Source organism: Vibrio sp. Y20_XG_PY13 (genome assembly GCF_024181925.1).
In the GTDB taxonomy this organism is placed as follows: domain Bacteria; phylum Pseudomonadota; class Gammaproteobacteria; order Enterobacterales; family Vibrionaceae; genus Vibrio; species Vibrio parahaemolyticus.
Map to the genome: position 1 here is coordinate 1 of NZ_JAMZAL010000006.1, position 57,671 is coordinate 57,671.

53 protein-coding genes (1 of these 53 running past the window's edge) are annotated in these 57,671 nt (G+C 46.5%); 34 read left to right on the forward strand and 19 right to left on the reverse strand.

The window, feature by feature from the left end; translation table 11 throughout:
* The first annotated feature begins 258 nt into the window (after positions 1-258).
* The gene (locus tag NL646_RS14905) at positions 259-582 is read left to right on the forward strand and encodes a hypothetical protein (RefSeq protein WP_242507227.1); all 324 of its coding nucleotides are present in this window, start codon (positions 259-261) and stop codon (positions 580-582) included.
* A 435-nt stretch (positions 583-1,017) separates the two neighbouring features.
* On the opposite strand, the gene NL646_RS14910 is transcribed toward NL646_RS14905, so the two are convergent.
* Positions 1,018-2,361 (reverse strand): sigma-54-dependent Fis family transcriptional regulator, encoded by a 1,344-nt coding sequence (locus NL646_RS14910; RefSeq protein ID WP_029821934.1) that lies wholly within the window; start codon positions 2,359-2,361, stop codon positions 1,018-1,020.
* A 433-nt stretch (positions 2,362-2,794) separates the two neighbouring features.
* Here NL646_RS14910 and NL646_RS14915 point away from each other — a divergent pair, with 433 nt between their 5' ends.
* The 5 genes from NL646_RS14915 to NL646_RS14935 all read left to right on the forward strand — a co-directional run bounded on the left by NL646_RS14915 (position 2,795) and on the right by NL646_RS14935 (position 5,968).
* The gene (locus NL646_RS14915) at positions 2,795-3,346 is read left to right on the forward strand and encodes a BON domain-containing protein (RefSeq protein ID WP_253664376.1); all 552 of its coding nucleotides are present in this window, start codon (positions 2,795-2,797) and stop codon (positions 3,344-3,346) included.
* A 44-nt stretch (positions 3,347-3,390) separates the two neighbouring features.
* Positions 3,391-3,567 (forward strand): DUF1328 family protein, encoded by a 177-nt coding sequence (locus NL646_RS14920; RefSeq protein ID WP_005478615.1) that lies wholly within the window; start codon positions 3,391-3,393, stop codon positions 3,565-3,567.
* A gap of 8 nt (positions 3,568-3,575) precedes the next feature.
* Positions 3,576-3,773, forward strand: a complete 198-nt coding sequence (locus NL646_RS14925) for a hypothetical protein (protein ID WP_005466987.1) — start codon at positions 3,576-3,578, stop codon at positions 3,771-3,773.
* A 91-nt stretch (positions 3,774-3,864) separates the two neighbouring features.
* Positions 3,865-4,296, forward strand: a complete 432-nt coding sequence (locus NL646_RS14930; RefSeq protein WP_005466989.1) for a hemerythrin domain-containing protein — start codon at positions 3,865-3,867, stop codon at positions 4,294-4,296.
* A 34-nt stretch (positions 4,297-4,330) separates the two neighbouring features.
* Positions 4,331-5,968 (forward strand): diacylglycerol kinase family protein, encoded by a 1,638-nt coding sequence (locus NL646_RS14935; RefSeq protein ID WP_031856617.1) that lies wholly within the window; start codon positions 4,331-4,333, stop codon positions 5,966-5,968.
* A 219-nt stretch (positions 5,969-6,187) separates the two neighbouring features.
* On the opposite strand, the gene NL646_RS14940 is transcribed toward NL646_RS14935, so the two are convergent.
* Together NL646_RS14940 and NL646_RS14945 are read right to left on the reverse strand one after the other, a co-directional pair.
* Positions 6,188-6,586 carry a hypothetical protein gene (locus NL646_RS14940; RefSeq protein ID WP_005466483.1) on the reverse strand — a complete coding sequence of 133 codons (399 nt, stop codon included), beginning with the start codon at positions 6,584-6,586 and terminating at the stop codon, positions 6,188-6,190.
* A 116-nt stretch (positions 6,587-6,702) separates the two neighbouring features.
* Entirely contained in the window at positions 6,703-7,134 is a 432-nt protein-coding gene (locus NL646_RS14945; protein ID WP_005466482.1) for a PA2169 family four-helix-bundle protein, read from the reverse strand.
* Between the two features lie 445 nt (positions 7,135-7,579).
* Between NL646_RS14945 and NL646_RS14950 the strand changes: the two genes are divergently transcribed.
* The 4 genes from NL646_RS14950 to NL646_RS14965 are packed head-to-tail and all read left to right on the forward strand — an operon-like array spanning position 7,580 to position 9,717.
* On the forward strand, positions 7,580-7,828 hold the full coding sequence (locus NL646_RS14950) for a hypothetical protein (protein ID WP_005466481.1): 249 nt from the start codon (positions 7,580-7,582) through the stop codon (positions 7,826-7,828).
* A gap of 43 nt (positions 7,829-7,871) precedes the next feature.
* Positions 7,872-8,384, forward strand: a complete 513-nt coding sequence (locus tag NL646_RS14955; protein WP_140078678.1) for a phage holin family protein — start codon at positions 7,872-7,874, stop codon at positions 8,382-8,384.
* Positions 8,329-8,676, forward strand: coding sequence for a hypothetical protein (locus tag NL646_RS14960; RefSeq protein WP_140078677.1), 348 nt, complete (start codon positions 8,329-8,331; stop codon positions 8,674-8,676). Before NL646_RS14955 ends, NL646_RS14960 begins: the two co-directional genes overlap by 56 nt.
* A 12-nt stretch (positions 8,677-8,688) precedes the next feature.
* Positions 8,689-9,717, forward strand: coding sequence for an AI-2E family transporter (locus NL646_RS14965; protein ID WP_025501981.1), 1,029 nt, complete (start codon positions 8,689-8,691; stop codon positions 9,715-9,717).
* A gap of 32 nt (positions 9,718-9,749) precedes the next feature.
* Here the strand turns inward: NL646_RS14965 and NL646_RS14970 are convergent, their stop codons facing one another.
* Both NL646_RS14970 and NL646_RS14975 read right to left on the reverse strand, forming a co-directional pair.
* Positions 9,750-12,185, reverse strand: coding sequence for an EAL domain-containing protein (locus NL646_RS14970; protein ID WP_025793771.1), 2,436 nt, complete (start codon positions 12,183-12,185; stop codon positions 9,750-9,752).
* A 213-nt stretch (positions 12,186-12,398) separates the two neighbouring features.
* The gene (locus tag NL646_RS14975; protein WP_025535358.1) at positions 12,399-13,307 is read right to left on the reverse strand and encodes a DMT family transporter; all 909 of its coding nucleotides are present in this window, start codon (positions 13,305-13,307) and stop codon (positions 12,399-12,401) included.
* Between the two features lie 169 nt (positions 13,308-13,476).
* On the opposite strand from NL646_RS14975, the gene rmuC reads away from it, so the two are divergent.
* The 7 genes from rmuC (at position 13,477) to tatC (ending at position 19,662) form a co-directional block, all read left to right on the forward strand.
* On the forward strand, positions 13,477-15,021 hold the full coding sequence (rmuC, locus tag NL646_RS14980; protein ID WP_005487477.1) for a DNA recombination protein RmuC: 1,545 nt from the start codon (positions 13,477-13,479) through the stop codon (positions 15,019-15,021).
* Between the two features lie 78 nt (positions 15,022-15,099).
* Entirely contained in the window at positions 15,100-15,879 is a 780-nt protein-coding gene (ubiE, locus tag NL646_RS14985; RefSeq protein WP_005456853.1) for a bifunctional demethylmenaquinone methyltransferase/2-methoxy-6-polyprenyl-1,4-benzoquinol methylase UbiE, read from the forward strand.
* 11 nt (positions 15,880-15,890) lie between these two features.
* On the forward strand, positions 15,891-16,526 hold the full coding sequence (locus NL646_RS14990) for an SCP2 domain-containing protein (protein WP_005456848.1): 636 nt from the start codon (positions 15,891-15,893) through the stop codon (positions 16,524-16,526).
* Positions 16,523-18,157 (forward strand): ubiquinone biosynthesis regulatory protein kinase UbiB, encoded by a 1,635-nt coding sequence (gene ubiB / locus NL646_RS14995; protein ID WP_005478626.1) that lies wholly within the window; start codon positions 16,523-16,525, stop codon positions 18,155-18,157. The genes NL646_RS14990 and ubiB overlap by 4 nt, the downstream gene beginning before the upstream one ends.
* 48 nt (positions 18,158-18,205) lie before the next feature.
* Entirely contained in the window at positions 18,206-18,451 is a 246-nt protein-coding gene (tatA, locus tag NL646_RS15000) for a Sec-independent protein translocase subunit TatA (RefSeq protein ID WP_005456852.1), read from the forward strand.
* A 3-nt stretch (positions 18,452-18,454) separates the two neighbouring features.
* Positions 18,455-18,853, forward strand: coding sequence for a Sec-independent protein translocase protein TatB (gene tatB, locus NL646_RS15005; RefSeq protein WP_065779608.1), 399 nt, complete (start codon positions 18,455-18,457; stop codon positions 18,851-18,853).
* 68 nt (positions 18,854-18,921) lie between these two features.
* The gene (gene tatC / locus NL646_RS15010) at positions 18,922-19,662 is read left to right on the forward strand and encodes a twin-arginine translocase subunit TatC (protein ID WP_005459771.1); all 741 of its coding nucleotides are present in this window, start codon (positions 18,922-18,924) and stop codon (positions 19,660-19,662) included.
* Between the two features lie 78 nt (positions 19,663-19,740).
* Here the strand turns inward: tatC and NL646_RS23365 are convergent, their stop codons facing one another.
* Positions 19,741-19,875 (reverse strand): hypothetical protein, encoded by a 135-nt coding sequence (locus NL646_RS23365; RefSeq protein WP_005478679.1) that lies wholly within the window; start codon positions 19,873-19,875, stop codon positions 19,741-19,743.
* A 254-nt stretch (positions 19,876-20,129) separates the two neighbouring features.
* The gene (locus NL646_RS15015) at positions 20,130-20,891 is read right to left on the reverse strand and encodes a TatD family hydrolase (protein WP_025523722.1); all 762 of its coding nucleotides are present in this window, start codon (positions 20,889-20,891) and stop codon (positions 20,130-20,132) included.
* 181 nt (positions 20,892-21,072) lie between these two features.
* On the opposite strand from NL646_RS15015, the gene hemB reads away from it, so the two are divergent.
* The 3 genes from hemB to polA all read left to right on the forward strand — a co-directional run bounded on the left by hemB (position 21,073) and on the right by polA (position 26,122).
* Positions 21,073-22,134: a porphobilinogen synthase gene (hemB, locus tag NL646_RS15020; protein WP_005489689.1), complete on the forward strand. Its 1,062-nt coding sequence runs from the start codon at positions 21,073-21,075 to the stop codon at positions 22,132-22,134.
* 141 nt (positions 22,135-22,275) lie between these two features.
* Positions 22,276-22,710, forward strand: a complete 435-nt coding sequence (locus NL646_RS15025) for a GNAT family N-acetyltransferase (protein ID WP_005459779.1) — start codon at positions 22,276-22,278, stop codon at positions 22,708-22,710.
* 616 nt (positions 22,711-23,326) lie between these two features.
* Positions 23,327-26,122: a DNA polymerase I gene (gene polA / locus NL646_RS15030; protein ID WP_005478619.1), complete on the forward strand. Its 2,796-nt coding sequence runs from the start codon at positions 23,327-23,329 to the stop codon at positions 26,120-26,122.
* 757 nt (positions 26,123-26,879) lie between these two features.
* Here the strand turns inward: polA and yihA are convergent.
* On the reverse strand, positions 26,880-27,539 hold the full coding sequence (gene yihA, locus NL646_RS15035) for a ribosome biogenesis GTP-binding protein YihA/YsxC (RefSeq protein ID WP_005456829.1): 660 nt from the start codon (positions 27,537-27,539) through the stop codon (positions 26,880-26,882).
* A gap of 159 nt (positions 27,540-27,698) precedes the next feature.
* Here yihA and NL646_RS15040 point away from each other — a divergent pair, with 159 nt between their 5' ends.
* The 5 genes from NL646_RS15040 (at position 27,699) to hemN (ending at position 32,368) form a co-directional block, all read left to right on the forward strand.
* A complete protein-coding gene (locus NL646_RS15040; protein WP_005478649.1) occupies positions 27,699-28,316 on the forward strand; it encodes a cytochrome c in 618 nt (205 codons plus the stop codon).
* 798 nt (positions 28,317-29,114) lie between these two features.
* Complete coding sequence (locus tag NL646_RS15045) at positions 29,115-29,753, forward strand: class I SAM-dependent methyltransferase (protein WP_005456816.1); 639 nt, start codon at positions 29,115-29,117, stop codon at positions 29,751-29,753.
* On the forward strand, positions 29,753-30,295 hold the full coding sequence (gene yihI / locus NL646_RS15050) for a Der GTPase-activating protein YihI (RefSeq protein WP_020839923.1): 543 nt from the start codon (positions 29,753-29,755) through the stop codon (positions 30,293-30,295). The genes NL646_RS15045 and yihI overlap by 1 nt, the downstream gene beginning before the upstream one ends.
* A gap of 7 nt (positions 30,296-30,302) precedes the next feature.
* Positions 30,303-30,791, forward strand: a complete 489-nt coding sequence (locus NL646_RS15055) for a DUF2489 domain-containing protein (protein ID WP_005456843.1) — start codon at positions 30,303-30,305, stop codon at positions 30,789-30,791.
* A gap of 185 nt (positions 30,792-30,976) precedes the next feature.
* Entirely contained in the window at positions 30,977-32,368 is a 1,392-nt protein-coding gene (gene hemN, locus NL646_RS15060) for an oxygen-independent coproporphyrinogen III oxidase (protein WP_005496689.1), read from the forward strand.
* Between the two features lie 69 nt (positions 32,369-32,437).
* Here hemN and add read toward each other — a convergent pair whose 3' ends face one another.
* From add to glnA, 6 genes are all read right to left on the reverse strand, one after another.
* On the reverse strand, positions 32,438-33,442 hold the full coding sequence (add, locus tag NL646_RS15065; protein ID WP_015296070.1) for an adenosine deaminase: 1,005 nt from the start codon (positions 33,440-33,442) through the stop codon (positions 32,438-32,440).
* 147 nt (positions 33,443-33,589) lie between these two features.
* On the reverse strand, positions 33,590-36,136 hold the full coding sequence (locus NL646_RS15070) for an EAL domain-containing protein (protein WP_011105617.1): 2,547 nt from the start codon (positions 36,134-36,136) through the stop codon (positions 33,590-33,592).
* 101 nt (positions 36,137-36,237) lie between these two features.
* The gene (gene glnG, locus NL646_RS15075) at positions 36,238-37,641 is read right to left on the reverse strand and encodes a nitrogen regulation protein NR(I) (protein ID WP_005456831.1); all 1,404 of its coding nucleotides are present in this window, start codon (positions 37,639-37,641) and stop codon (positions 36,238-36,240) included.
* Between the two features lie 58 nt (positions 37,642-37,699).
* Positions 37,700-38,746 (reverse strand): nitrogen regulation protein NR(II), encoded by a 1,047-nt coding sequence (gene glnL, locus NL646_RS15080; protein ID WP_005456815.1) that lies wholly within the window; start codon positions 38,744-38,746, stop codon positions 37,700-37,702.
* A gap of 131 nt (positions 38,747-38,877) precedes the next feature.
* Entirely contained in the window at positions 38,878-39,459 is a 582-nt protein-coding gene (locus NL646_RS15085) for a DUF4124 domain-containing protein (protein ID WP_253664377.1), read from the reverse strand.
* Positions 39,460-39,657: 198 nt separating this feature from the next.
* Positions 39,658-41,067: a glutamate--ammonia ligase gene (glnA, locus tag NL646_RS15090; protein WP_005456818.1), complete on the reverse strand. Its 1,410-nt coding sequence runs from the start codon at positions 41,065-41,067 to the stop codon at positions 39,658-39,660.
* A gap of 529 nt (positions 41,068-41,596) precedes the next feature.
* Here glnA and typA point away from each other — a divergent pair.
* Positions 41,597-43,426: a translational GTPase TypA gene (typA, locus tag NL646_RS15095; protein WP_005456840.1), complete on the forward strand. Its 1,830-nt coding sequence runs from the start codon at positions 41,597-41,599 to the stop codon at positions 43,424-43,426.
* Positions 43,427-43,498: 72 nt separating this feature from the next.
* Positions 43,499-44,041 carry an AAA family ATPase gene (locus NL646_RS15100; RefSeq protein ID WP_253664378.1) on the forward strand — a complete coding sequence of 181 codons (543 nt, stop codon included), beginning with the start codon at positions 43,499-43,501 and terminating at the stop codon, positions 44,039-44,041.
* Between the two features lie 31 nt (positions 44,042-44,072).
* On the opposite strand, the gene NL646_RS15105 is transcribed toward NL646_RS15100, so the two are convergent.
* Complete coding sequence (locus NL646_RS15105) at positions 44,073-44,714, reverse strand: DUF2959 domain-containing protein (protein WP_005456820.1); 642 nt, start codon at positions 44,712-44,714, stop codon at positions 44,073-44,075.
* 34 nt (positions 44,715-44,748) lie between these two features.
* Between NL646_RS15105 and NL646_RS15110 the strand changes: the two genes are divergently transcribed.
* The 3 genes from NL646_RS15110 (at position 44,749) to NL646_RS15120 (ending at position 47,125) form a co-directional block, all read left to right on the forward strand.
* Complete coding sequence (locus NL646_RS15110) at positions 44,749-45,693, forward strand: virulence factor BrkB family protein (RefSeq protein ID WP_005456793.1); 945 nt, start codon at positions 44,749-44,751, stop codon at positions 45,691-45,693.
* On the forward strand, positions 45,665-46,099 hold the full coding sequence (gene dtd / locus NL646_RS15115) for a D-aminoacyl-tRNA deacylase (protein ID WP_005478645.1): 435 nt from the start codon (positions 45,665-45,667) through the stop codon (positions 46,097-46,099). Before NL646_RS15110 ends, dtd begins: the two co-directional genes overlap by 29 nt.
* A gap of 108 nt (positions 46,100-46,207) precedes the next feature.
* Positions 46,208-47,125 (forward strand): bifunctional GNAT family N-acetyltransferase/hotdog fold thioesterase, encoded by a 918-nt coding sequence (locus NL646_RS15120; protein WP_005456791.1) that lies wholly within the window; start codon positions 46,208-46,210, stop codon positions 47,123-47,125.
* Here NL646_RS15120 and NL646_RS15125 read toward each other — a convergent pair.
* The 4 genes from NL646_RS15125 to hslR form a co-directional block, all read right to left on the reverse strand.
* Entirely contained in the window at positions 47,111-49,165 is a 2,055-nt protein-coding gene (locus NL646_RS15125; RefSeq protein ID WP_031501208.1) for an AsmA family protein, read from the reverse strand. The genes NL646_RS15120 and NL646_RS15125 overlap by 15 nt on opposite strands.
* Before the next feature lie 195 nt (positions 49,166-49,360).
* Complete coding sequence (pckA, locus tag NL646_RS15130) at positions 49,361-50,989, reverse strand: phosphoenolpyruvate carboxykinase (ATP) (RefSeq protein ID WP_005478630.1); 1,629 nt, start codon at positions 50,987-50,989, stop codon at positions 49,361-49,363.
* A 336-nt stretch (positions 50,990-51,325) separates the two neighbouring features.
* Complete coding sequence (gene hslO / locus NL646_RS15135; protein WP_005465326.1) at positions 51,326-52,201, reverse strand: Hsp33 family molecular chaperone HslO; 876 nt, start codon at positions 52,199-52,201, stop codon at positions 51,326-51,328.
* Between the two features lie 31 nt (positions 52,202-52,232).
* Positions 52,233-52,619: a ribosome-associated heat shock protein Hsp15 gene (hslR, locus tag NL646_RS15140; protein WP_005465328.1), complete on the reverse strand. Its 387-nt coding sequence runs from the start codon at positions 52,617-52,619 to the stop codon at positions 52,233-52,235.
* A gap of 255 nt (positions 52,620-52,874) precedes the next feature.
* On the opposite strand from hslR, the gene gspC reads away from it, so the two are divergent.
* The 4 genes in view from gspC to gspF are tightly spaced (at most 36 nt apart) and all read left to right on the forward strand, a layout consistent with a single transcriptional unit that may run on beyond the window.
* Positions 52,875-53,798, forward strand: a complete 924-nt coding sequence (gene gspC / locus NL646_RS15145) for a type II secretion system protein GspC (RefSeq protein WP_005465330.1) — start codon at positions 52,875-52,877, stop codon at positions 53,796-53,798.
* Between the two features lie 36 nt (positions 53,799-53,834).
* The gene (gspD, locus tag NL646_RS15150; RefSeq protein ID WP_005496714.1) at positions 53,835-55,859 is read left to right on the forward strand and encodes a type II secretion system secretin GspD; all 2,025 of its coding nucleotides are present in this window, start codon (positions 53,835-53,837) and stop codon (positions 55,857-55,859) included.
* Positions 55,859-57,361: a type II secretion system ATPase GspE gene (gene gspE, locus NL646_RS15155; protein ID WP_005496716.1), complete on the forward strand. Its 1,503-nt coding sequence runs from the start codon at positions 55,859-55,861 to the stop codon at positions 57,359-57,361. Before gspD ends, gspE begins: the two co-directional genes overlap by 1 nt.
* A protein-coding gene (gene gspF / locus NL646_RS15160; RefSeq protein ID WP_017449057.1) for a type II secretion system inner membrane protein GspF crosses the window boundary here: on the forward strand, positions 57,361-57,671 show its 5' portion. It continues 907 nt past the right edge of the window; 311 of the gene's 1,218 nt are visible here — the first part of the coding sequence; the start codon lies at positions 57,361-57,363; its stop codon lies off the right edge, out of view. The genes gspE and gspF overlap by 1 nt, the downstream gene beginning before the upstream one ends.

Below are 57,671 nucleotides of genomic sequence, written 5' to 3' on the forward strand. Positions count from 1 at the left end.
CGGATCTCATCGTAGAACTGGGGCTAAAGTAAATTGGTCTCAATTAGACTCTGAATACATTAGCGCAAACCAACTCCGTTTTTTTGGATTTTCACTTGCAAAACGGGGCGTACCATACATTCTGTCCAGAACCTTCACATTTGGCACTTCGTAACACAGAAGTACCCCGAAGTTTGTTTCATCGCATTTGCTCTTACGGCAATCTAGGTGATTTTGCTATACTGCTACTAATATAAATCTCCTGCTAGGTTGTATGCGATGAGCAAGAAAAAGTTGACCAAAACAAAGCCAGATTGGATATCTTTCGCCGACGAAGTTGAACGGGTTACCGATGATTTCATGTCTGACCGAAATGAGGCTGGTTCAAATTTGGTGAATCGACATACCTTTGTTTCAGACCTCATGTCAGCTCTAGATAGTCTTCCTGACGGGGATATTGAGCTTTGCGATTTAGCAAATGAAATTGGTCGAGTCATTGCTAATTTGAACTCACCAAATAAGGTACTCTTACGTGAAGTAATTTATGGTGTTGAACATGGTTTTGACATGATTAGAAAAGAAAGCGGAACTTCGAATGAGTAAGCTTGATGAATGGGTCGACAACAATATGACATTAACCAGTATCACCATAATGGTTGTGGGCTTAACACTCGGATACATCCTTTTCTAGTATCAATTACTAAGGTTTCGAGGAAAACCTCAATTGTTGCAAATTCTGCAATAACTCCAATCTTCTAATTGTGCAACAGCCTGTTGCACAAATCAGTCAGAATCAAAGATGCCCAAAAATGTGTTTGGTAATGATCGGCGATTTCGTGATCACTAAGTGATTCTGTTCTACCATTATGGAATGGGTAGTAAATTCCGTTGTGGGCAAACTTTATTGTCTAAAAAACCTCTTACGGGCAAACTTTATTGTGTCTACACAGTAATCCAGCGCTGCATGCAAAGATAGAAAGAGACGATGAAAAAGAGCACTGAATTCAATTCAGTGCTCTTTTGCTATTTGCGGTGTGTTTACTCGTCTTGATACTTTTCGAGCTTGTTGTACAGCGTTTTAACGCTGATACCCAGCTCCTGAGCCGATTCCGTTTTGTTGCCTTGATTCTCTTCAAGCGTATTGAGAATAGCGGCTTTTTCCAGCTCTTCCAACGATACGCCAGCAGGCACCATATCTTCTAATCGGGTGCCAGTTTCTAGTGGCGGCGTATCGAAAATCAGATGTTCATCTTTAATAGTATCGTCAGCGAGAATGAACGCTCGCTCGATGGTGTGTTTGAGTTCTCGAACGTTGCCAGGCCAATCGTGCATGGCGATTTTTTGGATTGCCGAGTCGAGAATCGTCTTGGTTTTGGATTCGTTAGCGTTGCGGTGCGCAATAAAGTGTTTGGCTAATCCGACGATGTCTCCGCCACGTTCGCGCAATGGTGGAACGGTTAACGGGAAGTGCGATAGCCTGAAAAATAGGTCTTCACGTAGAAATTGTTCTTCGATCGCGACTTTAGGATCGCGGTTGGTCGCCGCGACGATGCGGGTATTGGCGATGTGGACGGTATTACTGCCCACTGGGCGGTATTCGCCAGTTTCTAGCACACGCAGCAGTTTCACTTGATGCTCGATCGGCATCTCCGTTATTTCATCCAAAAACAGCGTGCCGCCTTCCGCTTGCTTAAATACTCCTTGGTGAGTTTTGTTCGCGCCAGTAAATGCGCCTTTTTCGTGGCCAAACAGTTCGCTATCGACCAGTTCTGGGCTAATGGCACCACAGTTGATGGCAATAAAAGGTTGCTGCTTACGCTCGCTGGCGAGATGGATGGTTTGTGCCACAAGCTCTTTGCCTGAGCCACTTTCACCAACAATCAATACGTTGGCTTCGGTTTTTGCGACACGGCGGATCATGCGGTACAGCTGGTGCATCGGAGAAGATGAGCCAACTAGCAGACCAAACTGATCCAAATCGCTGGTGGCGACTTTACGTCCTTGCTCCTGCTTGTGTTGATAATACTGGCTCACTTCGGTCAGCGTATCAGACAGGATGGTGAGATCGACGGGTTTTCTGTAGTGAAAAATGGCACCTAGGTTCATCAGTTTATCGAGGTTCTCGTTAGGCGCGCCTGAACTGATGATGATTAAGTCCATGTCGTAAATGGCTTCGATATCGGAAAGTCGCTGGTAATCAGTGTGAGTGAAATGCGCCACTTCGACAATCGCGACATCCGGTTGAACGTCGACGAAGTGATCAATCCAATCATCGTCCGTTTCTGTGTCATACAAACGGAACTTATGTAATTCCTGACAAGAAGCGATAGCCTCTTTGAGGGCGGGGTCTTGTATTCTTAGAAACAGGCTTGGCAGTGACATAGAAATGTCCTCTTCACTATAACAGAAACAATGTACGTGTATTATTTAAGCTGTACAAGACAAAATATTGTCAAAGTCTGTTTAGAATCTGGTTGGTTATTAATATAGTGAGATCAACAGCAAACTATATATCTACATCGTTTTTCTTTCCTTATTTGTTGTGTGGAATTGTAATCCTTAGAAATTAATCTCACTTGATGGTTTTTGCGTACAAAAATAAACGAAAGGATGAGATGTTATTTCTTCTCTATTTATCTTTTCTTCTTCAATGATTAAAAATTACATTTCTTCTGTGTAAATTATTCACGAATGGTTTCTCTCTCATCTTAAATATAACGGCTGTTTTAAAATAAACGCTTTAAAAATAGTTACTTATAAAGTTGGCACATGCTTTGCTCTATTAGAACTGCAACGTCAATATAGGAGAATTACCATGAATAACATCGCAGCTAAAATTGTACTTACTTCAGTTCTTGCAACGTCATCTACCGCAGTATTAGCCAGTGATAAATGGGAAAAAGAATCCATGGACGCTTGGCTAGATGGTAAAGCAGAAACCACCTTACTGCTTAATAGCAACCTGAACTCTTTTGATATCAACACTGATGTTGAAAATCAGGTGGTTACGCTGACAGGTTCGATCAATAACGATTTGGAAAAGTCGCTGGCAGAAGAGTTGGTTTCAGGCCTTGATGGTGTGAAAAAAGTAAATAACGAGCTAACGGTAGTGAGTGAAAATAAACAAGATGCCGATTCTGATGCATTTGCTGCATTAACGGATTCAAAAATTACTACTATTGTGAAAACTCGTTTACTGATGGATACCAGCGTTAGTGGTACAGACATTGATGTCACCACAGAAAATAAAACCGTAACCTTAACCGGTAAAGTGAACTCAGATGCCGAGCACGATCTGGCATTATCGATTGCAAATAATACCAACGATGTAAATAAGGTTGTCGATAAAATTGAAGTTGTTCAGTAATAACTAATATTGAGCTTTCACTTTAAAAATAAGGAGACAACACCATGGTTCGTTGGATGTTTATTTTCCTTGCTTTGGCTCTCGTTTCAGCGGTGCTCGGATTTAGTGGTATTGCCGGTGCCGCCGCAGCTGTCGCGCAAGTGATATTTTATCTGTTCCTGTTGTCATTAATTGTATCAATAGTATTTGTGATACTTGGAAAGAAAAACGTAAATAGATAGGAGTTAGCATGCGAGTTACGTCATTTATTTATCGTATCGCCGCAGTATTTGGTTTGGTATTTGCTTTAGCGGCGTGTAGTGATGAAGGGCCAATGGAAAAAGCGGGCAAAAAATTGGATGAGACTGCGGAAGAAGCGCAAAACGCCATTGAAGATGGTTGTGAAAACCTTAAAGAGAATCTGAACGCGGAAGACAAAGATTGTTAAGCGTTCACCTCATCCACCAACAGCAAAAAAGGGCGGCGTGATAACCGCCCTTTGTTTTACCAACTATTCTTAATCCGATAAGGAGTCAGAGATGAAGAACATATTCGATGTGCTAAAAGAAAGTCATGAAAAACAGCGCCTTTTGCTGGATGCACTGATGGAAACATCCGGAGATTCCCCAACTCGTCGAGAGTTTTATCGCGACCTAAAGCACGAGCTTGAGCAACATGCCGCCGCTGAAGAGCGTTACTTTTATGCACCGCTGATTGAGAGCGATAAGACGATCGATATGACACGTCACGGTATTGCCGAGCACCACGCCATCGACAAAGTAATCGCTCAGTTGGATGACACCGCGTGGAGCTCGCCCGCTTGGCTTACGCACATGAAAACACTGCGCCACAAGGTACTGCATCATCTGGAAGAGGAAGAGCAACGCTTTTTCCAAATGGCAGGCAAGGTGATGTCCGATAAACAAAAACAGCAGTTGGCCAATGACTATATCGAAGAGATGGCCAGCTAAGCGTTATCCCATCGCTAAGGATTGAGGAGGTCGAATGTTCATCGTCAAATATTATCTACTTGGCGCGCTGGTTGCGTTGCTCGCTGCTATCTACATACCTCAAATCGTAGTGAGTTTACTGCTGCTTTGGGTTTCGCTTTCCTTAGCGTTAGTTAGTGCGGCTTACTTGTTTGATTTCCCATCCATCTTTAGAAAAAGCCAAGACGGAAAAATTGTCTGGTGGATTCGATGGGCATTCATTCCTTTCTTACTCGGGGCGAAAGCCTACAACGCCTGGGAGAGACGGCGCGATACTGTCCCTCCCATTCAGCAAGTCAGCGACAATCTTTATCTTTCTCGGCGCTTGTTCCCGAGCGATTTGGCGTTTCTCGACTCTCACGACATTTCCTGCATTGTTGATGTTACGGCGGAGTTCGCAGGTTTAGAAAGCGCCATGACTGACAAGCAATTCAACTACCTTTCTATTCCCGTTCTGGATCATAAAGCGCCGACTTTGGAGCGTTTACGTCATGCGATTAATTGGATTGATACCCAAATCGCCTGCGGGCGCTCTGTGGTTGTGCATTGCGCACTTGGGCGTGGCCGTTCGGTGTTTGTGGTGGCGGCTTATTTACTGAGTAAAGACCCATCGCTCTCGGTGGAATCGGTGATGCAGAAAATTAACCGCGTGCGCAGTACTGCAAGGCTCAATAATCTGCAAATCAAAACCCTGCGCGCGATCAGTGAGAAAGGCGTGCTAACACTCGATGAGCCGACCTGGATGGTGGTGAACCCTGTCGCGGGCGGTGGGAAATGGCTGCAATACGAACAACATGTGATTCGTGAGTTGACCAAAAAATATCGTCTCAGCATTCGCCAAACAGACGAAACCACCAGTGCAGAAAGCCTCGCACTGCAAGCTAAACAAAGTGGTGTGAATCAGGTGATTGTCTCTGGTGGCGATGGCACGGTGACTGAAGTGGCGAGCCAGTTGGTCGGCACTGACATCAAGCTCGGCATCATACCGTTGGGCACGGCGAATGCGCTGTGCCATGTGCTGTATGGCATCGGCGTGAAGTTATCACCGGTGGAAAAAGCGTGTGAAGCCATTCTCGCAGGTCATTGCCAACGCATAGACACCGCAGAATGTAATCAGCGTTTGATTCTGTTGGTGCTGGGTATTGGCTTGGAACAGAAGATGATTGAACACGCGCATCGTGAAGAGAAAAATGCTTTTGGGCAACTGGCGTATTTAACGGGCTTTTTTAACGCTGTTATTTCCGAAGAGGTGCAAACTCTGCAAGTAACCCTCGAAGGGCAGGCGGCGAGTGAACAAGGATGGGAGAGTCAGGAGATGGAGGTGCACAGCTTCGTCGTTGCCAACATCGCGCCATTTAGTACCGTGTTAGCGCAAGGTGGCGGCGCGCCGCAGCCAGATGATGGGAAACTGCACATTACCTACCTTGATAACACTCAGTCGCTGGGTGGACGCCTAGTGGCGTTGTCGGATCTAACATTAACCAGCGTCGGTGCGCAGGATGAGTCGAATCTGTTTCAGTACGCGAGCGCGACAGGGGTAACGATTACTGCGGATAAGCCGATTGACTACGTCATCGACGGTGAGCTCTATTCTGACCGTCGTTTAGAGATCAAGATTCGTCCTCAGTCGCTTAATGTGTTTGTTCCCAGTTAACGCCGATGAAGACGACTGCGAATAGAGTCGAATACAAACAACGACGCAAAAAACGTATCACTTGTGATGCGTTTTTTTATGTCGAACGTCGACTAATGATGGATGCGAATAGATGCAGAAAGTAAGTAAAGTCTGTGTTGGTCGATGCGTAGAATAGACAAAGCAACAGATAGAAGGGCAAAAATAGAGAAGGCCAACGAAGGAAAAAGGTGAGCAGAGCTACTCACCTTGGGGTAAATGTTTTTCCAGCTCGTCGTTTTCGACTTGTAACGCCGCCACCCAGTACGAGATCAGCGCTGTTAAGTTGGCATCATCCAACTCTCGGAGGAGCTGTTTTAACTCACTCAGTAATTGCGCATTCATAAAATGCATCTCTTTATAATTACCGAGAGTAGCAATTCCCGTTTTGTTGGCGTGTTCTGCGATAAAGTCGTCGCCATTTTGATCAAAAAATAGATCGACCATTTTTTTGATCATCACTTTTTCTATTTTAACGAACCGATAGGCTGATCGAGCAATATTCATATGTGAATGAGGATCGACAAGCGGTAAACACGTTTGGCGATGGTGCGCCATTTTAATGAGTAATTCCCTTACTCGCGTATTATTCAATGTCATACTGACCTCTTTTTCAGTATTTCAGCATTATGCTTTGGTATGTGTGAATATTCATCAATGGTTCTGAATAAGAATGGCCAATAATGTTGACCATTCTTTTTAGGGTTATTTATCGATTAGCTGATCAGGCTAATATTGCTGAGTTTTTCTTTACAGCTTTTGATGTCACTGCGCACTTTGAGTAGCACGGCGTTATCTGCTTGCTCTGGCTGCGCGGTGATGACGTTTTCGATCTCTTTCAATACCTTACTTTCCACGCCTTCGAGCTGTTCCAAGTACATCGATTCTTTGTCTGACGATACTTCTTTCATGACGTCACTGTATACTTCGCGTGCCTTGATAGTGTAAGACACGGGCGTGTCGTCGGCAGTTTGAGGATTCGCAATCGCATAAGGTTTCAACTCTAATGCGGCGTGTTCTCGTACATGAACCAGATCCTGCAATACATGGTTTAGCGATGTGTTGTCGATGTTATCAATCGCTTTCTTGTAAATATCATTACCGCTGTGAATAAGCTCAATGATTGAGGCGATGTTTTCATTTCTCATATCTTCTCCTTTATTTTACTGCGGTTACTTTATTGCAGTGCTTAAGCGCAACTTATATTGCGATACCTTAGCCATTAAATATGAACAATATTTTTCATGTAGCATTTTATATCTAGCATTTTGTATGCCATGAATATTGAGTGTGAGAGATGCCAGATAATATAAGGAGTAAGCATGGAGGTGGTTATTAATTGCGCGTGATTGCTTGTTGGGAATAAGAAAAAATTACAAATAAGAATCCATTCAAAGGAAATAATTACAGGTCATTTTGCAATGGCTGAAGATATTTTGATTCTATTTCAATAAAAACAATGACTTATTAATTTGGCACAGTAATCGCAATACCACTCACGAGGAAACAAAAAGAATTCACTTTTATCAGATTACTTCTCAGCGGAATCACAACCGTTTAATCCAAGGTAATCTCAATCAACGGAGGCTAGTTATGGCTAATACAAAAGAAAGCGCAGTTAAACCTCAAGAGCAATTTGAAGAAGCGTATCACCTTGCAGAGCAAGCCACTTCAGAAGCGGTTGGCGCCATGAAAGAACATGCCAAAGAGAAGCTGGAAGTCGGCGCAGAGAACATTCAGCAAGCGACCAAATCCGCAGAAAACGTCATTAAAGAGCGCCCGCTGTTGAGTATCGGTTGTGCATTCCTGGCAGGTTGGGCGGTCTCTAAGCTCATCAAATAAGCCTGTTCCTTACATTTCGCTCTAATCATGAAGGAAGAGTTTTATGAATGACTCCGAGCATACCATCAATGAGCGCCAAGGCTCGGCTACTGTAGACAGTAGCCGAGCCCTAAATGGGGCTAAAAATCAGGAAGTTGAACAAGCCATTAATGGGCTACGAGCCATTTTGTCGCAGATTGACGATCTTTCGACGTCACTGCGAACGTGGTCGGGCTCGACGTTGGATTTGTTTTTGCTAGAGATGAAAGTCAACGTGGCGGCTGCGCGCCAAATCGTGATGTTCAGCATCATTTTTACGCTGCTGTCGGTGCTGTTTATCTTCAGTGTGTGTTTGGCTGCGGGTGTAGTGACGTACCAATTTACCGCTCAACTACTGCTGAGTGTTGGCGTGTTTATTGTGTCGTTAGGTCTAGCGTTAGTTGGGTTAGCGTGGTGGCAGAAGCGGCTGACGCACTTCCTTGGTTTCAAAAATACAACCGACCAATTGCAGGAGGGCTGGCATGCGTTCTCTAACCAAACTCGACCGAGCCATGCAGATAAAACGCATCGAGGGTAAAGCGGCTTTGGAGCAATGCTTGCTGGATAAGCAAACCCTCAAATTTACCTCGAACCGATTCGTGCAAGAAAACCCGTGGATAGCGCTTGGGCTGAGCGCTTTTGCCGCGATTGCTGTTGCGAAAGCTGGGCGGCTTTCTCGCGTCACGTCATCTCTCTCCTCCATCAGTTTGCTGCTCAATGGCGCGATGGATTTGAGTGGTCAGCTAGCCAAATCTTCTTCATCGTCTGCTGCATCCTCAAAAGAAGCAGGTGAAGAAGCGGCTCAACCATCCGACTTACCACCTCATTAGTAGAGGACGCGCATGAATGGAAAATTAAACCTTCCCATCAATACCGTGATTGGTGTGTCTCTGCTGGTGTTATTGCTTGTTCCAGCACTCTACTTCGCCAAACCGGTGCTGTTACCTATGGTGATAAGTACGTTCGTGGCACTGCTGTTTAGCCCGCTGATCAATTATTTTGAAGATAAAGGCCTGCCACGCACGATAACCGTGGTGGTGACGTTGACGTTATTGGTGAGTGTTTCAATACTCGGTTTAGCGGCGATATCAGAACCCGCGAAACAATGGTGGGCTGAGTTGCCAAGCATCGTCCAAAACGTTTCGCAAGAAGTGAATGAAGTGACCAAAGCGTCGTCAGAGCACATGAACGCGCCGCTTGAGCTTGCCAGTGACATGAACATTGACGAGATGGGCAACAACACGGTGTTTTCTCTGCTGAAAGCGCTCGCGACCACCACACCAACGCTGTTAACTCAGGCGATGATTGTGCTGTTTATGGTGTATTTCATGCTTAATCATGGTCGAAGTCTGTTTCGTAAATCGGTATCGCGTTTGCGTGGTTTTTCGAAACAACGTCAGGCGGTGGAGTTGGTGCAGGCTCTGCAGAAAGATTTATCGCGCTACATCGGCACCATTACTTTGGTCAATGCGGGTTTAGGCTTGTGTGTTGGATTGGTGTTTTTTGTCCTCGGCCTTGAAGACCCATTTCTATGGGGGGCGTTTGCGGGGGTAATGAATTTCGCGCCGTATTTGGGACCAGTGATTTCGATGGTGAGCTTTGGTTTTGTCGCGTATTTGCAGCTAGATTCGGTCAGTTTTATGCTGACAGTGGTATCGATATATCTGTTGCTGAATTTAATCGAGAGTCAGTTTGTCACCCCAACTTTGCTAGGGAGGCGGTTTAACCTCAACCCGTTAGTCATCTTTATGTGGCTGGTCTTTTGGGGTTGGTTGTGGGGCGGAATGGGGCTGTTGATTGGCGTGCCGCTGTTGGTGTGCATCAACATTTTAGCGGATCGTTTGGCGCTTTGCGGTTCGACGAACATCTAACCGCAAAGTTGCCAGTGTATTGAACGTTGTGCTTAGTTAAATAACTTTTCCGCCGCAACGGGTGGGCTGAATAAATATCCCTGACCGTAGATACAACCTTTGTCGACCAAGTAAGCCACTTGTTCTGGCGTTTCGATGCCTTCTGCCACGACTTTGAGTGAAAGCGTAGTGCCCATCGCAATGATGGCGTTAACAATGGCGTTGCTGTCGTTGTCGTTAGGCACATCACTGACAAACGAGCGGTCGATTTTCAGTTTGTTGATTGGCAAACCTTTGAGGTACGACAGCGAAGAATAGCCTGTGCCGAAGTCATCCAACGAAATCTCGATTCCGAGTTCACACAGCTGATTTAGCGATGCGATGGCCAGTTTTGGATCGATAAGCAAAAAGCTTTCGGTAATTTCCAGCTCCAAGCGATGCGCCGGGAATCCCGTTTCACGAAGGATGGTTTTGAGCTTGTTGATGAAGCGTGACTGTTGCAGTTGAAGTGCCGATACATTGACTGCAATTTTGCCAAATTGAACGCCTCTCGCCAGCCAGCCAGTCCCTTGTAAACAGGCGTCTTTGAGTACCCATTCGCCGATGCTTTGAATCAAGCCCGTCTTCTCTGCGATAGGAATAAAATCCGCAGGTGGCACTAAGCCAAATTCTGGGTGTTCCCAACGCACCAAGGCTTCCACACCAATAATTGCGTTTTGCGCGAGGTTGTATTGCGGCTGATACACCAAATGCAGTTGTTCTTTTTCTATCGCTTCATGCAGCGCAGATTGAATACGGACGTGCGATACCGATTTGTCAGTTAAATCCGGAGAGTAGAACGCGTAGCCGTTACGGCCATTTTTCTTCGCCAGATACATTGCGGTGTCGGCGTTTTTTAGCAGCGTTTCACTGTCTTGACCGTCGTTCGGGTAGAGTGCGATACCGATGCTGGTGGAGATCCGCAGCGAATCGTGATTTGCCAGATCGAACGGGCGGCGGAACACACCCAAAATCGAGCTTAACGTTTCGAGTAACGGAGAATCGCCGTCAATGTCTGGCAGTACGATGACAAATTCATCGCCACCGATGCGAGCCACATGCGCGTTCAGGTGCAAAATGTCTTGCAGGCGAACCGCCAGTTTCGACAACAGTTGATCACCGCAGAAATGGCCCATGCTGTCGTTAATGTGCTTAAAGTGGTCGATATCAAGAAACAACGTAGCAAAAGGTTGTTCCATCTCGATGTGCTGTTCCAGCAAGCTGATCAAATGGGTTCGGTTGGGCAAGTTGGTTAGCGGATCATAAAACGCCATGCGTTGCAGTTTCTCTTCGTGCGCTTTGCGCACTGAGATGTCCTCAAACACACAGATGTAGTTAATTAGGTGGTTTTTGTCATCCATTACCGCGCTAATAGTGGCTAATTGCGGGTAAATGCTGCCATCACGTTTGCGGTTGATAAACTCGCCTTTCCATTGACCTTTGGTTTCAAGTTGCTGCCAAAGTTGTTGGTAAAAAGCATCATCATGGTGCCCAGAGCGGAGAATGTTCGGGTTCTTCCCAATCACTTCTTCGGCGCTGAATCCGGTGATCTGCGAGAACGCGTTGTTGACATCAATGATATTGGCATTGCTGTCGGTAATGACCATACCTTCTTGCGAGTTGTTGAAGATTTTCGACGCCAACGACAATTGCGTTTCCACCATCTTGCGACGGGTAATGTTGCGCGTCATGCCCAAAATGCCGATCAGGTCACCGGCCTGATTTCGTACCGGTGATTTGATGGTTTCCAGCCAAGTTGGGTTGTTGTTTTCATCAATTTGGCGACACTCTTCAACGATGTTCTGTGTGCCAGTAGCGACCACTAATCGGTCGGCATCAATGAATTTTTCCGCGCGCTCGGCGCTGAAAAGGTCAAAGTCGTTCTTCCCGACAATGTCATCGTTAGACTTTTTCCACGCCTGTTCCACGCTGCGGTTAGTCATGGCGTACAGACCATCGGTGGTTTTGATCCAGATGTGGTCATCCAGACAATCGATGAATTCTTGCAGCGTTGGTAGTGGCTTGTTGGCGTGTGAGTGATGACGTTTGAGCTCTTGATGATAATGTTGACTAACATCAAAACTGATGCGGCCTGCCAGTGCGCTCAGCCACGCAGAAACGGTTTGCTTTTGCTGCGTTGAGTGCGTCAACGTCACAACGGCAAACAGCTCCTCATTCGGTAGCCATACTGGGCAAAGGCTCAGGTTTTCATCATCAAATTGTGAGCAAACTACGTCAAAGTGCGGCGCGGAAAATTGCGCGCAGTTTTGCTCAATCATCGCCACGATGGCGCGGTGATTTTGTGGCGAGGTGGATACCTCACTGGATAGCCATTGTTTGGTGTAGCTCAGGGTATAAAGTTGTCCCTGAGCTTGAGTGGCATCACAGCATTGCTGCAGAGCGTGTTGCCAGTCAGTCATCAACGGTGAAGGAATAGCGAAGCGAAACATAATTAGTAAAGTATCCTGAAGTGCCCACAAATATTTATAGGAATGTCGCCGCGTTTAGCGGCTGGGCTTTGGTTATATCGTATCCAACGCTTGAACAATTCCAAGCGACTGAAGGCACTTTCGATCAATAAAATGTTAGCGAGCTCTCTTTTTTATCCAACTCGTTTCATTTCTCCGTTTTCATATTGTCCTAGGTTTTTCGGGAATGACCAACTATTGCGATGCGTTCGCCGCCTTGGCTTTTTTACCCCAAGTCACCTGCTGGATGACCAAACCACTGATGATTAAGACAAGTCCAATCAACGTCGATGGGTGGATTTGTTCACCAATAATGGTGGCCAGTAACATCAACGAGATAAATGGCGAAGCAAATATCAGGTTGCTGATGCGCGCCGTGTTTTGGGTTAGCTTCAAGGCGCTCAACCACAGCACAAACGTCACTCCCATCTCAAACAAGCCGACGTATGTCACCGCCGCCCAGCCTTTGATGGAGATAGATTGCCAGCTTGCACCTTCGTACCAACTCAACGCGATAGTGAATGGGATGGCGACCAAAAAGCCCAGCAAAACACCCACCACCGGATCAGCTTTGTTTTTGGTGTTGAGAATCCAGTAACCCGCCCAAAGTAACGTCGACAGCAGTGCCAAGCCAACGCCAAGCGGACTCTCAAACTGCATGCCAAGCACATTGCCTTGCGTTGCAATCACGATCACGCCGAGGTAACTGAATCCACACGCTATCCAATCTTTGCCACGAATCTTTTGCCCCAAAAACACCGCTGCCATCAGGGTGAGCGTAATGGCCCAGCTGTAGTTGATGGCCTGCGCTTGAGAAGCGGGCAGCAAATCGTACGCTTTAAATAGGATCAAGTAATACGCCAACGGGTTGATCAAACCAAGCAGCAAGTAGTACCAAGGATTAGAGAGAAAAGTAGCACTTAGCTGGTTTAATTTACCTTGCACACCGCACACAATCGTAAGCGCGATGGCAGAAACCATACTGGCGATACACAGCATTTGGATCGGCGTAAATTCCGCTAATGTCAGTTTAAATGCGGTTGCAACCGTTGACCAAAGTAATACTGCTGAGAGCCCAAATCCTAGGGCACGACGCTCGTTCATGATGCCTCTGTGTGATGATGTGCCGCTCTTTGCTGAAAGAGTGAGCGGGATTGAGTATGTTGTACGGAGTGCCTAGTGTATGCGAGGATTTTTCATCCAACAAACTGGACATTTATCCAGTGTCTAAATACCATTGATAAAGATATAAAACATAGGCTAACTCGCTATTATGCAATGGATTCTTGAGCATCAATCTCTCATTCTTTCTTCTCTTTTTGCCGCGACAGCGAGCGGTGTCGCCGTGGGTTGGTGGGTAAAGCAGCGCTTTATTACCCAGACTCAACTACTCGAACAGCAGTTGGTGTCAGAAAAACAGCTTCACCAACAACAGCTTGAACAAGTAAAGCAAAGCCTTGCCGATGCGCAGCAAGAGTTGGATGAACTCGACAACGAGCGCGATAAAGCGGCCTTTGAAGTGCGCCAATCGCACGGCAAGTTGATGGCGGCCATGGAGAAATTGCGTTACTTCGAAGCCGTCAAACAAGAACGTCAGCAGTATTTTGATGAGCTGGGCCAAATGCGTGAACAAAAATCCCGTTTGGAAACGCAGCTTCGTGAGCAGCAGGCACGCCACGAACAAATGAATCAGGCTAATGCGGAAAAACTGCAAATTTTAGAGCAGGCCGAAGTGCGTCTGAAACAACAGTTTGAGCACCTTGCCAATCAACTGTTTGAAGAGAAAACCGCGAAAGTCGATTTGCAAAACCGTCAAAGTTTAGAAGGGTTGTTGTCACCGTTAAAAGAGCAGTTAGAAGGTTTCAAAAAGCAAGTCAACGATAGCTTTAGCCAAGAAGCTAAAGAGCGTCATACGCTGGTGCATGAGCTGAAAAATCTGCAACGCCTCAATGAACAAATGACTCGAGAAGCCGTGAACCTGACCCAAGCGCTCAAAGGTGATAACAAACAGCAAGGTAACTGGGGTGAAGTGGTGTTGGCGCGTGTTTTAGCTGAATCGGGACTGCGCGAAGGGCACGAGTACGAAACGCAAGTGAACCTACAGAGCGAAGCAGGCAAGCGTTACCAACCGGATGTGATTGTGCATTTGCCACAAAACAAGCAAGTGGTGGTCGATTCGAAAATGGCATTGGTGGCGTACGAGCGCTACTTTAATGCCGAAACGGATGCTGAACGCGACCGCGCGTTAAGTGCTCACCTCACCGCACTGCGTGCGCACATCAAAGGTTTGAGCATGAAGGATTACCACAAGCTCAAAGGCATCCAAAGTCTCGATTATGTTCTGATGTTTATACCGGTAGAGCCGGCGTTTCAAGTGGCGATTCAAGCCGACCCAAGCTTGATCAAAGACGCGATGGAGCAAAACATCATCTTGGTTAGCCCAACCACGTTGCTGGTGGCATTGCGCACCATCGACAATTTATGGCGCAACGAACGTCAGAATGAAAACGCCAAACTGATCGCCCAGCGCGCCACCAAACTGTACGACAAGCTGCGTTTATTCATCGATGACATGGAAGGGTTGGGCGGCGCATTAGACCGAGCGAACCAAACCTATCAAGGCGCTATGAACAAGCTGGCAACAGGCCGTGGCAACGTGATTCGTCAAGCAGAAAGCTTTAGACAGTTGGGGGTTGAAATCAAACGACCGATTTCTTCTGACCTTGCGCAGTTGGCGCAAAGTGATGCATTTTCAGAAAATGAATCACCAAATGAATCGTTAGTAGAAAGACATCCGGCTGAGGATAAAGTAAACTAATCGCCCGCAGTACAGAGGGCGACTTTCATTGTCAGCAAACGCCCTGTAGTGAACAAGTGCTGCCCAAGAGGAATTAGAATGACGGACACAAGCTTGCAATCCAATACAGCGTTAGAGAACGAAACGACCCACTTTGGTTTCACCACAGTGGCGAAAGAAGAAAAAGTGACCAAAGTTGCCGAAGTTTTCCACTCAGTGGCAGCGAAATACGACATCATGAACGACCTGATGTCAGGTGGTATTCACCGCCTTTGGAAGCGTTTTACGATCGATTGCAGTGGCGCTCGTCCTGGTCAGCGCATTCTGGATCTAGGTGGTGGTACGGGTGACCTAACCGCGAAATTCTCGCGTATTGTGGGTGACCAAGGCCACGTTGTTCTGGCAGATATTAACAACTCAATGCTGAATGTTGGCCGCGACAAACTGCGCGATAACGGCATTGTGGGTAATGTACACTACGTACAAGCTAACGCAGAAGAACTGCCTTTCCCAGATGATTACTTCGATGTGATCACCATCAGCTTCTGTCTTCGTAACGTAACCGACAAAGACAAAGCACTGCGTTCAATGTTCCGCGTCCTCAAGCCAGGTGGTCGTCTATTGGTTTTAGAATTCTCTAAACCAGTTCTCGAACCACTATCAAAAGTGTACGACGCGTACTCATTCCACCTATTGCCAAAAATGGGCGAATTGGTCGCGAATGACGCAGAAAGCTACCGCTACCTTGCTGAATCTATTCGCATGCACCCAGACCAAGAAACACTGGAAGGCATGATGCAAGACGCTGGCTTCGAAAACACCAAATACTACAACCTAACGGGTGGTATTGTGGCGTTGCACCGCGGTTACAAATTCTAAGGGTTAACGGCATGCCATTTGAACCTCTTATCACTGCTGTCATTGAAACTTCGCTGAACACACTGATTAAAGACGATCCTGCATTGGGTCGTCGTTTAGCGCGTCTCAAGGGCCAAGTTATCCAAGTTCACCTCAAAGAAATCGACAAGACGCTGACGTTTGTTTTCAGTCAGCAGATTGATGTGCTGGGTAACTACGAAGGTCAGCCTGACTGCTATCTCTCGTTGAACTTGAGCGTGCTGCCTGAGCTGCGTGACCAAGCCAACATCACTCGCTTGATTAAGCAAGACAAGCTTGAACTTGAAGGTGATATTCAACTGGCGCAGAAATTTTCTCAGTTGATGACCGATTGCAAACCGGACATTGAAGAGTGGTTATCTCGCGTAACAGGCGATGTGGTTGCACACACTTTGGTACAAGGCACCAAAAACGTGGGTGGTTTCTTCGTTTCTCAAGCGGAAAAACATCAGCGTCACCTTGCTCAAGTGGTCACAGAAGAGTGGAAATTGGCACCCGCACCATTGGAAGTCGCGTATTTTTGCGATCAAGTGGATGAGGTACGCAGCCAAGCTTCTCGCGTTGAAGCGCGTCTCAATGCTCTATTGAGCAAAGTTGGTTCGGATAAGCCAGCGCTGGAGAAACCATGACGCCAGCAGAATTAAAGCGCTTATACCACATCATCAAAGTGCAGCTGGAATACGGCTTGGATGAGTTGTTGCCCGATCATCAACTGACCAAAGCGCCATTATTGATGCGCAAGAGCCTATTCTGGATTAAGAACCAACACCCAGAAAAACCGCTTGGCGAACGCTTACGTCTTGCGCTGCAAGAACTTGGCCCAGTGTGGATTAAGTTCGGTCAGATGATGTCAACGCGCCGCGACTTATTTCCTCCGCATATCGCCGATCCACTGGCGCTGTTGCAAGACCAAGTTGCACCGTTTGACGGCGAGTTGGCCAAGCAGCAGATGGAAAAAGCGTTAGGTGGGCCGTTAGAGAACTGGTTTACCGAGTTTGACATCAAACCGCTGGCGTCAGCGTCCATCGCACAGGTGCATACTGCGCGATTAAAAGACACTAACCAAGAAGTGGTATTAAAGGTTATCCGTCCAGATATTCGCCCGGTCATTGATTCAGATCTAAAACTGATGCACCGAATGGCGCGTATAGTCGCCGGAGCGATGCCTGAAGCACGTCGTTTAAAACCCGTTGAAGTCGTACGCGAGTACGAAAAAACCTTGCTCGACGAGCTCGATTTACGTCGTGAAGCGGCGAATGCCATTCAACTGCGTCGTAACTTCGAAGGCAGCGAAGAATTGTATGTTCCTGAAGTTTTTCCTGACTTCAGTAATGAAACTGTCATGGTTTCTGAGCGAATATATGGCATCCAAGTCTCTGATATTGAAGGCTTGGAAGCAAATGGCACCAATATGAAGTTGCTGGCAGAACGTGGTGTGAGTGTGTTCTTCACTCAGGTGTTCCGAGACAGTTTCTTTCATGCCGATATGCATCCCGGGAATGTGTTCGTTAAACCTGAACACCCAGAGAACCCAATGTGGATCGGGCTAGATTGCGGGATCGTTGGTACACTTAATAGTGAAGACAAGCGTTATCTGGCGGAAAACTTCCTCGCGTTTTTCAATCGTGACTATCGCCGAGTGGCGGAGTTGCACGTTGATTCAGGCTGGGTTCCGGCAGATACCAATGTTGATGAATTTGAGTTCGCGATTCGCATTGTGTGTGAGCCAATTTTTGCTAAGCCACTGTGTGAAATCTCCTTTGGCCATGTGCTGTTGAACCTGTTCAACACCGCACGTCGCTTTAATATGGAAGTGCAACCTCAATTAGTGCTGCTGCAAAAAACACTGCTGTACGTTGAGGGGCTTGGTAGACAATTATATCCGCAGCTCGATTTGTGGGAGACCGCAAAGCCATTCCTTGAAGAATGGATGATGAATCAAGTGGGCCCGCAAGCTTTGGTCAACTCAATCAAAGATCGCGCGCCATTTTGGGCGGAGAAATTGCCGGAACTGCCGGAGCTACTTTACGATAGCCTCAAACAGGGTAAAGCGATGAACCAGCGTATGGATCTGCTTTATCAAGGTTATCGCCAAAGTAAGCGCCAGCAGGCGACAGGAAAGTTTTTATTTGGCGTTGGCGCCACTTTAGTCGTATGCTCGGCAATATTGGTGGATAACGCTTATGAGCAGCTTTCGATGGCCAGCGGTATCGCAGGTGTCACATTTTGGCTGCTTAGTTGGCGAGCTTATCGTCAATAGACGTTAAACTCTTGAAATAATTTTGTTTAAAGACCCGAGGTAAAAAGAATGGGTGGTATCAGTGTTTGGCAACTTCTAATCATTGCTGTAATTGTTGTATTGCTATTCGGAACTAAGAAACTACGTGGCATCGGTGGCGATCTAGGTAGTGCCGTTAAGGGCTTCAAAAAAGCAATGAGCGATGAAGATTCTGCGAAAAATGAAAAAGACGCAGACTTCGAGCCAAAAAGTTTAGAAAAACAGCAGCAAAAAGAAGCTGCACCTGAAACTAAAAAAGACAAAGAGCAGGCATAAAACGTGTTTGATATCGGTTTTTGGGAACTGGTATTAATATCTGTTGTTGGTCTGGTCGTTCTTGGACCGGAGCGTTTGCCTCATGCTATTCGAAGCGTGTCTCGCTTTATCGGTGCTGCTAAGAATATGGCAAATAGCGTTAAAGACGAATTGTCGCACGAGCTAAAAGTCCAAGAGCTGCAAGAAAACTTGCGCAAAGCTGAGCAAATGGGGATGGAAGATTTATCTCCTGAGCTCAAATCTTCGGTCGAAGAACTGAAGAAAGCCGCGCAATCTGTAAACCGCCCTTACGCTAATAAGGCGCAATCAGAAACGGAACCTGCAAAAGCAGAACCAGTGGCTGAAAGTGCAGAAAAAGTGGAAGAGATTAAGGTTTCAGCGGCAGATAAGAAAGCCGAATAGTCTCATTAGGAGGAGCTACTAGTGACTGGTAGCTCCTTTTTGATCTGATTTTTAATAAGAGGTTTGCCATGTCTACCGTCGAGCAGACACAGCCTTTAATTAGTCATTTGTTGGAGCTTCGCAACCGACTACTGCGTTCAATTTTGGCAGTGTTGGTGGTGTTTGTCGGGCTAATTTATTTCTCTAACCACATTTATGAGTTTATCTCCGCACCTTTGGTTGAACGTTTACCAGAAGGCGCGACGATGATCGCAACCGATGTGGCATCACCATTTTTCACACCTCTAAAACTGACGCTTATCGCCTCAGTATTTGTTGCGGTGCCGTTTATTTTGTATCAGGTTTGGGCTTTTGTTGCGCCAGGTCTGTACAAGCACGAACGTCGTTTGATCATGCCATTGCTGTTTTCTAGCTCGTTGCTGTTTTACTGTGGCGTGGCCTTTGCGTATTACGTGGTATTTCCACTGGTATTTGGCTTCTTTACTGCGATTTCTCTCGGTGGGGTTGAGTTTGCGACCGATATTTCGAGCTACCTAGATTTTGTGCTGGCGCTGTTTATGGCGTTTGGTATTGCGTTCGAAGTGCCCGTGGCGATTATCCTACTTTGTTGGACTGGGGCGACCACGCCGCAAGACCTAAAAGAGAAGCGTCCATACATTATTGTGGCTGCGTTCGTTGTCGGCATGCTGCTGACGCCGCCAGACATGATTTCGCAGACGTTACTTGCGATCCCAATGTGTTTACTGTTTGAGGTTGGTCTGTTCTTTGCTCGTTTTTACACTCGTAAAGATGAGGAAGAAGAGGAGTAATCCTTCAGTTTTTAGACAGTAAAAAGCGGCTCAAATGAGCCGCTTTTTTATTGCGGTTGGTTTGCTATTTTGGGCTAACTACTTAACTTTCAACACGTAACCACATTTAGTACAGACATAAACTTCTTTGATGCCTAGCAGCTTTTGAAAAAAGTTGCGCGGTACGCGTTGCAAGTAAGCACCATGTGTACACATTTCAATATCCGTATTCATGTTGTTTTACACCTGTGCTAAGACGTAGGCGAATAGCAGTATAAGAAAAGAATGTGTCGAGTTGTCGACAGTCACAAGAAGCGTACTGATGGAATACGTATGATGCGAAGTGGGTAGGGTTACAAGTTAATAGTTATGTCTATCAACACTACAGTATTGCTGGTTGAGTCGTTTCAGGTTTGGCCTGTTCACCCAACCGTTTGGGCAATAAAAAAGCGACCTAGTGTGGCCGCTTGTTGCGTTTGTTGTCTTGCTTAAATCTTAAATAAGTTTTTTGCATTTTCCGTGGTGATAGCATCTATGGTTGCGACTTCTTCGCCACGCAAGTCTGCCACTCGCTGCGCGACGAGCGATGTGTAAGCTGGCTCATTGCGTTTACCGCGATGCGGCACTGGCGCCAAATATGGGCAGTCTGTTTCTAAGATGACCCATTGCATGTCTAAGTGTGGGATGACTTGGTCCATGCCGCCGTTTTTAAATGTCGATACACCGCCTAAACCAAGGTGGAAGCCCAACTCGTTAATTGCTCGTGCCTCTTCTAAGCTGCCACCAAAACAATGGAACACGCCACGCAGGCGACCGTCTTGCTCTTGACGAAGCAGAGTCAGCGTTTCTTCGATGGAATCACGGGTGTGGATCACCACAGGCAAATCCATCTCTTTTGCCCAATTGAGTTGGGTGACGAAAGCCATCTCTTGCTCTGCTCGGTAGGTTTTATCCCAATACAGGTCGATGCCGATTTCGCCCACGGCGATAAAGTTGTGTTTTTCGAACCAGCCTCGGATGATTTCTAGCGTTTGATCAACGTTGCTATCAACGTAACATGGGTGCAACCCCATCATTGAGTGGCACACTTCCGGATACGCTGCTTCGGTCTGCAGCATCGGTTCAATCGAGTCCAGATCGATATTCGGCAGCAAAATTTTAGTGATGCCTTGAGTTAAGGCGCGCTCAACCACTTCATCGCGGTCGTTATCAAATTCGCTCGCGTATATGTGCGCGTGGGTATCGATCATGGTCTTTCTCTGTACTTTGTCCGTTTGGTACGAGAAGTATACTTGAGTGTGAGTGCTGGGTCATTTTCAGTTTTTTTCATCGCCTTTTTCCAGATTGTCACTCGCAAGGTGCATCAAGAGTGATATGATTTTGTTCACCAGATGATTTGATCATCATAACCGTCCAGACAAGGAGAAAATGGTGTCTGTATCAATTCAAGGTCCATTCCCTGCACGCCGTATGCGTCGTTTACGTAAACACGATTTTAGTCGTCGTTTGATGGCTGAGAACCAACTTTCCGTGAATGATCTGATTTACCCAATGTTCATCCTTATGGGTAAAGATCGTCGTGAGAGCGTGGAATCCATGCCGGGTGTAGAGCGTTTGTCGATTGATTTAATGCTAGAAGAAGCACAATACCTCGCAAATCTAGGCGTTCCTGCCATCGCGCTTTTCCCTGTCGTAAACCAAGACGCTAAAAGCTTATGCGCTACCGAAGCTTACAATCCAGAAGGTTTGGTTCAGCGCGCAGTACGTGCACTAAAAGAGCACGTGCCTCAAATTGGTGTGATTACAGACGTCGCACTAGACCCGTTCACCACACATGGCCAAGACGGCATCATTGATGAAGATGGCTATGTGATGAACGATGAAACCACCGAAGTGCTAGTTAAGCAGGCATTGTCTCATGCCGAAGCGGGCGCAGATGTGGTTGCGCCATCAGACATGATGGATGGTCGTATCGGAGCAATCCGAGTTGCGCTAGAAGAAGCGGGCTACATTCATACTCAAATCATGGCTTACTCGGCTAAATACGCATCAAACTACTACGGCCCATTCCGAGATGCCGTCGGTTCTTCGTCTAATCTAAAAGGTGGTAACAAGAAAAACTACCAAATGGACCCAGCAAACATTGATGAAGCAATGCATGAAGTCGCAATGGACATCAATGAAGGGGCAGACATGGTGATGGTTAAGCCAGGTATGCCATACTTAGATGTAGTTCGCCGAGTGAAAACCGAGCTGCAAGTTCCGACATTTGCTTACCAAGTATCGGGCGAGTACGCGATGCACAAAGCGGCGATTCTTAATGGCTGGTTAAAAGAGCGCGAGACAGTAATGGAATCACTACTGTGCTTTAAGCGTGCGGGCGCCGATGGCATCCTGACTTACTTTGCAAAAGACGTAGCAGAGTGGTTAGCGGAAGAGAATGCACAAGCCGCTCAGCACCTAAAGATGGCTCGAGAAGCGACAGAAGAGTAATTATCGCTCAGTGAGAAAAACCAGACCGACAATAGTTGTTCGTCTGCATATACCCAAGTAACCTCAGGCGGATTACAAAAGGCTTGTATATCCCAAAAAATCCAAGGTGCTTGGGTATATTTATTTCTGGAGAAGAGAACAATGACAATGCTGATTCGTGAAGGCACGTTGGAAGAGGCACTTCAAGTGGTCACTCGAGTGAAAGAGTTTGCCAACGGAGAAACCTTAGATTCGATGTCACAGCGTCTTGGAGACAAAAACAGCCTAATCCTAGTGGCTGAGAAAAACGGTGCTATTGTCGGTTTTAAAATCGGCTACGAACTGGATGAAGACACCTTCTATAGTTGGTTTGGTGGTGTTGCGCCGCAAGCTCGAAATGAGGGTGTCGCGCAGATGTTGTTAGAGGCTCAAGAAGAATGGGTCGCAGAACAAGGCTATAAAACACTAAAAGTGAAATCTCGAAACCAATTTCCTGCCATGCTCAGATTGTTGTTGAGAAATGGATATCTTATTGAAAAATTTGAAGAAAAAATTAATCTTCGTGAATCGAGAGTGCATTTCATTAAAGCAATGTGAAAATAAATGAGATTTTTTCTCATTTAACTGTTGACTGTTAAATGAGAATCATTATTATTAATCCTGTCTTAGGGAATGAGGAAAGTTCACAAGGACGTTGAATTACTGATTAACAGAAGTTGATTAACTGGTGTTGAGAAGGTGATGAAACATTTATCCAAGAACTTGCACGAATTCTTTTTGACACGACATTGCTCACATTGCTTCCAGTGTAATTTATAGCTTCTTGGTTAAGCTGCCATGATATGGAACTGGCTTTACCACTTCTGCTAGGCGACCCAATTGGGTCGCTTTTTTCTTTTCTACGATTTCCATTTGACGTCACTATCCGTAACTTTTCCACATGACATGATCATTTTAAGATCGTTGATCTTCTCGCCTTTTTTAAAAATAATCCTTTAAAAACAATAATATAGATTTGTATTTTTTTGTCTTTTCTATCATTGCACAATCTGTGGATAATTTATATAAACAGAGTTATCCACAGGTGATGGTGGTTTTCTTGAATAAATCGGAAAATTTCCGCGATCTGGATCGAACGAACAAGATAGATTCGGATCAGCAGTCATGGCATCCTAGGCAGATCTATTAAGTACTGATTTGGATACAGACAATTATGGCAAGTATTCCTGAAAATCCGCTGATTCTTATCGACGGTTCTTCTTACCTATATCGCGCTTTTCACGCTTACCCGGGCACGATGAGTAATGGTGAAATCCCAACCAACGCAGTTTACGGTGTGGTGAACATGCTACGCAGTATGATGCGTCAATTTGCGTCTGAGCGTATTGCGGTGGTGTTTGATGCGAAGGGTAAAACCTTCCGTGATGAGATGTATTCAGAATACAAAGCGAATCGTCCACCAATGCCGGACGATCTGCGTTGCCAAATTGAACCTTTGCACAACGTTATTCGTGCGATGGGGTTGCCGTTGATCTGCGTTCCTGGCGTGGAAGCAGATGACGTCATCGGTACGTTGGCTTACCAAGCCTCGCAACAAGGCATGCCTGTTTTAATCAGTACTGGCGATAAAGATATGGCTCAGCTGGTGGATGACAACATTACCTTGATCAACACCATGACGAACGTAGTGATGGATCGTGAAGGGGTGGTGGAAAAATTTGGTATTCCGCCAGAGTTGATCATCGACTATCTAGCGTTGATGGGCGATAAAGTCGATAACATCCCTGGTGTACCGGGCGTGGGCGACAAAACGGCGACCGCTTTGCTGCAAGGCATTGGTGGCCTGACTAAGTTGTACGAAAATCTGGATGATATCGCGGCACTTGGTTTCCGCGGTTCGAAAACCATGGCGAAGAAGCTGGTCGACAACAAAGACAACGCTATGCTGTCTTATGAGCTGGCTACCATCAAGCTGGATGTGGAACTGGAAGAAACACCAGAGTCGCTACTGAAAGCAGAGCCAAACAAAGACGAATTGATCAAACTGTATGGTCAGTTGACGTTTAAGTCTTGGTTGAACGAACTGCTTGAAGGCGGCTCAGGCACTGTCGAAGCGGTTGAACTTGCAGGCTCTGCGCAAGCATCATCATCTTCTTCTTCGCATGCTGAAATGGAAACCTCAGCGGTAACGATTGATCGCAGTCAGTACGAAACAATTTTGGACGAAGCTTCTTTCAATGCGTGGCTAGAAAAACTCAAAGCGGCAGAGCTGTTTGCCTTTGATACCGAAACGGACAGCCTTGATTACATGGTGGCGAACCTCGTCGGTTTGTCATTTGCTATCGATGAAGGTATTGCGGCTTATGTTCCTGTCGCACACGATTATTTGGATGCGCCAGAGCAACTGGATCGCGATTGGGTTCTGGAGCAGCTGAAACCAATTCTTGAAGACGACGCTCAAGCGAAAGTCGGTCAGAACCTAAAATACGATGCGTCTGTGCTGGCACGTTACGGCATCGAGATGAAAGGCATCAAATACGACACTATGTTGGCGTCTTACGTTTACAACAGCGTAGGCGGCAAACACGACATGGACAGCTTGGCACTTCGTTTCCTACAACACAGCTGCATTTCATTCGAACAAATCGCGGGTAAAGGTAAAAACCAACTGACCTTCAACCAAATCGAGCTTGAGCAAGCATCGCCATACGCAGCTGAAGATGCAGACGTCACGCTTCGCTTGCACAATCGTCTGTTTGCTAACATCGAACAAGATGAAAAGCTAAAATCGGTTTACGAAGAAATCGAAATGCCGCTAGTCCCTGTTTTGTCTCGCATTGAGCGCACTGGTGTTCTGATTGATGACATGAAGCTGAGCGCTCAATCGGTAGAAATCGCGGCCCGTTTAGAAGAGCTTGAACAAAAAGCTTACGAAATCGCAGAACAAGAGTTCAACATGAACTCGCCGAAGCAGCTGCAAGCTATCCTATTTGAAAAAATGGGCCTACCTGTTGTGAAGAAGACACCATCTGGCACACCTTCAACCAATGAAGAGGTGTTGCAAGAGCTTGCGTTGGATTACCCACTGCCAAAACTGATCCTAGAATACCGTGGTTTAGCGAAGCTGAAGTCGACATACACAGACAAGCTGCCGAAGATGATCAACCCTTCAACTGGTCGTGTACACACCTCTTACCATCAAGCGGTGACTGCGACAGGTCGTTTGTCGTCTACCGATCCAAACTTGCAGAACATTCCAATCCGTAACGAAGAAGGTCGTCGTATTCGTCAGGCGTTTGTAGCTCCTGCTGGTTACAAGGTTCTGGCTGTCGACTACTCGCAAATCGAGCTGCGTATTATGGCGCACCTTTCTGGCGACCAAGCGCTGCTTGATGCCTTCCGTGACGGTAAAGACATTCACGCAGCAACCGCAGCAGAAATCATGGGAGTGTCTATTGATCAGGTATCCAGTGAGCAGCGTCGCCGTGCAAAAGCGGTGAACTTTGGTTTGATTTACGGCATGAGCGCATTCGGCTTGGCAAAACAGCTGGGCATTCCTCGTGGTGAAGCGCAAGCTTACATGGACAAATACTTCGAGCGTTACCCAGGTGTAATGCAGTACATGGAAGACACGCGCAGCGCAGCAGCTGATAAAGGTTATGTAGAAACCATTTTTGGTCGACGTTTGCATCTGCCAGAAATCAAATCGCGTAATGGTATGCGTCGTAAAGCGGCAGAACGAGCGGCGATCAATGCGCCAATGCAAGGCACTGCAGCGGACATTATTAAGAAAGCGATGCTGCTAGTGGATCAATGGATTCAAGAAGAAGGCAATGGTCGCGTAAAACTTTTGATGCAAGTACACGATGAACTGGTATTTGAAGTCGAAGAGTCGTCTTTGTCCGAAATTGAAAGTAAAGTACAAAAATTGATGGAATCTGCAGCAGAGTTGAAAGTGCCTTTGGTGGCAGAAGCTGGTCACGGTGACAACTGGGATCAAGCACACTAATCATTTTTAAATCAATTTGGTCGATTTAGTATGAGCCAGCGCACAAACGCTGGCTTTTTTGTGTCATTAAAAAAGCAACTTGGATTTGAAAATTAATGTTGCTTAATAAAACTTTCATGAAAAAAAACTACAAAAAATCTTTGCAATTCTGACCAATTGTTGTACATTAGATCGCGTAGGGTACAGAGGTAAGATGTTCTATCTTTCAGACCTTTTGTTTCACGTTATTGGATTAGGCTGATTCAGCCGCCCCAGTCAGTTTTTGACTGGGGCGTTTTTTATTGGGCGAAAGAAAAATTCCTTTTAACTCAGTTTCTTATCCATTTTGGCGCTGTCCTCGCAATTCTCTCTCGCTAACTACTTGCTTCCACTGATTTTTTGTCGTTATTTCTTCGACTCATTCATCCTGTAAATTTACGCCATTCACACTATTATTTTTTCTCGAAAGAAAGTAAGTCGGCCTTTCTGAGGGGTGAAACTTATCTAACTTATTGAATTTAATTTTCTTTATTAATGTTTGGTAAACGAAAAGACTCAAGATTAGAAAAGCAGATGACTTTTTGAACTATTGAAATCATTCGATAGTTCAGTAATGCTTTGCAACATAACAATAATTACCAATTTTTCTCTCCCGTTATCCCTGCCAGGAAGGTGGGGATTTTTATTGCCTGAAATTCCGGTTTTTGCTTTGTCTAGATAAACAAAAGCCCCACCAAATGGCAGGGCTGTGTCGAAAAAATTTAACAAATATTGTTAATTATTCTTCGTTGCTCTCTGGCATCTCTAGATCGTCTTCTTCAATCAGGTGAGCCAGTGCTGGTGCAAACCAGGTATCCAGTTTCGCGCGCAGCTGATCGACCCCTAATCCTTTTAGAGAAGAGAAAACATCAACCGAAACGTCACCACCGAAAGTTTCCACTTGTTTGCGAATTTTCAGAAGTGTCTGTTTACGTGCGCCACTTTTTAGCTTATCAGCTTTAGTTAGCAACACTTGTACTGGAATACGGCTATCGATCGCCCAGAAAATCATTTGCTGGTCGAGATCTTTCATTGGGTGACGAATGTCCATCAGAACCACTAGGCCTTTTAGGCACTCGCGTTTCTGTAGGTATTCACCTAAAGATTTCTGCCATTTGTTTTTCATCTCTACCGGTACTTGAGCAAAACCATATCCCGGTAGATCGACAATGTGACAACCTTCTTCTACTTTGAATAGGTTGATCAATTGGGTACGACCAGGTGTTTTTGATGTCTTGGCTAAGCTTTTTTGATTAGTTAGACGGTTAAGTGCACTCGATTTACCAGCGTTTGAGCGTCCTGCAAACGCAATTTCGACACCTTCGTCCTCCGGTAAGTGGCGAATATCGGGCGCGCTGGTGATGAAATGCGTATTTTGGTAATGAATTTTTACGCTCACTGTTAACTCCATCTCGACTTTGTGTAGTCGATTGATTACTTTTTTGTGAAATTGTGTAAAATAACCGTGCTCGGCATAAGGTCGCCTATTGTACCATGAGTGTACGCGGTATGTTCACATTCCGTGGTACTGGAAGCTTGATAATTATAATGGAATGTCATGAAGAAATTAGCGCTAATTTTGAGTCTTTTAGCCAGTTGCTCAGTATGGGCCCAAGGTAATATTGAGGCTGGTAAAGCAAAATCACAAACCTGTGTCGCCTGTCACGGAGCAGATGGCAACAGTGCAATCGCAATGTACCCTAAACTAGCAGGCCAACACGCTAAGTATCTTGAGAAGCAGTTAAAAGATCTTAAGCTAGGTATGACAAGTGGTGGTAAACAAGGTCGTTACGATCCTGTAATGAGTGGCATGGCAATGCCGCTAAGCGATGAAGACATCGCAGATCTTGCAGCATACTACTCTTCTCTACCAACTTCAGAAAGCTCGACACCTGAAGATGTGGTAGCAAAAGGTAAAGTGCTTTACACCGCGGGTGATGCAGAGCGTGGTCTAACGGCATGTATGGCATGTCACGGTCCGCGTGGTAACGGTACTGAGCTTTCAGGTTTCCCTAAAATTTCTGGTCAGCACGCTGACTACATCAAAGCTCAGTTAGAAAAATTCCGTGATGGTAACCGTGGCAACGATATGAATGCCATGATGCGTGACATCGCGAAGAAAATGACAGATGAAGATATCGAAGTTCTGTCGAAATACGTTGGCGGTCTGCACTGATACCCCTACATAGTTCGAGCAAAGTTGTACAAAAATGCCCCAGCGATTTCGCTGGGGCATTTTTGTTGGTGATGTGGCTCACACGTGATTTTTGAGGGTGTCATCGATATCTGCTCGAAAGCTTGTAAGACATTTGCCATACCTTCGATTGCGAATGTCTTCTTCTTATTTTTAACCTTTTGATTAATTGATGCTTTTAATTTTTGCGAGAAAATTATCGATAATATTTCCTACTGATAACTTGTGAGTGCGTCGGGATTACGTAAAGTAGAAAGCGTTCACAGGGGGTGAATTGCAGGATTTCAGACCACGGATTCAAGGTCTTCATGGACGCAAGCTAGGATAGCTTGATGATCGGAAAACGGAATTAGGTAGGCAAGGAGCCTGCTCGATACGGATGGTCATCTCGTCTTATGGTTAAGACAGTGGAAAGGATCAGGCACAGGAAGTTGCTCAGAAGACAGGAAGTAAAGGGATAGCCAAAACTCATCAGGAAGATGAAAAACAACACTTTTTGGCAAGGAAAGCACGAAAAACAAAAGGATTCTTGGTGCACTAAATGCGTGCAACACAGTTTCGCCACTTGATGGCACTTAGAAAGCGACAGTTTGACTGTCGCTTTTTTTATGCCGTTTTTTCTCGGCAACCACCAATCTGAAGAGGGATTACTACACTGATGCCTTTCGATGGGTTCTTAAACAAAGTTTTTTAACAAAAACTGCTGAAAAAGTATTCAGTGCCTCTCCAATCTGAGTCCACTTTCTGGTATGTTTCGCATCCCTGTTTGAGGAAGTCAGCATGCATACCTGTCCTTTATGCCACAATCAGCATACTCGTCACTATTTTGAAGATAAGCATCGCGAATATCTTCAATGTGAGCAGTGCTACTTGGTATTCGTTAATCCAGACCAACGTTTGGATGCGGAAACTGAAAAAGCTCACTATGATTTGCATGAGAACAACCCAGAAGATATGGGCTATCGACGTTTTTTGTCGCGTATTGCTGACCCAATCACAGAGCGAATTTCACCACAATCGAACGGAATCGACTTTGGTTGTGGTCCGGGCCCGACGCTTTCCTTAATGCTAGAAGAAGCAGGGCACAACATGGCGTTGTACGATATTTACTATCACCCAGATACTGCGGTGCTAGAAAAGCAGTATGACTTCATGACAGCGACAGAGGTGATAGAGCACCTCTACCACCCCGATGTGGTGTGGAAGCAATGGTTGAATTTAGTTAAGCCAGGGGGCTGGATTGGCCTGATGACGAAAATGGTCATCGACGTGGAGGCTTTTAAATCATGGCACTATAAGAATGACCCAACTCATGTGGTGTTCTTTAGTCGTGATACCTTCCAGTTCCTTGCTGAGCGGGATAAGCTCGAACTCGAATTTATTGGTAATGATGTAATTTTACTGAGGAAGACCCAGTAATGAGCCGTAAAAAGAAATCTAGAAAGCCGGGTGCCGCTGGCGCACCTGAGTTTGTTGTAACTCGTAACCGTACCGAATCTGACGTTGAAGGCCGTCTACGCAAGCGCGCGAAAAAGCGTAAAGGCTTGAAGACAGGTAGCCGCAACTCAGAAGTTAACGAACAGAAAAAGCAATCTTCTGCGCAAAATCGTGACCCACGTTTAGGCAGCAAGAAGAAGATCCCTCTGATTGTTGAACCAGTGAAGAAGATGACGAAGCAAGAGCGTCGTCTATCTGCGGAACAAGAGCTAGAAATGCTAGAAAATGACGCGCAATTGAACGTGTTGTTGGATCGCATTGAAGCGGGTGAAAACCTAGGTACAGGTCTACAAAAATACGTGGATGAGAAGCTTGATCGTATTGAAAAGCTAATGGATCAACTTGGTCTGCTAGAACCTGAAGAAGAGGAAGATTTTACCGCTTCTTCTGCGAAAGGTTCTCGTAATGACGATGATTTATTAGCGGATTTCGACGATATTAACTTCGAAGACTACAAAGGATAATTAAGCCATGAATGTAACCTTATTAGCTATTGCGGGTGCAGTGATCATTATCGCGCTGGCTTCTTATGCAGGTTACCTTCTGCTTCAATTGAAAAAGCAAAAGGAATTGCAGCTGAAGCATCAAAAGTTGGCGATCGATAAACGTAATGCCAACATTTTTGAGAATGTGCATACCTTGTGTCAGGCAGGCATTCAAGGCCAGTGCGATTTGTCGGAAATCAGTATTCGCGTGTATTGCATCATGGATTATGTTCAAGGTGAGAATCGTGTGAACTTCGACGAAGTGTACCCTGCAATTTCCGAGCTTTACCATATCGTAAAAGATATGGCGCGCGGTGAAGACCGTCAGCAACTTGCCAAGAAAGAACGTATGCAACAGAACCTGACGCGTCAGAAAGCGGAAAGCCGCTTAACAGATGCGATCATCGAGGAACTCAAAGTGTTGCAGAAAAACGTCCAGCCACTGAATAATCAAATCAATATTCAGATGCTTTAACGATAATCCCCATTGGTTTGTTTTATGACCATTGGGGCTATCGTGATCACGCTAGCACTTCTTTGGATTTATAATTAAAAAGCCATCAGGTGTTGCCACGGTTGCCATCGTCGTATGGCAAAATAGCGATTCTGAATATCGGGTGACGGCTTTCGTTGCCCTAGCATTTAACGGAAAGTACCACCATGTCGAATCAACACACTGAATCGAAACAGCAAATCGTCTGGGATCAAGCGGTATTGGATAAGTACAACTATTCCGGTCCTCGCTACACGTCGTACCCAACGGCGCTGGAGTTTCATGAAGCGTTTACCATCTCAGACTATGATATGGCATGCACTCAGTACCCAGAGCGTCCGTTATCGCTGTACGTACACATTCCGTTTTGCCATAAGCTTTGCTACTACTGTGGTTGTAATAAAGTCATTACACGCCACTCGCACAAAGCGGATGAATACCTCGACGTGCTTGAACACGAAATTCGTCAACGTGCTGCATTGCTCGTTGGTCGCACTGTGACGCAATTGCATTTTGGTGGTGGTACACCGACGTTTCTATCTGAAAAGCAAATCACTCGCGTGATGAACTTGCTACGCCAAGAATTTACATTCAGTGATGATGCAGAAATCAGCATTGAAGTAGACCCGCGTGAAATTCAGATCACCATGTTGGATCACCTTCGTAGTGAAGGCTTCAACCGCCTGAGCATCGGCGTTCAGGACTTCAACAAAGAAGTGCAAAAACTGGTGAATCGTGAACAAGATGAAGAATTCATCTTTGCGATGGTGGCACGTGCGAAAGAGTTGGGTTTCCGTTCGACCAACCTCGATTTGATCTACGGTTTGCCGAAGCAGACCAAAGCCTCTTTTGCGAAGACGTTAGAACAAGTGCTGGAAATGCAGCCGGGTCGTCTGTCGGTCTTTAACTACGCACACATGCCGCAATTGTTTGCTGCGCAGCGTAAGATTAAAGACGAAGATTTGCCAAAAGCAGAAGAGAAAATGGCGATTCTCCAAGACACGATCGCAACTTTGACGGGTGCTGGCTACCAGTTCATCGGCATGGACCATTTTGCTATGCCTGACGACGAACTCGCCGTTGCGCAGCGCGAAGGAGTGTTGCATCGCAACTTCCAAGGCTACACCACTCAAGGTGAGTGTGACTTGGTGGGCTTTGGTGTTTCTGCCATTTCAATGATTGGTGATGCGTACGCGCAAAACCAAAAAGAGCTCAAGAAGTACTACGCTCAAGTAAATGACCTTCGCCACGCATTGTGGAAAGGTGTCTCACTCGATTCGGATGACTTGCTCCGTCGTGAAGTCATTAAGCAGCTGATTTGTAACTTTAAGCTTGATAAAAAAGCGATCGAATCTGAATTTAGAGTGAAATTTGATCAGTACTTCAAAGAAGACCTGCAATTGCTGCAAACGTTCATCAATGATGAGCTGGTGGAAGTGGATGACAATGAAATTCGAGTGACACTGCGTGGTCGCCTGCTTATCCGTAACATCTGTATGAGCTTCGATAAATATCTGCGAGCAAAAGCGCGTCAGCAGCAATTCTCTCGCGTGATTTGATCATCGCTTGCCGATTCCAAATACAAAAAATGCCAGCAAATGCTGGCATTTTTTATAATTTTGCGCTGATTAAACGCGATCTTTAACTTTTTCTTTCAGTTCTGCTTTTTCTGCATCAGAAATGAAAGCAAGCTCAAGGCCATTGATTTGCGCTTGGCGAATCTGCTCTTGGCTCAGGCCGGCTGCTGGCGCCGCCACTTCGTATTCGTAAGGTAGCTCAATACCTTCTACCGCAGGATCATCCGTATTTAGACACGCTAGAACGCCGTGGTCTAGGAACTGTTTCAGTGGGTGATTTGCTAGAGAATCGACCGTACTGGTTTGGAAGTTCGACGTCAGGCACGATTCGATACCGATACGGTTTTCCGCTAGGTAATCCATCAGTTTTGGATCGTGAATCGCTTTCACACCGTGGCCGATACGCGTTGCACCAAGCTCTTGAATGGCTTGCCACATGCTTTCAGCGCCCGCCGCTTCACCAGCGTGAACTGTCACGTTTAGGCCTGCATCACGTACCTGTTTGAAGTGAGAGACAAAGCGATCGCCCGGTTGGCCAAGCTCATCACCTGCAAGGTCTACTGCTACGATGTGGTCTTTCTGGCTTAGAATTGCATCCAGTTCTTGCTGACATGCATCTGTGCCAAATGTGCGGCTCATGATACCGATAAGGTTCGCTTTGATGCCAAAGTCGCGCATGCCTGCTTGTACGCCATCGACAACCGCTTCAACCACGCCAGCGACTGGCAGTTTGTGTTTCATCGCCATGTAGTATGGTGAGAAACGCAGTTCGGCGTAATCAATTTGTGCGTTTAGCGCATCTTCAACGTTTTCATAAGCAACGCGACGACAAGCGTCAAGATCGCCCAGTACTGCTACGCCCCAGTCAAGCTTAGAAAGGAAAGCAACAAGAGATGGTTCCGCTTCGACAATTTGAACGTGTGGAGTGAGAGACTCAATATCGTACGCTGGCAGAGCAATGCCAAATTTTTGGCCAAGCTCAAGGATAGTCTTAGTACGAATGTTACCGTCAAGGTGTCGGTGCAAATCAGTTAGAGGAAGATTCTTAGTTATCATTATGTCGATCCGGATAGTTATGAACTGGAACAGGGCCCAAACATTATCTGTGACAATACATGGGTAAGATTTGCAGTTAAGTATAAATAACAGTTAGGTAGATTGTCAGTAGAGGATGACTAGGAATTCAACGATTCTCGCTCTTTTCTACTTCATGTTAACCAAATGTGTTGGCCATTCATCCAGAGGAATTGGGCGACTGTAATAGAAACCTTGGACTTGATGGCAGCCCAGCGAGCGCAACAGTTGCGCTTGCGTGCTGTCTTCTACACCTTCTGCCACGACATTGGTTTTTAATCCTGCGGTGATATTGATCACTGCGGCTACTACTGAGCTGTCGAGGTTCTCTTTGGTGAGCTGATTGATGAACGTGCGATCGATCTTCAAGCAAGTGAACGGCAGTGAATGCAGATAACCAAGAGAAGAGTAACCCGTACCAAAATCATCAATGGCAATGCCAATGCCCATATCACGCAACTTCATCATGTTTTCCAGAGTCGTTGGTGCGCTATCAATAATGCGCGACTCGGTGATCTCTAACGTGAGGTTTTTGGCGGGCAGCTTAGTGACATCCAGCACTCGTGTCACGGTGTCGACAAATGCCGGGCAGGAGAGCTGATTGACCGAAATGTTCACGTGCAATTGGAAGTCTGACGGCCACTGTTTGTTCTCGATGGCTTTGTATGTGTCTCGGCACGCTTGCAGCAAGATTTGTTGGCCAATGGCTTTGATCATGCCGCTTTCCTCCGCGATTGGGATGAAATCTAATGGTGAGATCATACCGCTTTCGCTATTCCAGCGAGCTAGGGCTTCAGCGCCACATACGTTACCACTCGCGAGATCGATGATCGGCTGATAATGAGGCACAAATTCGCGCTTGTCGATGCCCGTTTGCATCTTCGTGAGCAGCTGAGTACGAAACTTCGATGCGCTCGCGAGTTCTGGGCTGTAGTAACAAATGCCCGTCAGTGGATCTTGCTTCGCGTAGCTCAGAGCAATGCTGGCATTGCGTAGCCAAAGCGGCATGTTCTCACCATGCTTGGTTTGCACAATCCCTAGTGAGATCTTCATCACCACGCTTTCACCTTCAACCATAAATGGTGCTGCGAACAGTTGTTGTAGGCGACGTTCTGTTAAACGGATGTCTTCGTCTTTATCCATATCTGGCATAAACAGAGCGAACTCATCGCCACCAATTCGGGCCAGCATGGTGTTGTCTGGGAATTGTTGCTTCAGCCTTTCTGCGATGCTAACCAACAGCTGATCACCATTGTGGTGTCCCACGCTGTCGTTGATATCTCTAAATTTGTTGATCCCCAATAAGAACAAACTACCGTGACACAAATTGGGTTTGTTTTCGCAGATTTCGATTAATCCTTGGCGGCTGTAGAGTCGAGTTAATGAGTCATACACTAGCTGATCGCGCAGCGCCTTAAATGAGGCTTTGAGGTTGCTGGCCATTTCATTAAAGGCTTTTGCAAGCACGGTCGTTTCGTACACACGGCCAGGTTGGGGCATTGAGCTATCCCAATCGCCATTTGCTAGGTGTTGAGCCGCATCGGCAGTAGCGTTGATTGGTCGAGTCACGCGTTCGAATATGACCCAACTAAAGCCGATACCAAACAAGCTGACGACGATACCAACAATCCAGCTTTTCTCTTGGCTTTTCGGTAAGAGGCCAAGCAAATCAGATTCCGAGATAGAAGTGCCGATGAACCAAGTTAAACCGTTTGGATCGTAGTAGGGCGTGATACGGCTAAAAATACGTTGGCCGCTGTGGTCAAACTCAAACGTGTACGGTTGGTCTGTATGGTACAAGTCAAAACCACGTACGCGGGAGGCGCTGATTTTGATGATCGGGTCTGCGCTTTCAGAGGCGAACAAGCGTTGGCCTTTATCCGAAAACTTTGTGCCCCAAGACACTACGCTGCCTGGGCCAGAATGTGCCACTAATCGGTGTTCCTGGTCCATGATAAAGACCGATGCTTTGGTGTTCTTCTTGATGACGCGTAGAAACTCGTTGAAGGTATTGATACGAATGTCTGTCACCAATACGCCCGCAAATTCTTGGTGTTCGTACACCGGTGTCATAGCAGATAAGGTGATGTCTTGGCGTTCATCCGCATTGGTGTAGATTTTTGACCACATCGGTTTTTCGTCTTTGGCGACCGGTTGATACCAAGGACGAGTTCTTGGATCGTAAGGCGTGATGACAGTACGAATATCGTTACTGACATGATCTGTGCCGTAGATGATTAACTTACCATCGGTGTATTTATCTTGAACCATCAAGGTGTAATCGTCGGAGATCTCGCGACGAAAACCCGCGAAATCGCCAGTTTCCGAACCAAAAGCAATCACGTCCAGCTGCGGAATAGAACGGTATAGGTTCTGAAACGCGCTCAATAAGTAGGCTTGGACATCTCGCGTATCATGGGGATGGTACAGGTTGTGATAACTCACGTTGTGAGCAAGCGTCATCACTGCCGTAAACGGCTTTCGCAGATAACTATTGAGGTGGTCGTAGACACTTTCGGTCAACACCGACAGCTGTTTATCGCTGATGTCGGTCACCACCTCTTCATAGCTTTGTTTTTGGACGTAGACAATCACACCGATAGCCAGTAAGAAAATCATCACAAAAGGGATGAGTACAGCAGTACGTAGTGTAATTTGAGTCTTTGCAGTAGACATTGCCTAGTCACATTAGGGATGGTTCACCTTAATTGTACTGACATTTCTGTTAATATCGAGCGCTAAGCACTCTCATTGTTAACTCACTGCTTAAGTGACGGTCAGTACAACTCTTTTAACTTTCTGGTTAGCGTATTGCGTCCCCAGCCTAATACTTTAGCGGCATCTTGCTTGTGACCTTTAGTGTGCTCCAATGCAGCTTCTAATAAAATGCGCTCAAATTCTGGTAATGCGAAAGAAAGTAGTTCTTTATCCCCCGCAGCGAGCGATTGACGTGCCCAGTCCGCCAATTGTTCTTGCCAGCTGCCTTTGGTTGAATCCGAAACGGTCTTCTTCTCTTCCAAAAGCTCTGAAGGCAAATCGTTTGGTAATACTTCACTGCCACTCGCCATCACGGTTAACCAGCGACAAATGTTTTCTAGCTGACGTACGTTGCCCGGCCAATTGAGTCGATTGAGAATTTCGACCGTCGACGGGTGCAAGGTTTTGGTTTCCACTCCAAGCTCATCTGCGGCGCGTACCAGAAAGTGTTGTGTGAGCTTTTCAATGTCTTGTTTGCGTTCACGAAGCGCAGGAATTTGTACGCGAATGACGTTCAAGCGGTGGAACAAGTCTTCACGAAAATCGCCTTGGTGTACCAGCTTTTCGAGGTTTTGGTGCGTGGCGGCGACAATACGTACATCGACACGAATCGGAGAGTGACCACCAACACGGTAGAACTGACCATCCGCCAACACGCGCAGCAAACGAGTTTGGATATCCAGCGGCATGTCCCCGATTTCGTCCAAAAAGAGCGTGCCTCCGTTGGCTTGCTCGAAGCGGCCTTGACGAACACTGTTCGCGCCCGTAAATGCGCCTTTTTCGTGACCGAACAACTCAGACTCAATCAAGTCTTTTGGAATCGCGGCCATATTGAGAGCGATAAAAGGTTTGTTGGCGCGAGGGCTATGGCGGTGAAGGGCATGAGCAACCAGCTCTTTACCTGTACCGGACTCCCCGTTGATCAAAACGGAAATCGACGAGCGAGAAAGGCGGCCAATAGCGCGGAACACTTCCTGCATTGCTGGCGCTTCACCGATGATCTCTGGCGTGTCGGCCGGGGCATCTTCTGAAGACAATTGCTCGCGTTTGTTTTCATGGCTGTGGGCAATCGCACGTTCGACCAGCGTTAAGGTTTCATCGATATCAAACGGTTTTGGCAGATACTCGAAAGCACCTTTTTGATAGGCGTTAACGGCGGCATCTAAGTCGGAATGCGCGGTCATGATGATCACGGGCAAATCAGGGTAATCACGTTGCACTTGCTTGAGCAGTTCTAATCCGTCGATACCGGGCATGCGAATATCAGACACCAGTACGTCTGGCACTTCGCGCTCAAGCGCCATCAAAACGCTTTCCCCATCGGCATAGGTTTCGCATTTTATGTTGGCTGAGGAGAGCGTTTTCTCCATCACCCAGCGAATCGAACTGTCGTCATCGACGACCCAAACATATCCTTTACTCATGTACTAATCCTTGCAGCAAAAACCGTAAATTGGAGCTCAACGAAATCCATTCGTGAGGTCAAATCGGCAAATAAATTGTAAAAGTGGTGTGGCCAGGCCAGCTTTCAACGTCGATTTTTCCGTTGTGCTGGTCGATCAAATTTTGTGAGATGGACAACCCAAGTCCGGTGCCGCCTTCGCGCCCGCTGACCATGGGATAAAACAAGGTGTCCTGTAATTCTGGTGGAATGCCCGGCCCGTTATCAGTGATCTCGACGCGCGCCGCTAATTTGCAGCGTTTGCCATGAATGTTGGCTTGATGCACCGTTCTGGTGCGAATGGTGATGTTGCCGTGCTCTTGATGAGCAAGAATTTGTGCCGCGTTGCTGACGATGTTCAGCATCGCTTGTTCTATTTGATCTGCATCCATCAAAATCTCGGGCAAGCTAGGGTCGTAGTCACGTTCGATGATGATCGAGTTTTGAGATTCTAACTCGACCAGTTGGCGTACTTTCTCCAGAATTTGGTGTAGATTTTCTTGTGTCTTTTTGCCCGGTTTCTGTGGGCCAAGTAGGCGGTCGACTAACGCTCTTAATCGATCGGCTTGTTCGATAATGATGTGGGTGTATTCGGTTAACGATGGATCGGGCAACATTTTTTCCAGCAGCTGCGCCGCACCGCGTAATCCGCCAAGTGGATTTTTGATCTCATGAGCTAAACCCCGCACGAGCAGTTTGGCGGCTTGTTGCTGTGCGTGTTGGTTGAGCTCTTGAGTGAGGCGTCGTTGTTGATCTATCTTGCGCATTTCAACCAACAGCATGAGCTGTCGTTGCCAAGTGATTGGACTTACTGTGACTTCCAGCATTAGCGGACGCCCATCGACGACAAACGTCACGTCACTGTCGGTAATGCTTTGGCCACTTTGTAATGGCTGAGTCAGTAAGGCCAAGTCCAACGATGCATGCTGAATCAGTTGAGAAAGCGATTGTTCGACAATGCGTTTGGCGCTTTGCGAAAACAACAGCTCAGCGGCTGGATTGGCATAGCGGATGGCCAATCCATCATCAAGAATCAGCGTTGCTGTGACCATGTTGTTGAGTATGGCACTAGGGAGACTGGTATCCACATTACGTCCTTGTTTGCGTTGAGATTGTGCAATGCACAATAATGGTGCAATAGAACGTTAAGTATGGCGAAGAAAGCTCAGAAGAAAAAGTAAAAAGCCTCATTGTGATGCGACTTTTTTACTCCGATTTTCTATTTTGCCCCTTTTACGGTCGGCTTAACGCTTGCTCTATGTAAATGCACCGTTATAGGGCTAGTAGATGCAATAAGCTTGCCGCTTCGTTTAGCATGAACCGCGATAGTATGTGTGCCGCGATCGATGTTGTTTAATTGCCAAGTGAGCTGCGTTTGAGGTGCGCCATAAGGTTTCCCATCGAAGAACAGTTGCAGTTGTTCACCAATGCCCAGCTTGCGATTGGCTTTCAATTGGATATTGATCAAGCCACGATTACTACGAATGGTTTCATTGTGTTGAGGTGTGAGCATCGCCAGTTGCAAAGGTTGAGGCTTATCCGTTTTCTTTTCGGGTTCTTCTTCTGGCTCGGGGGCTGCTTTGGCTTGTGGCGCAAGTGATTCCGTGCTCTCGACTTCTGGTGCTGGTGCACTGGCTTCAAGATTGGGCAATGCGATGGTCTTCGCGCCTTGGTTTGGGGTGTCACTGAAGTGCACTACGCCGTTTTCGTCTACCCAAGTATAAGCGACCTGAGCCGAGGCTACAGAGGCCAGTAGCGTGCAGCTGAGTATACATAGCGATGGAATAAGCTGAACTTTCATGGCTCACCTTCTTTTGATCGATGATTTCACGTTTCAATGGCTTAGGCCTTTGACCTACAAGGTAAAAATAGCCCAAGCGTATTTTTATTATCCCCTCATGTTAAACGGCGAATCTTGACTGACGAATACAAAAAAGGCCCGCCTGCGAGGCGAGCCTAATATTTTGTTACTGTGTTTACATTTTACACAGTTTGAACCTTATACAGAGTAGTAAAGTTCGAACTCAAGTGGGTGAGTTGCCATGTTGATGCGCTCAACGTCTTTTGACTTAAGTGCGATGTAAGAATCGATAAAGTCGTCAGAGAATACGCCGCCCGCTGTTAAGAACTCACGGTCTTCGTTTAGTGCATTTAGAGCCACTTCTAGAGACTCAGCCACTTTAGGAATCTCAGCTGCTTCTTCTGCTGGTAGATCGTAAAGGTCTTTGTCCATCGCTTCGCCTGGGTGGATCTTGTTCTTGATACCGTCAAGACCAGCCATCAGTAGACAAGCAAACGCTAGGTATGGGTTTGCTGCTGGATCTGGGAAGCGAGCTTCGATACGACGTGCTTTCGGGCTTGGTACCACTGGGATACGGATAGAAGCTGAACGGTTACGTGCAGAGTAAGCAAGCATAACTGGTGCTTCAAATCCAGGTACAAGACGCTTGTACGAGTTTGTTGATGGGTTAGCAAACGCGTTGATTGCACGAGCGTGCTTGATGATACCGCCGATGTAGTAAAGCGCTGTTTCAGATAGACCGCCGTACTTGTCGCCAGCAAACAGGTTAACACCGTCTTTTGCTAGAGATTGGTGAACGTGCATGCCAGAGCCGTTATCGCCAACGAGTGGTTTAGGCATGAATGTCGCTGTTTTACCAAATGCGTGAGCAACGTTATGTACTACGTATTTGTAAATTTGGATTTCGTCAGCTTTCGTTGTTAGCGTATTAAAACGAGTTGCGATTTCGTTTTGACCCGCAGTCGCCACTTCGTGGTGGTGCGCTTCAACAACTAGGCCCATTTCTTCCATGATTAGACACATTGCAGAGCGGATGTCTTGAGAAGAGTCAACAGGAGCTACTGGGAAGTAACCGCCTTTAACGCCTGGACGGTGACCTTTGTTACCGCCTTCGATGTCGCTGCCTGTGTTCCATGCTGCTTCGATGTCATCAATCTTGAAGAAAGAACCTGACATGTCGTTAGAGAACTTCACGTCATCGAATAGGAAGAATTCTGGCTCAGGGCCAACAAGCACTGTATCTGCGATACCTGTTGAGCGCATGTAGTCTTCAGCGCGTTTTGCGATAGAGCGTGGGTCACGGTCGTAACCTTGCATTGTTGCAGGTTCTAGGATGTCACAACGGATGTTTAATGTTGCATCTTCCGTGAATGGGTCAAGCACAGCTGAAGATGCGTCTGGCATCATTACCATGTCTGACTCGTTGATGCCTTTCCAGCCAGCAACTGATGAACCATCGAACATTTTACCTTCTTCGAAGAAGTCTGCATCGATTTGGTGAGCAGGAATCGAAATGTGCTGCTCTTTACCTTTTGTATCAGTGAAGCGTAGGTCAACAAACTTTACTTCGTTTTCTTGGATCAGCGATAGAACGTTTTCTACTGACATCTTGGATAACCTCCAGTGTTAATAAGCGGTAAAAGCTCGATTTATGAAATATTCATGAACCCGGCATTGATTAATCTTTTTGACTTTTCATTAATCGATGCTGTGTTTACTAAAGCCAAAACCGTGCCAAAAAAAATATTCCATTAATTTCAATGAATTGTGTTTTTAGATGCTAGTTTGGTGCAAATGCTTGCACCAAAATGATCTACGCTTGCACTAAAGTGGTGCGCATTAAGATTGTTGCACCACAATGTGACAACAGCATTGCTTATTCAGCCCAGTTTCTGAGCAAGAGTCAATTTGTATTGTGCAACGATTGGAATAAAGTTGTGTTTTATCAATTCGTTCAGCGGAAGAAAGTGGGCATTAAGCGTAAAATTCACAGAAATGCTCGGGAGTAGATCACATATTTCTAGGCTTTTTGCTAAAATCTGGTACATTATGGCCGTTTTTTTAATCAGCAAATGTCACCAGAGAGCACCCGTTCTCAGCGTGGGGGCATTTCATCTATCTAAGTGAATCAATATCCATGGCTACTCCACAGATTGATAAATTAAGAAATATCGCGATTATCGCGCACGTTGACCACGGTAAAACAACGTTGGTTGACAAGCTGCTACAACAATCAGGCACGCTAGAGTCTCGCGGTGAAGCTGAAGAGCGAGTCATGGACTCGAACGACATCGAGAAAGAGCGCGGTATTACAATCCTTGCTAAAAACACAGCAATTAACTGGAACGATTACCGTATCAACATCGTAGATACTCCGGGACACGCGGACTTCGGTGGTGAAGTAGAACGTATCATGTCGATGGTAGACTCTGTACTACTTATCGTTGACGCGGTTGACGGCCCAATGCCACAAACGCGCTTCGTAACGCAAAAAGCATTTGCGCACGGTCTTAAGCCAATCGTTGTAATCAACAAGATTGACCGCCCAGGCGCTCGTCCTGATTGGGTTATGGACCAAGTGTTCGACCTATTCGACAACCTAGGTGCAACTGATGACCAGCTAGACTTTAAAGTGGTTTACGCATCAGCACTTAACGGTTGGGCTTCTCTAGAAGAAGGCGAAACTGGCGAGAACATGGAACCACTATTCCAAACTATCGTTGACGTTGTTGACGCACCAAATGTTGACCTTGATGGTCCACTACAGATGCAAGTTTCTCAGCTAGACTACAGCTCTTACGTTGGTGTTATCGGTGTTGCTCGTGTAACTCGTGGTAGCGTTAAAGCAAACCAACAAGTAACCATTATTGGTGCTGACGGTAAAACTCGTAACGGTAAAGTTGGCACAGTAATGGGCTACCTAGGCCTAGAGCGTCACGAAGTTGAGCAAGCTAACGCAGGTGATATCATTGCGATCACTGGTCTTGGCGAGCTAAAAATCTCTGACACTATCTGTGCACAAAACGCAGTAGAAGCACTACCTGCACTGTCTGTTGATGAACCGACAGTAACGATGACGTTCCAAGTAAACACGTCTCCATTCGCTGGTAAAGAAGGTAAGTTCGTAACTTCACGTAACATCCTTGAGCGTCTAGAGAAAGAATTGGTACACAACGTTGCACTACGCGTTGAGCAAACAGACGATCCAGACAAATTCCGCGTATCAGGCCGTGGTGAACTTCACCTATCTATCCTGATCGAAAACATGCGTCGTGAAGGCTTCGAGCTAGCAGTATCTCGTCCAGAAGTAATCATCAAAGAAGAAGATGGTCAGCTAATGGAACCGTTCGAAACCGTAACTATCGACGTTATGGAAGAGCACCAAGGCGGTATCATGGAGAACATCGGCCTACGTAAAGGTGAGCTAAAAGATATGGCTCCAGACGGCAAAGGCCGTGTACGTATGGACTTCATCATGCCATCTCGTGGTCTGATCGGTTTCCAAACGGAATTCATGACACTAACTTCTGGTTCTGGTCTTCTTTACCATACGTTCGATCATTACGGCCCTCACAAAGGCGGTAACATCGGTCAACGTGTTAACGGTGTACTTATCGCGAACGCAGCTGGTAAAGCACTAACGAACGCATTGTTCAACCTTCAAGAGCGTGGTCGTCTATTCATCGGTCACGGTGTAGAAGTTTACGAAGGCATGGTTATCGGTATTCACAGCCGCGACAATGACCTAACAGTAAACGCACTGAAAGGTAAGCAGCTAACCAACGTTCGTGCATCTGGTACAGATGACGCACAGGTTCTTACTCCGCCAATCGTTATGACTCTAGAACAAGCTCTAGAATTCATCGATGACGACGAACTAGTAGAAGTAACACCTGAAAGCATCCGTATCCGTAAGAAATTCCTAACGGAAAGCGACCGTAAGCGTGCTTCACGTTCAGCAAAATAATTTGCTGTAGCGGATTAGCTTAAATACAAGCCCCGAGTTAAGCTCGGGGCTTGTTGTTTTTAGGGAGATAACATGAAGCCGATTGTGATTACCGGTGGTCCAGGAGCGGGCAAAACAACGTTACTCAACGCGTTAGGCAAACAAGGCTACGCCACGTTTGCTGAAGGCTCACGCTCGTTGATAGAGCAGCAAAGTGCGTTGGACAATGGCATTTTGCCGTGGACCAATCTGCCTGAGTTTGCCAAATTGTGTCTTAACCTAATGAGTGAGCAAAAGCGTGAAGCGTTGAATACTAACGTGGCTTTTGTAGATCGCGCGATTCCAGATATTGTTGCTTATCTGCTAGTCGGTGGTTGTCACATTGACCAAGCTTTCTTAACTGAAAGTGCTGGGTACCATAGTCAGGTGCTTACTTGTCGACCTGAAGAATCTATTTACGTACAAGATGAAGTACGTCCGCACAGCTTTGAAGAAGCGCTGAAAATCCATCAAACCCTAATCAATACTTATGTTGAGCTCGGATATCAAGTGGTGGAAGTGCCATGGGGCAGTGTTGAAGATCGCGTGGGTTTTGTTCGAAGAGTAATAGGCTTAGTCGGCGAGGTAGCAGACTAAAACCTCCTCGCGAGGAGGAGGCTTGAATGATTTACTTTTGATTAAGCTTTTGCAGGAACTTATCCGATTCAGCGATCGCTTCGTTCATTTGTTTGATGGCAAATTGAATGTCTTTCTCTAAGCTAGAGAACTCGCCTTGCAAAGAACCAATCGCACTCGCGTTGAGGTTGTGTTTTAGATACAGCGTGTTATCACGCAGTGTGTTCAGCACAGGCGTCATCTTTTTCTCTGCACGCTTCATTGCGCTGAGCATGGTTTTATAAGAGGCTTTGGTTTCACGCAGTTTTTGTTCGCTTGAGCGGCGCAGTTTCGCACTGGTGTACAAGTCTAACTCGCCTTGCCATTCTTCAAACAGTGCATCAGAGACATCTTCGATTGCAGCAATACGGTCACGCACATCTTGAGCGGCTTTTTCGCTGTCTTCGTATTTGTCATTGATGTTGTTGTAAACGCTTTCTAATTCACCACCGTCAAAATTGGTTAGTGCTGATAAGGCTTCAAGTGCGCTAGTGAATTCTTCTTGTGCTTCTTGTTGTGATTCTTTGGCATCTTCCACTCGGTCAACCATAATATCTCGTTTATGGTAGCCCACTTGCTCCATCGCAGAGTAATACGCAGATTGACACCCTGTTAAAGTGAAAATTGATAGTACAATTGCTAATAAATAAGGCATTCTTATGTCCTCGACGCTAATTATGGGATGAACTATGAACCAGTTATCAGAGAGTTACAAGGCGAGATTGAGCAATCTACTGCCAAGTTGCGTCGCGTTTTTTAAGTATCTTCTTAAGCGTTTGACGCATGATCGCGTTAATGTAAATGCTGGCTACCTTGCCTATATCACCTTGCTATCCATCGTGCCAATGTTAACGGTACTGTTATCAATATTGTCGAAGTTCCCTGTTTTCGCGAACGTTGGCGAAGTGCTGCAAGGCTACATCATCGAAAACTTTGTACCGGCATCTGGTGAGGCGGTGCACACTGCACTGCAAGAGTTTGTGGCGAACACTGGCAAAATGAGTGCCGTCGGTGGTGGCTTCTTGTTTATTGCTGCGCTGATGCTGATCTCCAACATCGATAAAAATCTAAATTACATCTGGCGAGTCAAAGACAAGCGCCGTTTGGTGTTCTCATTTTCGATGTATTGGATGGTATTAACGCTGGGGCCGATTTTAGTCGGCGCGAGTATTGCAGCAACGTCTTATGTCACGTCGTTACAAATCTTAGAAAATGAAACGCTGTCTGGCGCCTTCAATTTGTTCTTACGCTGGTTGCCGCTCTTGCTGTCATTTTTTGCATTTTTAGGTTTGTACATTCTGGTGCCAAACAAAAAAGTGCATTTAGCGCATGGTGCTGTAGGCGCCGCCGTTGCGGCGATACTGTTTGAATTAAGTAAGAAAGGCTTTGCCCTCTATATCACTCAGTTCCCGTCTTACCAGCTGATTTATGGCGCTTTAGCCGCAATTCCTATCTTGTTTGTCTGGGTTTACTTGTGCTGGATGATCGTCTTGCTGGGGGCAGAAGTCACCGCAGCATTGGGTGAGCAAGAGCACTGGAGTGAAGATCTAGACATGATACACTCGTCGGCTGAATCTCAGTTAGCAAATGAAGGAAGCGAGAGTAGTGATAGCGCTAATTCAACGAGTCAGTGAAGCGGCCGTTCGTGTAGACGGTGAAGTGGTTGGAGAAATCGATACAGGTCTTCTTGTCCTACTTGGTGTTGAGAAGGACGACGATGAAGCCAAAGCAAAACGTTTGATGGAACGTGTGACCACCTACCGAGTCTTTGAAGACGACGAAGGAAAAATGAACCTCAACGTCAAACAAGTGAACGGTAAGGTTTTGGTGGTGTCTCAATTTACATTACCGGCAGATACCAAGAAAGGCACACGTGCAGGCTTTTCTCGTGGTGCGCATCCAGCCGACGCTGAACGTCTGTATGACTACTTTTCTGACTTGTGTGAGCAGGAATTGCCAACCGAGCGTGGTCGCTTCGCGGCCGATATGAAAGTGTCATTAATTAATGACGGCCCAGTGACTTTTTGGCTACAGGTCTAATCTGGCGTGGATACACCCATGGTCTAAGCTATATACCCAAGTGATTTGATTTTACTTGGGTATTTTCTCCCCAAGATTCTTACTGATTTGCACTTTCAAAGGATTGATATGTTCAAACTCATAACTCCAACAACCGAAAATCAGCTTAACAAGTACTATCAATTTCGTTGGCAAATGCTTCGAGAGCCATGGCGCATGCCAGTAGGCTCTGAACGTGATGAATATGATGTGGTGAGCCATCACCGCATGATTGTTGATAGCCGTGGCCGTCCAATGGCGATCGGACGTTTGTACATTACTCCGGATAACGATGGCCAAATCCGCTATATGGCGGTGAAAGGCAATCGTCGCAGCAAAGGCATGGGCTCACTGGTGTTGGTCGCGTTGGAATCGCTTGCGCGCCAAGAAGGTGCGAAACGTTTGGTATGTAATGCCCGTGAAGATGCGATTGCGTTTTATGAAAAAAACGGTTTTGAACGTCGTGGTGAGTTGACCGATGAACGCGGTCCGGTGCGTCACCAACAAATGGTTAAGCCGCTTGATCCGATGGCGAATGTGTTACGTCGCCCAGAATGGTGCACGGAATTGCAGCAGCGCTGGGAAGCGCAGATCCCAATTGCGGACAAAATGGGCATCAAAATCAACCAATACACCGGTTATCAGTTCGAATGCAGTGCCCAGCTCAATCCGAATTTGAACCCGCACAATACGATGTTTGCTGGTTCGGCATTTACGTTGGCAACGCTGACGGGATGGGGAATGACCTGGTTACTGCTCAAAGAGCGCGGTTTGCATGGCGATATTGTTCTGGCAGACAGCTCGATTCGTTATCGTCATCCGGTGGAGCAAAATCCGGTGGCGAGTACCTCGCTTGATGGTATCAGTGGTGATTTGGATCGCTTGGCGTCAGGGCGCAAGGCGCGCATTGTCATCCATGTGGTGATTTACAGCGGCGATACGCCTGCGGTTGATTTCGTTGGCACGTACATGTTGTTGCCCAACTATTCGCAGCTACTCAGTTGCTAGTTCTTCTTCGGCTACGACCTCGTTCGTAGCCGGCTCTAACTCTTCTGTTATCTCCTCAACCAGCTCTTCTTCTGGTTGCTCTAGATTCGCCTCTGCAATGCCATGAAAGCTCGATTCCTCCGGCTGAGCATCGTTCGTTGGTACGTTCGGCGTTAAGTGGTCTGGCTGTTGTGGTGAGTCGCAGTCATTACGTGATATTTCACCATCGAGCAGATCGCCTATGACCATGCCGCAGTGATCCTTGAGCTGGAATGTCAAACCGCTGAGTGGGTTGTTGGCCATGTCAAACTCGCCGCCAATCTGACCGGATATGACATTGCCGGAGATGGTTACAGGCTTGAGTGATACAGCGCCCCGCTGCGCGTGCACTCGAATAGGGGAAAACGTGATGCTCTTAAGCGACTTATCGGCTTGTGAACGTAGTGTCGTTTCTCGTAGGTTTGCTTCCACTTGCCCCGTTAAGCTGTACGCCAACATATTGTTGTCACCAGATAGACCTTGCAGGTCGAGGTTGAGGTCAGAAAATCCATCTACCGCGAATACATCTGGCAGGTATGGGTGAAGCAGTTTGAGTGGAATGCCATCCGCACTCAAATTAAGCGCCCAAGGTTGGCTTGCCGTACTTAAATCAAGTTGACCAAAGCCTTCAATGTAACCTTGTTCTAGTGGGGCAAACAGACGTGAGAGTTGCCACAACCCTTGTTCACTTTGTGTCGAAATCGCAGCATGAGAAGACAGAACTTGGTCGTAGCTCGCATTCACGACACTCGCGTCGAGACTGCCATGCCATACGCCCCAAAAACGGTGCTGGCGCTTTAACTTTAGCGCTTTTCCTTCGACGTTTAAGCCAGAGAGTTGCCAGAATGGTTCGTGCGCTAATTGGATTATCTGACTACGTTCAATATCAAGTTCTTGGATATCCACTTCTTGTAACGTGCTGGTGGCAGCCTTCCACCAATCCTTGTTGTCATCAGACTGGATAGCCCATTTCAATCCTTGAACAGAAGCCGTGTCGATTTGCCAGTGCGTCGGTTTGAATTGACCAGAAGCCTGCACGCGGCCTTGCTGCCAATCTAGGCTCAGTTCTTGGAGCTGGATATTCTCGGGCGTGAAAATGGCGTTCAAGCGTGGCTCTATTGCGGTTTGCTCTTGGAAACGAACACTGTCAGCTTGTAAAGACACTTTGGCAGTGGCATTCCATAGAGACGCAGGCAGTGAGGCATCTTCAATGGACAGTTCAAGGTTTTGCCAGTGCCATTCCCCCCATTCAATATCGGCGTTAAGCAAGTCGAGGCTATTGATGTGGTTAATGGTGAACGGCAATTCTTGCCACGGTTTAGAGAGTAAAGATTGTCGCTGTGCATTGGTGATTGTCAACTTATCAATCGTGACATTGACCAAAGACCAGCCTTGTGGATATTGCTCACCTTGCCCTGAGATTTGGCTATTGCGCCATTTAAAAGACGTGCCATAGAGGGTGCTGTTTTGGGCTTGATAATCCACATCAACCAGTATTTTTTGTATCGCCTCACTGTGCCAATACATTTGCTCTGCAGAGGCTTGAATAGCGCCGTAAGGCCATAATTGTTGAGCGTTTAGCCAAGTAGGATCTTGGATTTGGATACTCAATCCAGTTACGGAAAAGCGCGGACCCGCGTAATCAATATTTTTCAGCGCAATCTGGTGGAACTGGATCGACTCTAAGTTAGGCCGTGTCGGTATGCCTTTTTTTAGATTCACCCCATCGATCAGCAAGCTATCGATAATCCATTTTCCATCTCGTCGTATGTCAGGGTTCAGCCATACGTCGACTTGTTCAATATAAGGCAGTTGAGCATCTTGGGAGCGAACGTTTTGCAGCGAAAGGTGGTAAGGGAAATCGTAATGAACGCGCTCCGCTTGGATCGGTAAGCCAAGGTAGGGTGAAACCCATTGCCATGTAGAATTGGCGTATGAGGTGGTTAACAGCGCAATAATGGTCGCCGGAAAGGCAATCAATACCACCAGTAAGAGAATTAGAATTCGACGCGCTGTTTTCATCCCTGCCAGAACCTGTAAGTGAAGTGTCGGAAAACTGATGAGGTCAGTTATACAAATAACCCAGTTAGGCTTTAGCTTGTATCAATCTGGTGTGGGATTCAATAAAAAGCCCCTCAAAAGAGGGGCTTGAAGAGCATTTTTGTAACTAAGTCACTGTTGTCATCAAATCACAGGTCACTTAGTTTTGCTTCGGTATTAGTCCAGTTGAGGACCAGCCGCAACCAGTGCTTTACCTTCCGCGTTGTCTGTGTACTTATCAAAGTTATTGATAAAGCGCTCAGCCAAGTCTTTCGCTTTGCTTTCCCATTGTAGTGGGTCAACGTACGTGTCACGAGGGTCAAGGATGCTTGGATCCACACCTGGTAGTGAAGTCGGTACTTCAAGGTTGAAGATTGGGATGTGCTTAGTTGGCGCATCTTCAATCGAGCCATCTAGGATCGCATCAATGATGCCGCGTGTGTCTTGGATAGAGATACGTTTACCTGTGCCGTTCCAGCCGGTGTTCACTAGGTATGCTTCTGCACCTGCGGCTTCCATACGTTTTACCAGTACTTCTGCGTATTTAGTTGGGTGAAGCGTTAGGAACGCTGCGCCAAAACATGCAGAGAATGTTGGTGTTGGCTCAGTAATGCCTCGCTCTGTGCCAGCCAGTTTTGCAGTAAAGCCAGATAGGAAGTGGTATTTGGTTTGCTCTGGAGTCAACTTAGACACTGGCGGTAGCACGCCAAATGCGTCTGCCGATAGGAAGATCACTTTGTTTGCGTGACCGCCTTTTGATACTGGCTTAACGATGTTTTCGATGTGGTAGATAGGGTAAGAAACACGTGTGTTTTCTGTCTTAGAACCGTCATCAAAATCGATAGAGCCGTCGCTACGAACTGTTACGTTTTCTAGCAGCGCATCGCGGCGGATCGCGTTGTAGATGTCTGGCTCCGCTTCTTTCGATAGCTTGATGGTTTTTGCGTAACAACCGCCTTCGAAGTTGAAGACACCATCGTCATCCCAGCCGTGCTCATCATCACCAATTAGAGCGCGTTTAGGGTCGGTAGAGAGTGTTGTTTTACCTGTACCAGATAGGCCGAAGAATACTGCTACGTCGCCGTCTTTGCCCATGTTGGCACTACAGTGCATCGAAGCGATGTCTTTCAGAGGAAGGAAGTAGTTCATCATCGCGAACATACCTTTCTTCATCTCGCCGCCGTACCAGGTACCACCGATCAGTTGTGTACGCTCAGTAAGGTTGAAGACCGTGAAGTTTTCAGAGTTCAGACCTTGCTCTTCCCATTTCGGGTTGGTGCATTTCGCGCCGTTCATTACTACGAAGTCAGGTTCAAACGTTGCAAGTTCTTCTTCGGTAGGACGAATGAACATGTTTTTTACGAAGTGTGCTTGCCATGCAACTTCTGTTATCACACGAATGCTCAAGCGAGTATCTGGGTTAGCACCACAGTAACCGTCAACGACAAATAGGCGTTTGCCAGACAACTGGTTAGTCACCAACTCTTTTAGGTCGTTCCACACTTCCTGAGTGATTGGTTTGTTGTCATTTTTTACGGTGTCAGAAGTCCACCACATGTGTTCTTCTGTCGTCGCATCTTTAACGATGTATTTATCTTTTGGTGAGCGACCAGTAAAGATGCCTGTATCAACAGCAACCGCACCTAATTCAGTAACCACACCGCGTTCGTAACCAGTTAGGTCAGCGCGCGTTTCTTCCTCAAACAGCAATTCGTAGCTTGGGTTGCGAACAACCTCTTTAACGTTATGCAGTCCGTGTTTGGTTAGATCAAGTGTTGCAGCCTTTGTATGTTCCATAACGGTCATAGGTGCTCCTTATAAGGATTTTTGTAGGGATTTTGTAAGAATGTTTTAATTTTTATCTGCTCACCATGCTAGCAACGGGGCGGGGAGAAAACAGGGAGATAGTTCAAAAATTGCCCATGATTTCATTAAGGTTTTAGGTAACCCGTCACATATTGGTGCGAATAGTTTATCGTGCGCGCAATCCTTTGCGCTAGGGCAAAACGATTATTAATTACTTAAAATTAAGCAGTTGTTTTATTACGTGGAAAGCTAGGTGTTACGGGGGATAGATCACAAAAAGGCCAGCATAGTGCTGGCCTTTTGTGGGTAAATTACGTGCTTGATAAGCTATAAAAATTAATGCAGCGTTTTATTGCCGCCTGAAGCTTGCGTATACAGTTCGGTAACTTCAGTTTCATCGAACGTATATGTTGTGCCACAGTAATCACAGTGTAAAGAAACCGATCCTACTTCAGCCAAAATGTCGTAAATTTCAGCTTTCTCAACGGTAATGATTGCCGCGCCGCTGCGCTCACGTGAACAGCCACAGTGGAACGCTACTGGTTGAGGTTCATACACGCGTACTTTGTCTTGGTTGTATAGACGGTATAGTAGATCGTTCGCTTCTAGGCCAAACAGTTCTTCGTCTTTTACGGTGTTAGTCAGTTGCTCTAGGTGCTCGAAGTCATCTGGAGAACCAGTGCCATCAGGAATAACCTGAATAAGCATACCCGCCGCGTGCGGTTTACCTTCGAATTCGCCAGTGCGGATCCAAAGACGCGTTTTTAGCTGCTCAGAGTTAGCGAAGTAACCTTCTAACACTTCCGTCAGGTTTTCACCTTCTAGACCAACCACACCTTGGTAGCGCTCGCCTTTTTTCGGCTCGATAGTGATAACTAGGTAACCTTTACCCATCATTTCGTGCAGGCTAGCGTCATCAGCGATGTCACCTTCCCAGCGCGCCACGCCACGAACTTGTTGGTTGTGGTCGCCATTGATTACTGCAAGAGAAACTGGGCCGTCACCTTGAAGTTGGATTGTGATTGAGCCTTCGAATTTAAGAGTTGCAGTCAAAAGAGTCGTTGAAACGAGTAGCTCACCCAACAGTTTTTGTACTGCTGCCGGATATTCCTTGCTGGAGATAATACGTTGGTACGCTTCATCCAATTGTACCAACTCGCCACGCACTGAAAGATCTTCGAATAGGTAGCGGTTTAAAACATTATTTGCCATGGAGTGCTTTCCTCGTCGGTAATTCCGGCTTTTATTGGTGTTTGAACTTAATGATGTCTCGGCGCTGCTTTTTATCTGGGCGGCGTTCCGGACTAGGGTTGTGGGCGTTAAGCTTGCGTTGTGTCGCGTGTTCCTCACGTTTCGCTATACTTTCATTAGTTTCGCGATACAGGGTCTGTGCGACAGGGGCGCCTCGTCGTTGATCAGAAATCTTTTCGATAATCACGGTTTTTTCTTCGTTGCCTTGACGAAGTCTGATCTCAGCGCCCAATTCAACGATTTTACTCGGCTTGCTTCGTTGGCCATTATAGTGGACTTTACCACCATCGACCATATTACGAGCGATAGAGCGGGTTTTATAAAATCTTGCGGCCCATAGCCATTTATCTAGCCTAACGGCTTCATTTAGGGAACTCATAGAACACTACGCTATCTAATCACTGCCCGAATGTGGCAATGAGTGCTGGATTATTCACCTACAGATGGAGTCAAGGCGTATTTTTTTCAAGGGAGTTGGCAAAAACTGCATAAGAAAAAGGTATGAAAAGGAAGTTGTGATATAGTTCACTGCTCTTTGTTGAGTAATAATTTTATTGCAAATTTAGCAATTTAGAGTCGATAGTTATATTTTTATAGCCCAATTGACTAACGTTAGAATAAAGGAATCAATTCAGTGAAGCGTTTAGAGCTAAGTGCAGGATTATCAAGCAGACCGCTACTGGCTCAGATCAAGTCCAACCACCACGCAATTCAAGCGAAGCTCAGTTTGCTACTTACTTGCCTATTTATTGCGATAACTGGGTGGATACTCGGTAAAGTGGTGTGGTTAGCAATCCCTCAAACGTCTGATGTGCCAAAATGGAGGCCGTCGGCGGGTAACGTTATTGCCAGCAATAAATCGAATACGATTGATTTCAATGCCCTTCAAAGCGCCAACTTATTTGGCAAATACACCGAACAAAAGCCTGTGGTCGTTGAGCAACCTGTTGTGAAAGACGCCCCAAAAACACGCCTGAATCTTACCCTTGTTGGCGCCGTTGCTAGCAGCAATCCTCAAACCAGCTTAGCGGTGATCGCTAACCGTGGTAAGCAAGCGACCTACGGAATTAGCGAAGAAATTGAAGGTACGCGTGCCACACTAAAAGCGGTGTTGGTCGATCGCGTGATCATCGATAACGAAGGCCGAGATGAAACTCTAATGCTGGAAGGCGTTGAGTATAAAAAATTGTCAGAATCGCCGCAGGCTACTCGAGTGCAAGCTGCACAGAAAGAACCTGCGTCAGACGTGAGTGACAAACTAGAGCAAATCCGAGAGGAGATTGCGAAAGATCCACAGAGTGTTTTTAAATACATCACCATTTCTCCAGTGAAAAAAGACGACGCCATTATTGGCTACCGAGTTTCTCCGGGTCGTGATGCGGCGTTATTTAATGATGTGGGTCTAGAACCTGGTGATATTGCGGTGCAACTTAATGGGATCGATTTAAGTGATCCATCTTCTTCAGTACAACTGATGCAAGTGATGAGCGATCCGCAAGAACTGAATTTGACTGTTGAGCGAGATGGTCAGCAGTACGACATCTATATCCAATTGTAATACTTAGGCAACCAGCGTAAGTTCAGGGAGACATACGTGAAACATTGGTTTAGCAAAAGTGCTTGGTTACTGGCAGGGAGTCTACTCTGCGTTCCAGGCGCGATGGCAAATGAATTTAGTGCGAGTTTCAAAGGCACTGACATTCAAGAATTCATCAACATTGTTGGTCGTAACTTAGAAAAGACCATCATCGTTGACCCTTCGGTGCGCGGTAAAATCGACGTTCGCAGCTACGACGTGTTAAACGAAGAGCAATATTACAGCTTCTTCCTTAACGTGTTGGAAGTGTACGGCTATGCAGTCGTAGAAATGGACAACGGCGTACTCAAAGTCATCAAAGCAAAAGACTCTAAGACCTCTGCAATCCCTGTTATGGGTGATGGCAGCGCAAAAGGCGATAGCGTCATCACTCGTGTGGTTGCTGTGCGAAATGTCTCTGTTCGTGAATTGTCACCGCTATTGCGCCAGCTGATTGATAATGCTGGGGCGGGTAACGTGGTTCATTACGATCCAGCCAACATCATCCTGATCACCGGTCGTGCAGCGGTAGTAAACCGTCTAGCAGAAATCATCAAACGCGTTGACCAAGCTGGTGACAAAGAGATCGAGCTAGTAGAGCTTCGCAATGCCTCGGCTGCTGAAATGGTTCGTATCGTAGAAGCCCTGAACAAAACGACCAACCAAAAGAGTACGCCTGAGTTTCTTGAGCCAAAAATCGTCGCGGATGAGCGTACGAACTCGATTCTGATTTCTGGCGATCCGAAAGTACGTGCACGCCTGAAACGTTTGATTCGTCAACTTGACGTAGAAATGGCAACGAAAGGTAACAACCGAGTGGTTTACCTTAAGTATGCAAAAGCAGAAGACCTAGTTGATGTACTGAAAGGTGTCTCTGACAACCTGCAAGCCGAAAAACAAGCGGGTCAAAAAGGTGCATCCAGTGCACAACGCGGTGAAGTCGTGATTGCGGCTCATGAAGCAACCAACTCACTTGTTCTGACTGCGCCGCCAGATATCATGATGGCTTTGCAAGACGTAATTTCTCAATTAGATATTCGCCGTGCTCAGGTTCTGATTGAAGCCTTGATTGTTGAAATGGCCGAAGGTGATGGTATTAACCTAGGCGTTCAGTGGGGGTCACTCGAAACGGGTGCTGTGATCCAGTACGGCAACACAGGTGCGCCAATTGGCCAAGTCATGGTTGGTTTGGAAGAAGCGAAAGACGTTACCAAAACGGAAAGCTACTGGAATAGTGACACGAACAAGTGGGAAAACCGTCAGTACACTGAAGAAGGTGACTACTCAACACTTGCATCTGCTCTTGGCGGCGTAAATGGTGCCGCAATGAGCATCGTGATGGGTGACTGGACGGCGCTAATTAGTGCGGTTGCTTCGGATTCCAACTCAAACATCCTGTCTTCTCCAAGTATCACTGTGATGGATAACGGCGAAGCCTCATTCATCGTGGGTGAAGAAGTGCCTGTTATTACTGGCTCGACTGCTGGTTCAAACAACGACAACCCATTCCAAACCGTTGATCGTAAAGAAGTTGGCATCAAGCTCAAAGTTGTACCACAGATCAACGAAGGTGATTCTGTTCAGCTAAATATCGAACAAGAAGTCTCTAACGTATTGGGTGCCAATGGTGCCGTTGACGTTCGTTTCGCGAAGCGCCAACTTAACACTTCCGTGATGATTCAAGATGGTCAGATGCTGGTGCTAGGTGGTTTAGTTGATGAACGTGCACTAGAAAGTGAATCGAAAGTGCCACTGCTTGGTGATATTCCAGTATTGGGGCACTTGTTCAAATCAACCAGCACGCAAACCGAAAAACGTAACTTGATGGTCTTCATTAAGCCGACCATCATCCGTGATGGTATGACCGCAGATGGTATCACTCAGCGCAAATACAACTTTATTCGTGCAGAGCAGCTTTACAAAGCTGACCAAGGCTTGAAATTGATGCCAGATGAGAAGATCCCTGTGATCCCAGCATTTGGCCAAGATCGTAAGCATCCTGCTGAAATTCAAGCGTTTATCGATCAAATGGAAAAGAACTAATGGTAGATATGTTAGACACTGCGCCAAGTATGCGTCGTCTGCCATTCAGTTTTGCCAATCGCTTTAAACTGGTTTTGGAGACTGAGCATCCTGAGCGTCCTCCAATTCTTTACTACGTGGAGCCGCTAAATCCTGCGGCTCTGGTTGAAGTACGTCGCGTGCTTAAGCGCAGCTTCGTTCCTCAAGCCATCGATAAAGAATCCTTCGATAAAAAGCTGACTGAAGCGTATCAACGTGATTCATCAGAAGCTCGTCAATTGATGGAAGATATCGGTGCCGACAGTGATGATTTCTTCTCGTTGGCAGAAGAGCTACCGCATGATGAGGACTTGTTAGAGTCGGAAGACGATGCGCCAATCATCAAATTGATTAATGCCATGTTGGGTGAAGCGATCAAAGAAGGTGCGTCCGATATCCATATCGAAACGTTTGAAAAGACGCTTTCTATCCGCTTCCGTGTCGACGGCGTTCTGCGTGAAGTCTTGACGCCGAGTCGTAAGCTTGCACCGTTATTGGTGTCGCGTGTGAAGGTTATGGCGAAGCTCGATATTGCTGAAAAGCGTGTGCCTCAAGATGGTCGTATCTCGCTACGTATTGGTGGCCGAGCGGTCGACGTACGTGTTTCTACCATGCCATCCTCTCACGGTGAACGAGTGGTAATGCGTCTGTTAGATAAAAACGCAACGCGCCTTGACCTGCATAGTTTGGGCATGACTCCTTCGGTACACGACAACTTCCGCCACCTCATTGGTCGCCCGCACGGAATCATCTTGGTGACCGGCCCTACGGGTTCTGGTAAATCGACCACTTTGTACGCCGGCTTGCAAGAAATCAACAGCAACGAGCGCAACATTCTGACGGTGGAAGACCCAATCGAATTTGATATCGATGGCATTGGCCAGACCCAAGTTAACCCGAAAGTCGATATGACATTTGCGCGTGGTCTACGTGCGATCTTACGTCAGGACCCGGATGTGGTGATGGTTGGTGAGATCCGTGACTTAGAAACCGCGCAAATTGCGGTGCAAGCGTCTTTGACTGGTCACTTGGTAATGTCGACGCTGCATACCAACACCGCTGTTGGCGCTATCACGCGTCTGCGTGATATGGGTATTGAACCATTTTTGATCTCCTCTTCACTGCTTGGTGTGCTAGCGCAGCGTCTGGTTCGTACGCTTTGTTCTGACTGTAAAGAACCTTACGAAGCGGACAGCGAACAGAAAAAATTGTTTGGCATGGCAGAAAGTGAATCGCTCATTCTACATCGCGCGAAAGGCTGTGAAGCGTGTAACCAAAAAGGTTATCGCGGACGTACCGGCATTCATGAATTAGTGCTTGTCGATGAAACGGTTCAAGAGCTGATTCACCGCGAAGCGGGTGAGCAAGAAGTGGAAAAAGCCGTTCGTAATCATACGCCAAGTATTCGTAGTGATGGTCTAAGCAAAGTACGTCGTGGTATTACGTCACTTGAAGAAGTGATGCGAGTGACGAAGGAAGCATAATGGCAGCATTTGAATACAAAGCGCTGGATGCAAAAGGCAAACAAAAAAAAGGCACGATTGAAGGGGATAACGCTCGTCAAGTGCGCCAACGACTGAAAGAACAAGGAATGATCCCTGTTGAGGTCGTGGAAGCCAAAGCAAAGGCGGCTAAGTCTTCAGGCTCAGTGGGCTTCAAACGTGGTATCAAAACGGCTGAACTGGCTCTGATCACGCGTCAATTATCCACACTTGTTCAATCAGGTATGCCTCTTGAAGAGTGTCTTCGAGCAGTTTCTGAACAAGCAGAAAAGCCACGAATTCGCACCATGAT

Bases quoted from the DNA above. Each gene is read 5' to 3' on its own strand.
- NL646_RS14905 (WP_242507227.1), top strand. From the start codon at position 259: ATGAGCAAGAAAAAGTTGACCAAAACAAAGCCAGATTGGATATCTTTC.
- NL646_RS14910 (WP_029821934.1), bottom strand. From the start codon at position 2,361: ATGTCACTGCCAAGCCTGTTTCTAAGAATACAAGACCCCGCCCTCAAA.
- NL646_RS14915 (WP_253664376.1), top strand. From the start codon at position 2,795: ATGAATAACATCGCAGCTAAAATTGTACTTACTTCAGTTCTTGCAACG.
- NL646_RS14920 (WP_005478615.1), top strand. From the start codon at position 3,391: ATGGTTCGTTGGATGTTTATTTTCCTTGCTTTGGCTCTCGTTTCAGCG.
- NL646_RS14925 (WP_005466987.1), top strand. From the start codon at position 3,576: ATGCGAGTTACGTCATTTATTTATCGTATCGCCGCAGTATTTGGTTTG.
- NL646_RS14930 (WP_005466989.1), top strand. From the start codon at position 3,865: ATGAAGAACATATTCGATGTGCTAAAAGAAAGTCATGAAAAACAGCGC.
- NL646_RS14935 (WP_031856617.1), top strand. From the start codon at position 4,331: ATGTTCATCGTCAAATATTATCTACTTGGCGCGCTGGTTGCGTTGCTC.
- NL646_RS14940 (WP_005466483.1), bottom strand. From the start codon at position 6,586: ATGACATTGAATAATACGCGAGTAAGGGAATTACTCATTAAAATGGCG.
- NL646_RS14945 (WP_005466482.1), bottom strand. From the start codon at position 7,134: ATGAGAAATGAAAACATCGCCTCAATCATTGAGCTTATTCACAGCGGT.
- NL646_RS14950 (WP_005466481.1), top strand. From the start codon at position 7,580: ATGGCTAATACAAAAGAAAGCGCAGTTAAACCTCAAGAGCAATTTGAA.
- NL646_RS14955 (WP_140078678.1), top strand. From the start codon at position 7,872: ATGAATGACTCCGAGCATACCATCAATGAGCGCCAAGGCTCGGCTACT.
- NL646_RS14960 (WP_140078677.1), top strand. From the start codon at position 8,329: ATGCGTTCTCTAACCAAACTCGACCGAGCCATGCAGATAAAACGCATC.
- NL646_RS14965 (WP_025501981.1), top strand. From the start codon at position 8,689: ATGAATGGAAAATTAAACCTTCCCATCAATACCGTGATTGGTGTGTCT.
- NL646_RS14970 (WP_025793771.1), bottom strand. From the start codon at position 12,185: ATGTTTCGCTTCGCTATTCCTTCACCGTTGATGACTGACTGGCAACAC.
- NL646_RS14975 (WP_025535358.1), bottom strand. From the start codon at position 13,307: ATGAACGAGCGTCGTGCCCTAGGATTTGGGCTCTCAGCAGTATTACTT.
- rmuC (WP_005487477.1), top strand. From the start codon at position 13,477: ATGCAATGGATTCTTGAGCATCAATCTCTCATTCTTTCTTCTCTTTTT.
- ubiE (WP_005456853.1), top strand. From the start codon at position 15,100: ATGACGGACACAAGCTTGCAATCCAATACAGCGTTAGAGAACGAAACG.
- NL646_RS14990 (WP_005456848.1), top strand. From the start codon at position 15,891: ATGCCATTTGAACCTCTTATCACTGCTGTCATTGAAACTTCGCTGAAC.
- ubiB (WP_005478626.1), top strand. From the start codon at position 16,523: ATGACGCCAGCAGAATTAAAGCGCTTATACCACATCATCAAAGTGCAG.
- tatA (WP_005456852.1), top strand. From the start codon at position 18,206: ATGGGTGGTATCAGTGTTTGGCAACTTCTAATCATTGCTGTAATTGTT.
- tatC (WP_005459771.1), top strand. From the start codon at position 18,922: ATGTCTACCGTCGAGCAGACACAGCCTTTAATTAGTCATTTGTTGGAG.
- NL646_RS23365 (WP_005478679.1), bottom strand. From the start codon at position 19,875: ATGAATACGGATATTGAAATGTGTACACATGGTGCTTACTTGCAACGC.
- NL646_RS15015 (WP_025523722.1), bottom strand. From the start codon at position 20,891: ATGATCGATACCCACGCGCACATATACGCGAGCGAATTTGATAACGAC.
- NL646_RS15025 (WP_005459779.1), top strand. From the start codon at position 22,276: ATGACAATGCTGATTCGTGAAGGCACGTTGGAAGAGGCACTTCAAGTG.
- polA (WP_005478619.1), top strand. From the start codon at position 23,327: ATGGCAAGTATTCCTGAAAATCCGCTGATTCTTATCGACGGTTCTTCT.
- NL646_RS15040 (WP_005478649.1), top strand. From the start codon at position 27,699: ATGAAGAAATTAGCGCTAATTTTGAGTCTTTTAGCCAGTTGCTCAGTA.
- NL646_RS15045 (WP_005456816.1), top strand. From the start codon at position 29,115: ATGCATACCTGTCCTTTATGCCACAATCAGCATACTCGTCACTATTTT.
- yihI (WP_020839923.1), top strand. From the start codon at position 29,753: ATGAGCCGTAAAAAGAAATCTAGAAAGCCGGGTGCCGCTGGCGCACCT.
- NL646_RS15055 (WP_005456843.1), top strand. From the start codon at position 30,303: ATGAATGTAACCTTATTAGCTATTGCGGGTGCAGTGATCATTATCGCG.
- hemN (WP_005496689.1), top strand. From the start codon at position 30,977: ATGTCGAATCAACACACTGAATCGAAACAGCAAATCGTCTGGGATCAA.
- add (WP_015296070.1), bottom strand. From the start codon at position 33,442: ATGATAACTAAGAATCTTCCTCTAACTGATTTGCACCGACACCTTGAC.
- NL646_RS15070 (WP_011105617.1), bottom strand. From the start codon at position 36,136: ATGTCTACTGCAAAGACTCAAATTACACTACGTACTGCTGTACTCATC.
- glnG (WP_005456831.1), bottom strand. From the start codon at position 37,641: ATGAGTAAAGGATATGTTTGGGTCGTCGATGACGACAGTTCGATTCGC.
- NL646_RS15085 (WP_253664377.1), bottom strand. From the start codon at position 39,459: ATGAAAGTTCAGCTTATTCCATCGCTATGTATACTCAGCTGCACGCTA.
- glnA (WP_005456818.1), bottom strand. From the start codon at position 41,067: ATGTCAGTAGAAAACGTTCTATCGCTGATCCAAGAAAACGAAGTAAAG.
- typA (WP_005456840.1), top strand. From the start codon at position 41,597: ATGGCTACTCCACAGATTGATAAATTAAGAAATATCGCGATTATCGCG.
- NL646_RS15100 (WP_253664378.1), top strand. From the start codon at position 43,499: ATGAAGCCGATTGTGATTACCGGTGGTCCAGGAGCGGGCAAAACAACG.
- NL646_RS15105 (WP_005456820.1), bottom strand. From the start codon at position 44,714: ATGCCTTATTTATTAGCAATTGTACTATCAATTTTCACTTTAACAGGG.
- NL646_RS15110 (WP_005456793.1), top strand. From the start codon at position 44,749: ATGAACCAGTTATCAGAGAGTTACAAGGCGAGATTGAGCAATCTACTG.
- NL646_RS15120 (WP_005456791.1), top strand. From the start codon at position 46,208: ATGTTCAAACTCATAACTCCAACAACCGAAAATCAGCTTAACAAGTAC.
- NL646_RS15125 (WP_031501208.1), bottom strand. From the start codon at position 49,165: ATGAAAACAGCGCGTCGAATTCTAATTCTCTTACTGGTGGTATTGATT.
- pckA (WP_005478630.1), bottom strand. From the start codon at position 50,989: ATGACCGTTATGGAACATACAAAGGCTGCAACACTTGATCTAACCAAA.
- hslO (WP_005465326.1), bottom strand. From the start codon at position 52,201: ATGGCAAATAATGTTTTAAACCGCTACCTATTCGAAGATCTTTCAGTG.
- hslR (WP_005465328.1), bottom strand. From the start codon at position 52,619: ATGAGTTCCCTAAATGAAGCCGTTAGGCTAGATAAATGGCTATGGGCC.
- gspE (WP_005496716.1), top strand. From the start codon at position 55,859: ATGGTAGATATGTTAGACACTGCGCCAAGTATGCGTCGTCTGCCATTC.